Source organism: Muriicola sp. Z0-33, from assembly GCF_026126425.1.
Taxonomy (GTDB): domain Bacteria; phylum Bacteroidota; class Bacteroidia; order Flavobacteriales; family Flavobacteriaceae; genus JAFMPW01.
The window spans coordinates 519,044-576,714 of the sequence record NZ_JAFMPW010000001.1 but is presented as its reverse complement, the minus strand read 5'-3'; the positions used below and the strand labels follow the sequence as shown (position 1 = coordinate 576,714).

Genomic DNA, 57,671 nt, shown 5'->3' with positions numbered 1-57,671 from the left:
AAATGAGATGGAACATCAGGGCCTGAGCTCTTCATTGATACGAGGGATAGTTGCATCCTTTGAAAAAATTAGTGAGTTCAAAATTAACAACAATTAATCCCATGATTGCCCTGTGTAAAGAACAATTACAGAAGACAATCAAGGTATAAAAAATGGTCTATGGAGCTTTTTGACGTATATCCACTTTATGATGTGACTCCGGTTGCAGCAAAAGGTATAGTTGTAACAGATAGTCAGGGAAAAGAGTATCTGGATTTCTACGGGGGGCACGCTGTAATTTCTATAGGGCATGCTCACCCACATTATGTTAAGCGGTTAAAGGAGCAACTGGATAAAATTGGGTTTTACAGCAATTCCGTTCAAAATCCTCTCCAATCCCAACTAGCAGTTACATTAGGCAAAATGTCAGATTGTGAAGACTACAACTTATTTATGTGTAACTCCGGAGCAGAAGCCAATGAAAATGCCCTGAAATTGGCCTCTTTCCAAACTGGCAAATCCCGAGTGATTGCATTTAATAATAGCTTTCATGGAAGAACCTCAGCCGCTGTTGCCACTACGGATAATGAAAAAATAAATGCCCCTTTAAACAAACAGCAAGAGGTGACTTTTTTACCTTTAAATGAATTGTCCCGTTTTAAAGAAGAAATTGCTAAGGGCGATGTATGTGCCGTTATTATTGAAACTATTCAGGGTGTTGGGGGATTAGATGAACCCACCACCTCATTTTTTGAGGAAATTTCAAAAGAGTGTCAACAAAATGGCGTTGTCCTCATTGCAGACGAAGTACAGTCAGGATTTGGCAGAAGCGGTAAGTTCTTTGCTTTTCAACATCACGGAATACGTCCGGATATTATAAGCATCGCCAAAGGCATGGGTAATGGTTTTCCAGTAGGTGGTATTTTGATAGATAACAAAATTAAAGCTTCTTACGGGATGTTAGGAACTACCTTTGGCGGAAATCATCTGGCATGTGCTGCCACCATGGCGGTACTGGAAGTATTAGAAAAAGAAGACCTGATCGCAAATGCCAGAAATCTTGGAGCATATTTTAGTGAAAGAGCAGCTGAAATTCCTCAGGTAAAAAGGGTTAAGGGCAAAGGCCTGATGTTAGGACTGGAATTTGACTTTAAAATTGCCGAACTCAGAAAAAGATTAATACACAATCAATTCCTTTTCACAGGGGGAGCAAAGGATCCTCATATTCTAAGAGTACTCCCTGCATTGAACATTACCAAAGCACATTTAGATATTTTCTTTGACGCTTTGCAAAACGAATTATCATGAAGCACTACCTTACCGTAAACGACATTGATACTCTGGAAAACTGGGTTTCGGAGGCCAGGAAACTTAAGTTAAATCCCTTTCAGGACCAGCATTTGGGTAGAAATAAAACTCTTGTATTGCTTTTTTTTAACAACAGTCTGCGGACCAGACTTAGTACTCAAAAAGCTGCACAGCATTTGGGTATGAACGTAATGGTCATGAATTTCAGCAGCGAGGGATGGATATTGGAATACGGAGATGGGGTAGTTATGGACCGGGGTGCTGCCGAACATATTAAAGAGGCGGCTAAAGTGGTTTCTCAATATGCAGATATCCTCGGAATAAGGGCCTTTGCAGGCTTAAAAAACAAGGAAAAAGATGAAGCTGAGCATGTAATAAACGGTTTTGAAAAATTTGCCAGTATCCCCATCGTCAATCTTGAAAGCTCATTGAGTCATCCGTTACAGGCATTGGCCGATGCTATAACCATCTCCGAGCATTCGGATAAGCCAAAACCAAAAGTTGTATTATCATGGGCCCCCCATCCCAAGGCGCTTCCACATGCGGTTGCAAATTCCTTTGTTACTATGATGAAGAAGTTAGACGCCGAATTTGTGATCAGCCACCCAGAAGGTTACGAATTAAATCCTGGATTAACTGAAGGTATTCCCATAGAGCACGACCAGTCAAAAGCACTAATCGATGCAGATTTTGTATATGTAAAAAACTGGAGCAGTTATTCGAAATACGGGGAGGTATTATCACAAAACAATTCCTGGAAGATGACGGCCAATAAATTAGGTGTAGCAAAATTTATGCATTGCCTGCCAGTGAGAAGAAATGTTGTAGCCGACGATGCAGTACTAGACAGCATACAGTCTCTGGTAATAGAACAATCTAATAACAGAACCTTTGCGGCACAACTGGTCTTAAAGAAGTTACTTGAAGATAATTTCAATATTTATTAAGCTAAACTGCCATCGTGAACGAAAAACTTTCCATAGTAAAAATAGGCGGCAACGTTATAGAGCACCCGGACCAGCTCTCCAGATTTGTAGAACTGTTCTCTAAAATGGAGGGACCAAAAATCCTGGTGCATGGAGGGGGTAAAAAAGCCACTCAAATAGGAGAAAAATTAGGAATAAAGGCTCGAATGTCTAACGGCAGGAGAATAACAGATGACCAAAGTCTTGAAGTGGTGGTTATGGTCTATGCCGGACTAGTGAATAAAAATATTGTTGCCCAATTGCAAGCCAGGGGCTGTAACGCAATTGGATTAAGTGGTGCTGATGGCAATTGTATTCAGGCTCATAAACGACCCGTTAAAGAAATAGATTATGGCTATGCAGGTGATATAGACAATATTAATAGCCAGGTGATTAATGATCTGCTCATGGCAGGACTTACCCCGGTATTCTGCGCCCTTACGCATGATGAAAAAGGGCAATTATTAAACACCAATGCAGATACCATCGCCTCTGAAGTAGCCATCGGGATGAGTGATATATTTGAAACCACCCTTTATTACTGCTTCGAGAAGAAAGGAGTTTTAAAAGAAATAACCGAAGAGGATTCTGTAATAAAACATATAGATTCCAATTTATATGAGCAGCTGTTAAAAAATGGAGTCATTGCAGACGGCATGCTTCCCAAGTTACACAACTGTTTTCACGCCCTTAGAAAAAATGTAAGTCGGGTTTGTATAGGAGATATAAATATGTTGACACCCGACTCAAATCTATTTACTACAATAACGCTATGATAAAAGATATAGAATTATTAAAATCAAAGGCATTGGATCTCTTAAAAAAGTTGATCTCAACCCCTTCTTTTTCCTCAGAAGAGGACAAAACAGCCAATGCCATTGAGGATTGGTTCAAAAGTTTTGACATTCCTTTCAAGAGGGAGAAAAACAACGTTTATGTTTTCAATAAGTATTTTGATGCTGCCAAGCCGACACTGTTGCTGAACTCTCACCACGATACGGTTAAGCCAAATTCTGCGTATACCAAAGATCCATTTCTTCCGCACATTGAAGATGGTAAGTTGTACGGTCTGGGAAGTAATGATGCAGGAGGTGCCCTGGTATCCTTAATTGCAACCTTCACCCATTTTTATGCGGAGAAAGATCTGAATCATAATATTGTTCTGGTGGCTTCTGCCGAAGAAGAAACTTCCGGACCAAACGGCCTAAATAGTATGCTCAAAATAATCCCTCATATAGATGTGGCCATAGTTGGGGAACCCACCCTGATGGATTTGGCCATAGCAGAAAAAGGCCTGGTGATTTTTGATGCAGAAGTAGCAGGTACTCCATCTCATGCAGCCCACCCCAATAACGACAATGCCATTTATAATACTATTGAGGTATTAGAATGGTTTAAGAACTATACATTTGAGAAGCATTCCGAGGTCCTTGGCGCTGTAAAATTGACGGTAACACAAATTAGTGCGGGGAGCCAACATAATGTGGTACCAGCCAAGGTAGATCTGGTTATAGATGTTCGTGTTAACGATTGTTATAGCAATAAAGAAATTGCAGACCTGCTCTCAAAGGAAGCCCCGTGCAAATTAACCGCAAGATCATTAAGATTAAATTCTTCTGCAATAGCTAAAGATCATCTTTTGGTGCAGTCCGGGATAGCCCTTGGAAGAAAAACCTATGGTTCGCCAACGCTTTCAGATCAGGCTGCCTTAAGTTGTCAATCCCTAAAAATAGGCCCTGGGGACAGCACCCGTTCACATTCGGCAGACGAATTTATATACGTAGAGGAGGTAGAAGATGGAATAGACATCTATATTAAAATATTAAAAGGATTCCTCTCTTAGGAAATAAGTTATAAATGAAAAATTTAAGCTCTAATACCGACAAAAATGAAACTCTGGGATAAAGGATTTAATACTGATAAAAAAATAGATCTCTTTACTGTAGGTAATGACAGGGAACTAGATCTGATTCTTGCCAAGTATGATGTAATTGCCTCAAGGGCTCATGCTAAGATGCTCGGAGAAATTGGGCTACTCAACACAAAGGAAGTAAATGAACTGGTAGGAGAGTTAGACAATATTGCTAAAATTATAGCTGAGGGCAAATTTATAATTGAAGATAGTTTTGAGGATATGCATTCCAAGATAGAATATCTTTTGACGGAAAAACTCGGAGATACAGGCAAAAAAATCCATACGGCACGTTCCAGAAATGATCAGGTATTGGTAGCCATGCAATTGTATCTTAAAGATGCTATTGTTGAAATGAAATCGCAGATTAAAGACCTGTTCGATGTTTTGATGCAACTGGCGGAAAAACACAAAGAGGTCTTGTTGCCTGGCTATACCCATCTGCAAATAGCCATGCCTTCTTCTTTTGGTCTATGGTTTTCTGCTTATGCAGAAAGTCTGGTAGATGATCTTTATTTTCTTAATGCCGCTTATAAAATGGCCGATCAAAACCCTTTAGGCAGCGCAGCGGGCTACGGAAGTTCTTTTCCGATTAATAGAAGCTATACCACAAAAGAACTCGGTTTCGAGACCATGAAATTTAATGTGGTCGCCGCCCAAATGGGACGAGGAAAAGTAGAAAAAGCAACCGCATTCTCCATGGCGGGGGTAGCTGCTACCCTTTCCAAACTGGCTATGGATATTTGTTTATATATGAGTCAGAACTTTGATTTTATCAGCTTCCCAGACGCACTGACCACAGGAAGCAGTATAATGCCGCATAAAAAAAATCCGGACGTCTTTGAACTTATCAGGGCCAAATGTAATAAGATACAGGCCATCCCAAATCAGCTTACCATGATGATAAATAACCTCCCAAGTGGCTATCACAGAGATCTACAACTGGTTAAAGACGTAATTATTCCAGGCATTCAGGATATGAAAGCCTGTTTGGAAATGATGCATTTTAGTCTAAAAGAAGTCAAAGTAAATACTGCTATTTTGGAAGATCCGAGGTACGATTACCTCTTTAGTGTAGACACCTTAAACGAACTGGTGCAAAGTGGAATGCCATTCAGGGATGCCTATAAGAAAATGGGACAGGAAATTGAAGCGGGGACCTTTAAACCAAAGAAAGACATTGCGCATTCCCATGAAGGCAGTATAGGTAATCTGCGTTTGGAAGACATTAAAAAAAAGATGGAATCGGCCCTCTTATGACCTGATTTTTCTTAGTACTGATGATGCAATATTGATTATATAAAGCATTTGTACGCTTAGCAGAACCATCAACGAAGATTTTCTAACCCCATTCCTTTTTCCAAAGTAAATGGCCTCAGGATAATAAGAAACACTTAGATCGGGATCTGCTCCTGTAAACCCATCGGGAAAGCAGAGAGGAATAGCCATTAGAATAGATAATACTAAATGAATTAATGTTAACCAGTAAATGGGCTTCATTTTAAAGAAGTACAAAAAATAATACCCAAGGCCACATAGACCAAACCATAGAAAGACTAAAATTAGAAAATTTGGAAGTGCGATTACATAATAGGTGTCTTCGATGTTAATATCGAAAGTTTGCTCGGGAGTTAAGAAAGCTACCAGACCAACACAAAGAATTATAATCGAAAAAGCCCATACAACCAGATAAGGTTTTTCTTCCAGGCTCCTTCTTAGGCCTTTCATTTTATCATTCCCAAATTGATGACTTCCTGTTTAGTAAGCGGCCTCCAGTGCCCGCGTGGTAAATCCTTTTTAGTAAGACCCGCAAAAGTAACCCTGTCTAGTTTAATAACCTCGTAGTCCAGGTGTTCAAAGATGCGACGTACAATGCGGTTTCTGCCACTATGTATCTCTATGCCAACTTCCTTTTTTGGGGCATTTGCTATGTAACTAACCTCATCTACCTGCACTTCTCCGTCTTCAAGCGTTAGTCCGTCCCTAACCTGCTTAAGGTCTGCTAGTTTCAGGTTTTTATTTAGCTCTACATGATAAATTTTCCTGACACCGTGTTTGGGATGTGTGAGCTTTTTGGCCAAATCCCCGTCATTTGTAAATAGCAATAATCCGGTGGTATTCCTGTCTAATCTGCCTACCGGAACCAACCTGACTTTTGTCGCATTGGAAATGAGTTCCATTACAGTGCGGCGGCCTTTCTCATCACTTGTAGTAGTGATAAAGTTCTTGGGTTTATTCAGGAGTATATATTCCTTTTTTTCGGGATTCAGGGTCCTGTTATCAAACTTAACAACATCGCCCTTCTTCACCTTAAATCCCATCTCGGTAATGATCTTGCCATTTACACTTACATTCCCAGCCGCAATATATACATCGGCATCTCTCCGGGAACAAACCCCTGAATTGGCTACATATTTATTTAAACGGGTAAGTCCCGAATCAGATGCAGTTTTGGCAGGAGTCCTTTTTTTAGGAGCCGTGTTTCGGCCGGAAAAACCCTTTTTCCTATAAGGTTTTTCATTCTTTCCCGTATTCCTCTTGTCTTTCTTATAGTCCGATCTTCCCATAGTTGAAATTTCGGTAAAGATATATCCTTTATTCATAAACTCAGTATAGTTCTTTTAACTCCTGATCATCTTCATCCTGTTCATCTAATTGTTCGGTTAATACTTCAGGAGCATCGTCCTTTCTTCGAAATACTATGGGAATTGGGGCCATACAGGCCAGGCATACGAGAAGTGCAAAGAAGACTCGTTTGATTATTCTTTTGATTTTCACCATAGTGCAAATCATTTTAACCGCTATAAGTAGCGGCTTTATTAATAAATTAGTTTGAATTGAAAAATTGGTCAGAGAAGACCAATCAGATACTGATTATCCTATAAGGGTAAAGTAATAATCTTTGCTTTTGTGACGGCGGGACAGACTTAGAATGTGAGTATGTATTTGTTTATTTATACCTTCCCTGATGCTACTTTGCACTTTCTGACTTGTGCGAATCAGTGTAGCTTGGCGTTTTAGAAATTTATAAGAACTGAAGTCCAGGCCAGTTGCCGGAATATTGTATTTGGAGGCAGCCAGGGTAATTTTGAAGTAGTAACTACCGGTTTGGTAAAAGGGTTTATCCGATATAACCCACTCAACATTGTTAGTTGAAGCAATTTTTATAAAACCAGCCGTGCTCCCATAGCAGCTAACCGATAGAAACAATACCAGAGTAAATAATGTGCTATGCCATTTTCTGATGTTACCCATGAGACAAAATTAGGGTTTTTACCATAATATACCGGTTAACCAAGTGCTAATCTTTGAACTCAACGGTAGATTGTCTTGTCCTGTCCACGATTAGTTTTGTGACATCAGGACGGGAATAATGCCCTGCCGGATCAAAATTTTGTCTTTCTTCCAATACACGGTTAAAGTTGAGTTCAGCATATATGAGACCTTCCTTATGTAGTAAGGGAGGATGAATCCATTCCCCATCCGGACCTGCGATACAAGACCCTCCATTGGCCAAAACATCAGGTGCTTTTTTTAGTATTTCTTCCAGGTGGGGGGTGTCTGATGGAAAATTATCTTTTCTCATTAGCGATGATACCGAGATCACATAGCTTCTGGATTCCCTGGCTATAAAACGACTAATATCTTTGGTGTTGTTTTCGTTTCCAGGCCATACTGCGATATGTAAGTTTTCGCCCTGTCCATATAGGGTAGCACGAGGCAATGGCATCCAATTCTCCCAGCAATTGAGCCCTCCAACTGTAAAATCTTTTAACCGATGTACTACCAGTCCATTGCCATCACCCGGAGCCCAACTTAGGCGCTCATCGTAAGTAGGCTGTAATTTTCGATGTACAGATTTAATTTCCCCTTCCCCATTGATATATACCAGCGAACAATATATACTATGTCCTCCTCTGTCTTTTGCTCGTTCAATTATACCCAGATAAACTGCCATTTTACATTCCCTGGCAACCTTACAAATACCTTTTAGATCTCCTTCTTCTATTTGCACAGCATTTCTTAGATAATGGGCATGGATTTCTTTATTTACAGGAAGGTCCCAGGCAGCGCCATCAGTATACGCCAGCCAAAATGGATAGCCCGGCAACAGTGCTTCTCCAAAGACTACTAATTCTGCCTGCTGGGAAGAGGCCTCAATTAAAGTCGCTTCAATTTTTTCGATCGTGGCCTTCTTATTCAACCATACAGGGGAGATTTGAGCTAAAGCTACTTTTAAGGTATCGGGCATTATAGTATTCTGTTTAGTACAAGGTCTATATCTATCAATAATATACTGAAAACACCAACAATTATAATGAATTTAAGGATATTATGTAGCCATACAAAGTGCTTCTTAGAAGTTGATTTCCACAACAATAGCAGAAAAAGTATCAACAATGCGATACTGCAAATAAAGTAAATATACATATAGCCCACGTCAAAATTACTAATAAGAAGAACACCCGGTATCAGGGTGACCAGGATTAAAATAGTAATGCAAATCTTTGAAAAACGGACCCCGTACAAGATGGGTATTGTCTTATAACCCTGGGCCATATCTCCGGCCATATTTTCCATATCCTTAATGAATTCACGGGCAAGAATCAGCAGGAATAAGAATATCGCATGAACAAAAATTACTGTTTCGAAATTCTTATAGTAGACAAAAACTGCAAAGAATGGAGCAATAGCCAGAACGGCTGAAACCATATTCCCAACAAAAGGGATCCGCTTTAATTTATGCGAATACAACCAGATACCAAAAATATAGGATGAGAAGAATACAACTGCCCGAAAAGAAACATAGCTCGCTAGCAATACCGATAGAAAGTTCAATACAAAATAGGCAGATAGTTTAGTTCGTTGACTCACTAACCTATCTAACATACTCTTACGTGGTTTGTTAATCAGGTCCTTTTCGGAATCGTAGAAACTATTGATAATATATCCCGCAGCTATTACGAGCGCAGAGGCCAGGACAAGTAGAAAAAGGTTAATATCGAAAATTACTTTTCGCAATGGCAAGTTGGGAGCAATTATATAAATTGAGGCAAGATACTGCGCCAGGGCAATCATTAATATATTATACCCCCTTACAATGGAAAACAAACTCAAAAATTTTAAAAGCAGGAGCTTGTTCTTTCTGCTTAGCATGGTTTTCCTGTTAGAAGTTGTAGACCACTTCCAGACTATAGCCATTTAAGGCCTTTTTGGCTTTTTCAATATCCTGTGTAAAGCCCAATATATATCCACCACCACCAGAACCACATAATTTAAGATAGTAGTCATTGCTTTCAATTCCCTGTTTCCATAAGCTATGGAATTCCTTTGGGATCATAGGTTTAAAATGGTCCAGTACTACATGTGATAGTTGCTTAAGATGGCCAAAAAGAGATTTTACGTTTCCGTTAATAAAATCCTCAACACAGGCATCTGTATGTTTAATGAACTGGTCTTTTAATACACTTCTAAATCCTTCGTGCTTCATTTTATCCATAAAAATCTCAACCATTGGCGCAGTTTCGCCAGTAGTTCCGCTGTCTAATAAGAAAACAGCTCCTTTACCCTCTTTATGCTGAGAAGGTAAACTGGTAGATTCTATATTGTCCTGAGAGTTTATAAGAATAGGCAGACTTAAATAACTGTTAAGTGGGTCAAGACCAGAGGACTTTCCATGGAAGAAAGATTCCATTTTCCCAAAAATAGATTTAAGTTTTAATAGTTTTTCCCTGGTAAGGTTTTCCAGAACCGTTATCTTATTATTAGCGTATTTGTCATATATAGCTGCTACTAATGCTCCACTACTACCAATGCCATATCCCTGAGGGATAGAGCTGTCAAAATACATGCCGGCCTCAACATCTTTTTTTAAACTGTCCAAATCAAAGCTGATCATTTCGGGTGATTCTAATTGTAACTGTTCAAGGTATGCAACATACCTGATCAGGCTTTCATTAGATTTCCTGGCTGTATCGCTCAATTGGGCGTCGGTTTTTAAAGCTCCTTTAAAAAAATTATAGGGTATTGATAGCCCTTTGGAATCTTTTATAATACCGTATTCTCCGAAAAGTAAAATTTTAGAATAAAACAGAGGTCCTTTCATAGCTGCAATTCTAGCATAGAATTTAGTGCAAATTTATAACTTTTTCTTTCAAAGCAGGAAGATTATACAGATTAGCCCTATTTACATGCACTTAATAGACCCTTTTAACATACATTTTAAGTCTTTACCGCCTAAAACTATGCTAATTTAGTGGCACCTTGACCAATTTGATCCTCAATATATTTACCCTCTTCACAAAAATCAAGGAGCTCATCTTTTATAAACGCTAAAATTTCTTTGCGCTCTTCATTAGGATAAAGAAGATGCACATTTGCCCCCGCATCTAAAGTAAAACAAGGATGAAGTCCGGTTCTTTTTCTGAATTCCCAGATATGTTCAATAATCCTTAGTGTATTAGGTTTCATGAGCACAAAATACGGGATACTCGTCATCATCATTGCATGCAATGTCAAAGCTTCACTTTCCACAACTTCAATAAAACTTTTTAAATCTCCTTCTTCAAATATTTGTTTTAACCGTTCCAGGTTATGTGCCGCCTGGCGAAACCTTTGGTCCGCATAAATATGCCCTTCCATTAGTGCGTGGCCCACAGTGCTGCTCACTTGTTTTTGTCCCTGGTGGACCAATAGAATAGTATCCTGATAATCTGTAAATACAGGATGTGTTTTATGTGGATAGGGTATGCCGTAAAGGTCAGTGCCAGAATTTAGTCCTTTGTGTTTCCCCCATTGTACCAGTTCACCATCAATACTTCTACAGGCACTGCCAGAACCAAGTCTGGCCAAAAAAGATGCTTTTCTATCAAAATACAACTTGGTTATTTCGGGGTTTTTTGCTTTTTCAATTTCCATAAGACAGAGAGCCAGAGCGGCCATACCACTGGCTGAAGAAGCAATACCACTGCTGTGTGGAAAAGAGTTGGTTGTTCTGATCTCCAGGTGATATGTTTTTAAGAAGGGTAGGTATTTCTCTATCCTGCTTAAAAATGTCTGAATTTTTGGAGCGAAGTCCGGTTTCGGTTTATCATCAAGAAATATATCGAAGGAAAAGTCCTTACTCTCTTTTTCCAGTTTCCTGTAGGTCAGAGTTGTTGTAGTGGCCGAAACCTGAAGTGTAAAACTGACCGAAGCATTTGCTGGTATCTGATCTGGTAACTTTCCCCAATATTTCACTAAGGCAATATTGCTAGGTGCTTTCCATGTTACCAGGCCATCAGACACATCTGAAGATAGTGTCTTGGGAACAAAGTCGTTTTCTGTCATTAATTAACAATTTTAGCAAAGATAGTTTTTACATACTTTTTGCGCTGGCACCCTTAAAATTAATTCATAAATTAGGGTCCGAAGCCAACCGTATTGTGAAAAATAAAATTCTCAAAATTTCGATTGCAATAGCTATTTGCCTTATTGTGGGGTTCCTTTCCAGTTTTGCAACTCAAAGCTCTGTCGATAGTTGGTACATCACACTAAACAAACCCAGTTTTAATCCCCCCAATTGGATCTTTGCTCCGGTATGGGGCATATTATATTTCACAATGGGACTGGCCGCAGGTATGGTCTGGGCAAAAGGATGGCACAAAGAAGGCGTTAAAGTTGCCCTGTATTTTTTTGGTTTCCAACTGATCTTTAATGTGTTGTGGAGTATCACTTTCTTTGGGTTACAAAATCCTTTTTGGGCCATGCTGGTGATTTTAGTTTTACTTGCTCTTATACTGAGAACCATAAAATCTTTCAGAGCTATTAGTATTACTTCTGCTTTTCTCCTGATTCCTTATTTTTTATGGGTGAGTTTTGCCACCTTACTCAATTACAAGATTTGGGAGTTGAATTAATCCAGACTGTAGACCCAATCTTTCGGCTTGCTGACCTGGTCTGTACCCCTATTGAGAAAGTTCCATTAATTTTATCATCGTCCTGTGATTTCTACCGGTGGCATCAATTTTAAGTTTTCTCTCTATCAGATTATTGTTGAGTTTAGCCCTCCCGGCACCCTTGTGATAAACCAGATACCCGCAATTGGAAATAATAGTCAATTCTTCATTTTCAAAGGATTCTTGTTCAAGTGCATCCAGGAGTTCTTTTTTGGGAGTTTGTTTAAAAAGGATGTATCCTACTTTATTAGCCGCTAAGAGTTCCTGATCCTGATAGGGGTTATTACTAAGAATAGTCCCTATTTGATCCCTGGTACGAACTATAACCGGGACGTCATACCCATACCCCTTTTGAATGGCATTACTAATCAATTCTTCCAGGCTGTTAGTCGGTGCAGCTTTTGTAGTAAAGACGACATTTCCACTTTGAATGTAGGTTACCACCTCCTTAAACCCTAGTTTGGCAAAGAGCAGTTTTAGGTCTTTCATTAGTATCTTTTTGGCGCCACTGACGTTTATTCCTCTTAAAAGTGCAATATACCTAGGCATATATATGGTTTAAGCTGTTCAATTTACAAGAATTATTCTTTACTAAAATTTGGACATTATGAAGTCCAGATTTTTTCGATTACATTTATTCCCGGCCCAAAAGCCAATGAGAAACTTACAAATATAAATTTATGAGCAAATACATTCTTGCCTTGGACCAGGGCACTACAAGTTGCCGGGCAGTACTTTTCGACAGAGCCGGTACAATAGTTTCCACAGCCCAGAAAGAGTTTACACAACATTTTCCAAAGCCAGGCTGGGTAGAGCACGATGCATTGGAAATTTGGTCTACCCAGGCAGATATGGCCGCTCAGGCTGTTTCTAAAAAAGGACTTCAGGGCGAGGATATAGCGTCTATTGGAATTACCAATCAGCGAGAGACAGTGGTTTTATGGGATAAAAACACAGGGAAACCAGTATACAATGCCATTGTCTGGCAAGACAAACGGACGGCGGATTATTGCGATAGTCTGAAAGAAGCGGGTAAGGCCCAACTCATTAATGAAAAAACCGGATTGGTTATCGACGCTTATTTTTCGGGCACCAAAGTAAAATGGATCCTGGACAATGTTGAAGGAGTTCGGGAACGGGCTGAAAAAGGGGAGATCCTAATGGGTACAATCGATACCTGGTTAATTTGGAATATGACCAATGGAGAACTTCACATAACCGATGTTACCAATGCCTGCCGTACCCTGTTCTTTAATATCAATACCTTATCCTGGGATGATGAATTATTAGAGTTGTTTGATATCCCTAAAAGTATATTACCCCAGGTAAAACAATCGAGCGAGGTATACGGGCATACGAGTTCTAATTTCTTTGCTTCTGAAATTCCTATAGCCGGGATTGCCGGAGACCAGCAAGCCGCTTTATTTGGACAAATGTGTACCAAAGAAGGCATGGTAAAAAACACATATGGTACAGGTTGTTTTATGCTTATGAATATTGGGGATACACCAATTGTATCTAAAAACAATTTGCTTACGTCAGTTGCATGGCAAATAGATGGCAAGGCACAATATATGCTAGAAGGCAGTATCTTCATAGCAGGTGCCGTTGTACAATGGCTGCGTGATAGTTTGAAAATTATCAAAACTTCTTCTGAAGTAGAGTCCCTGGCTTCTTCGGTTGATAATTCCGAAGGAGTTTATTTTGTCCCTGCTTTTGCAGGACTAGGGGCACCACACTGGAATCAGCGCGCTCAGGGAACCATATTTGGCCTTACCCGGGGAAGTACAGATGCTCATATCGCCAGGGCCGCCTTAGAATCTATCGCCTATCAGACCATGGATATTCTGAAGTCTATGGAAGCGGACTCAGGCATTTCCATTAAAGAACTTCGGGTAGATGGTGGAGCTACGGTAAACAATATGCTAATGCAGTTTCAGTCTGATGTATTAAATACTGAAACAGTACGTCCCAAGATAGTTGAAACTACCGTAATGGGAGCTGCTTTTCTTGCAGGCCTGGCAGTGGGCTATTGGGATGATCTGGAAGAAATCCAGCAAATATGGCAGACAGACAAGCGTTTCAAGCCAGCAAAAGACAGGTCTGAAATAGACAATGGTATCAAGGGATGGTACAGGGCCATTGATGCACTAGAGCACTGGTCCAGGGGCTAGTTGCTTTGTATACTAATACCCATATTACATACCGAATAAGTTCAACCTCAATACAAACATCATAAATACCAACTAATGACACCATTTATAGCAGAAATTTTAGGAACCGCCCTACTTATAACTTTGGGTTGTGGCGTTGTAGCAAATGTAATTCTCAACGAGACCAAGGGAAATAATAGCGGCTGGATAGTAATTACTACAGGCTGGGGCCTTGCCGTTTATGTTGCTGTGGTGGTCGCCGGCCCTTATAGCGGTGCTCATATTAATCCTGCTGTAACTATTGCACTGGCTGTTGCAGGTTCGTTTTCATGGGAAGCAGTACCCTCCTATTTATTAGGACAATTTATCGGGGCCATGATTGGTGCCTTGGTGGTTTGGCTGGTATACAAAGATCATTTTGACAGGACGGATGATACGGGGTTAAAAAGAGCTGTTTTTTGCACCGATCCGGCTATAAGCAATACTTTTAGAAACTTCCTGAGCGAAGTGGTAGGTACCTTTGTATTGGTTTTTACCGTGCTCTATTTTACGGACGCCTCTATCGCCGATACCGAATCTGTCATAGGCCTGGGATCACTCGGGGCTTTACCCGTAGCTTTTTTAGTCTGGTCTATTGGCCTTTCACTTGGAGGTACAACAGGATACGCTATTAATCCGGCAAGAGATCTGGGACCGCGTATTATGCACGCTATTATGCCTATTAAAGGCAAGGGAGATAATAATTGGGGATACAGCTGGATTCCGGTAATTGGACCAATTGTAGGTGGTATCCTGGCCGCAGCGCTGGCCATGGCCCTGGCTTAATCAAAAGCACTTGCAATAGCCTGAGCGGCTATATAAGCTCCTGTCCAGGCGTTTTGAAAATTAAAGCCCCCGGTGATCGCATCAACATTAATAATTTCTCCTGCAAAATAGAGATGAGGATGTTTTTTACTTTCAAAGGTTTTAAAATTAACCTCTTTTAAATCTACACCTCCTGCGGTTACGAACTCCTCTTTAAAGGTACTTTTACCCTCCACAGTAAAGATAGATTGAGTGAGTTGCTCTGTAAGACGCTCCATATCTTTTGCAGAAGCAGCTGCCCATTGCATATCGCGTGATATCCCGGAAGCCTGTACCAGGTTAATCCAAAGTCTGCGGGGAATCTCTACGGCTTTTGTGCGAAGTATTGTTTTCTTAGGTTCCACAGCCTTGATCTCCTGTAAATGAGACAGCACGCCATCTCTATGATAATCTGGCAACCAATTAATCCGTATTTTGAATTTGTACTCATAGGCATTTAAATCTCTTGCGCCCCACGCAGATAATTTTAATATGGCGGGGCCACTCATCCCCCAATGTGTAATTAACAAGGGGCCTTCTGATGTAAGCGCTCTTCTTTTGGCAGCATTGCTCCTGAGCGATATTGAAATTTCTTTACTAAGTTTTCTGGGAACCACTTCAACCGCAGCATGACTACTTAGACCCTGGATACCACTTATTCTGGGATCTTTGATATTAAAGGTGAACAAGGAAGGTACTGGCGCTATAATATTATGACCCAATCTGCTGAGTATGTTCCAGATTTTTTGATTACTCCCTGTGGTGAGCAATAATTTCTTTGCGACATATTCCTTCTTTGCAGAAAAGACCCTCCAACCGCCCTCATTGCCAGCTTCTTCATTATTTAGCGGTTTTAAATCGGTTACAGGACTATTCTTTAACAACTGAATTCCCAAATTTTTAGTCTCGTTAAGGAAACAATCAATGATGCTTGCCGAAGTATCTGAAACAGGAAACATACGCCCGTCAGATTCAATCTTCAGCGGTACATTTCTATCTTCAAAAAATGCTACCACATCACCTGTACAATGTGTGTGAAATGGACCCAGCAGCTCCTTTTCACCTCTGGGATAATTCTTTGTCAATGCTCCAGGATCAAATTCTGCGTGTGTTACATTGCAACGGCCGCCACCTGAGACTCTGACCTTAGACAATACTTGTTTTCCTCTTTCCAGTATGGCCACTTTCAAATTACGGTTGGCCTCCGCAATTTGAATTGCTCCATAAAACCCTGCAGCACCTCCTCCGACTACTATAACATCAAAATCGTACATTTAATTTATGCGCTCGGGATAGTTGGTAAATATCCCATTCACACCCATATTTTGGGCACTTAAAATATCCTCTGGCTCATTCACCGTCCAGGTGTACACCCGAAATCCTTCCTCCTGTATTTTAATGACATCCTCAGGGGTTAAGCTTTCAAAGTCAGGATTAATAGCAACCGCCTTAAGCTCTTTGGCCACAGCAATGGCATCTGTCGGGCTAGCCTCGGTGAGTACGGCTATTGCAATTTCCGGATTTATTCTGCGCATTTCACGCAATTCTTCCCAATTAAAACTGGAAATAACAAAATCTTGCTGGGACCATCCCCGCTTCTTTATGTAAACATTGATGATATGGTTTACGCGGTCTGCCGTGTTGGCTCCTTTTAATTCAATATTCAACGGCACCTTTTTATCAATCAAGGTAATTACATCCTGCAGTATTGGAATTTTATGATTTCCATCGAGGGTAAGTTGCTTTAGCTCCAAATAACTATATTCTTCAATATTGCCAGTGCCATTGGTGAGCTCGTCTACACGTACGTCATGAAAAACCATGATCTCACCGCTTTTAATCCTAAAAACGTCTATTTCTATCATATCCACGCCCAGGTCCAGCGCCTTTTGAACAGATGCCAATGTATTCTCGGTTTCATGACCCATGGCTCCTCTGTGTCCTATTACCAGTGATTTATCAGATTTCTCCATTTGGCCGCAACTTACTACTATTAATGCCAAAAATGCCAGTGTTATTCTTTTCATTTTGTTATACTATTTATCAGCAAAACTACAATTTGAGCGCGAAATTAACTCGTTTCGTTCCTCAAGATTATTAGGTTTTTTGAAGAAACATAGTCTTTCATTTCTTATATTATGCTCTGTATTAACCAATTAACATCTTAAACATGTTTACAAAACAAAATTTACTAGCTACTCTGGCCGGTTTTCTGGTCATGTTTTTACTGGGCTATGCCATTTGGGGATTTGCTACAGCAGAATTTTTTGAAGCCCACGCTGTGAACAATGTAATGAAGGAAAATCCAGATATGGTATTTCTGATCCTGAGTAACCTTATCGCCGCCTTCGCCCTTAGTGTTATTTACGGCAAATGGGCAAGGGGCCATCACAGTGCAAAAGGTGGATTTCAATACGGTGCATGGGTAGGCGTATTTGTTGGTATTGGACTGGGCTTATTATGGTACTCCACATCAGATATCTTTGATCTGACCGGACAGCTGGTTAACGGAGTTATTGAAATTATTTTTTACGGATTAATTGGTGTTGCTATTGCTTCTGTATATAAAGCTACTGCACCAAAAGAAACTTCATGACCGCTTTGGAATTAAGGGCAATTTTGCTGTAAGGTAGTTGTATTCTTTAGGCAAATTTGCCCTTATTTATATTAATCCTCAAGATAGAAAATAAAGGATTGCAGGGGTTCTATATCTACATTTAGCTTTCCTACCCCTTCCTTTACAATCAGTTTAGTTCTATCAGTATGGTATAACTGATCTGCAAGTTCATATTCGCCATCTATCAAATGCCATTGTTGAACAATGTGCTCAGGAACTTCCAAATCGAAGGTGTAACTTTCGCTGGCATCAAAATTAACTATAACAATTAATTTCTCGTTTTCTGACCATCTTACAAACGACAGGACACGGTGGTTATAATTCTGGGTTTTACCTCTGTTATACATATGTATATCTGCATAACTTCCCATCAATGCTTTACTACTGATTGTAAAATTCAACAACCGGCTATAAAAATCGCGCAGTTCTTTTTCTTCGGCTGAAAGTTGTCCGCCATCAAATTTTTTATTGTTCATCCATCGCTGATGATGGGGCACTCCTATATAATCAAAGATTGAGGTTCTTGTTGGTGATCCAAACCCGGCATTCTCTTTTGCAGGCTCCCCTACTTCCTGTCCAAAGTATATCATTGTCGGGGAAGTACTAATTGTTGCCGAAACCACCATTGCAGGATTTCCCTTTTTAAGGTCTCCGGCAAAATCCGGACTTGTCAGCCGTTGTTCATCATGATTTTCCAGGAAATGCAACATATGGTGCTCTATATCTTCCAATCCTTTTTGAATCTGAGGAATATGATCTGTCCATCCATAGCCTTTAACTATATGCTTTAGGCTGTCATATAGTTCTACCTTGTCATATAGATAGTCCATTTTCCCTTTATGGATATAGTCTCTGTAGAGTTGAGGTTGATAAACTTCCGCCAGGATCAGGGCGTCATTATTCTTCATTTTGATTTGAGAATTTAAATAACTCCAGAACTCCACTGGAACCATTTCGGCCATATCAAATCGAAATCCGTCCACCCCTAGGGCCAGCCAATATTCTGCTATATCGCGGAATTTTATCCAGGAATCCGGTACCTCCTTTTCTTTCCAATAGTTAAAGTGGTCTTTAATATCCTTATTTTCAAATCCCTGTGGTAATCGGTCGAAGTCAATGGTACCATCGGGCCTTACGCCATAATTTATCTTAACCGTTTCGTACCAGTCATCGGCATTAGGGCGTGCCAGGCGAGAGCCGTTGCCCGTCCATTTTGCCGGATTTTCATCAAACTGTCCATCGGCAAGTTCGTGACTATCTCCTCCCAGGGGAAGATATCCGTTTTGCCATTCCGGTACCTGAAATGCCTCTTCAGGAATATAATAGAAGTTATTGTGTTTACTGTAGGCCAGGGAAGTGTCATCAGCAGCACCAAATGGTGCAATGCCATCCGGGGAAGATTTACCCTCATAATTCCTGGCGACATGATTGGGAACGATATCTATTAGTAGCTTAAGCCCTGCTTTATGGGTTCTGGCTATCAACGCTTTGAATTCTTCCAAACGCCTTTCGGGTTGCTCGGCCAAATCCGGATTAACATTGTAATAGTCCTTTACCGCATATGGAGAACCCGCCCTTCCTTTTACCACATCAGGGTCATCTTCGGGAATACCAAAATCTGAATAATCGGTAACGATGGCATGATGTGGTACTCCGGTATACCAAATATGCGTTACCCCAAGGGCTTTTATTTCATTTAAGGCTTTCTCAGTAAAATCTGAAAATTTTCCCACCCCATTCTCATCCAAAGTGCCCCAGGGTATGTTAGCCGTTTTAGTATTTCCAAAGAGCCTCGTAAATACCTGATAGATTACTATTTTGCTTTTTGAGGGAATTTTTGTTTCAGTTCTATCCAATTTTTTATCCGATTTACATCCCGAAACGATCAAGCAGATTACAATGACCAAACCGATTCCGGAGATAGACTTTTTCATTTTTTGCAGCTGCTGTATTATCTGGGTTCAATCTGTGTACGTTCACCATTTAGGGTGATGTGGATTGCTTTCCCCCCATCTAACCTGAAGCTTGTTCCTTCATGGGTAACACTCACCTTAAGGATACTACTTCTAAAATTGATTTTAAAGCTATACCCTTTCCATTGTTCGGGAATTTTAGGAGTAAATGATAACTCGTCATTCACAATTCTCATTCCTCCGAATCCTTCAACAATACTCATCCAGGTACCGGCCATTGAAGTAATATGCAATCCTTCCTCTACTTCTTTATTGTAATCGTCCAGGTCTAATCTGGAGGTGCGCAGGTAAAAAGTATACGCCTGTTCCATTCTTCCCAATTTGGCCGCCTGTATGCTATGCACACAGGGAGACAAGGATGATTCATGCACAGTAAACGGCTCGTAAAAATCAAAATGGCGTTCTAATTCTTCGGTGGTAAAATGATCTTCGAAAAGATAAAATCCCTGCAAGATATCGGCTTGTTTTATGTAAGGAGACCGCAAAATTCTGTCCCAGCTCCATTTTTGATTTATCGGACGTTGCGACTTATCCAAATCGGCCACCGTTATCAATTCTTTGTCTAAAAATCCATCCTGCTGAAGAAATACCTGATGCTCTTCTGAATATGGAAAATATAGATTATCGCTTATATCCGCCCATTTGGTAGTCTCCTCTTCAGAGAGTTTGGTTTTGCTTATAATTCTCTGATAATCCTCCGGATATTCATCTTTTACGTTTTGCAACTGAGCAAGGGTATACTCCATACACCATTTGGAGATATAGTTGGTATACCAATTATTATTTACATTATTTTCATACTCATTGGGGCCTGTCACTCCCAGGATGACGTACTTCTTTTTATGCTCTGAGAAAGTAGCCCTTTGCATCCAGAATCGCGAAATGCCAATAAGGACTTCAAGACCCATTTCCGGGATATAACTATAGTCGCCCGTATACCTGTAATAATTATATATGGCAAAGGCTATTGCACCATTACGATGAATTTCTTCAAAAGTAATTTCCCATTCATTATGGCACTCTTCTCCATTCATAGTAACCATTGGGTATAGTGCAGCGCCATTGCTGAAACCTAATTTCTCTGCATTCTCAATAGCCTTTTGCAAATGGTTATATCTGTATTTCAATAATTTCCTGGCTACAATTTGATCTTTAGTGGCCATATAGAAGGGTATACAATAGGCCTCTGTATCCCAATAGGTACTCCCCCCGTATTTTTCGCCGGTAAATCCTTTTGGACCAATGTTTAACCTGGAATCTGTTCCTAAATAAGTCTGATTGAGATGGAAAATATTAAAGCGGATTCCCTGTTGGGCTTTAACATCTCCTTCTATACTTATATCACTCATCTCCCAAATGGAGGCCCATGTTGCCTGCTGCATCGAAAGCAACTTATCAAAACCTATGGCAATTGCCTTATCCAAAGTTTTTTTAGCCGCGGCCACAAGTTCCTCTGGCTTATGGTTGGTAGATACCGTATATCCACCATACTTGAATAATGTCACAGTTTTGGCCTCCTCTACTTCCTGCTCATATGCATGAGATATACTTAGCTCCTGTTGCTCTTCTACTGGTTGGATTGCCATATTTTCTCCCCCATATTCTAAAGAAGCTTCCATAAAAGTACAGATCGCAAAATTGGTTTTCATGGTATGAGACTCAATAAAAGCCCTGTTTCCTTTGGAAGAAATTTTTGTTGTATTCCAGAATTTATCATCCCAGTTGCTATCCTCATTGGTAATACCACTGTCTAAATAGGGAATAAATTTCACCTTGGCCGCACTATTCAACGGAGTAATCTCATATTTTATGCACCCGACTTCATCCAGGTCCAGACTAAGAAAGCGGGTGACTTTTACATCAATTTTTATATCATTTGGAAGTGTTGCGGAAAATGTCCGGGAATACCAACCTTCTTTCATGTTGAGTTCTCTCCTGAAATTATCTACCTGCTTGCAGGTATTGAGGTCAAGGCTTGTTCCATTCACCAATACCTTGATACCAATCCAGTTGGGCGCATTCAATACTTTTGCAAAATATTCAGGATACCCATTCTTCCACCAACCTACTCTTGTTTTGTCCGGATAATAAACCCCTGCAATATAGCTCCCCTGAAAGGTGTCACCGGAATAATCCTCTTCAAAATTAGCCCGTTGTCCCATGGCACCATTACCGATGCTAAAAAGACTCTCTGAGGACTTAACACTTTCTTTGTCAAAACCTTCTTCAATTATAGACCATGGGTCTACCTTAATATAATCCTGATTCATTTTTTATGTGTTTGAAATTAGCCCTAGTGTTATCCTGATATTATTATTGATAAATGTAATGATAGTGACCAAAATTACTACCGCTTACTAATTTTCTAAATTAATCAGTTCATTTAGAAAATCATTGTCGATCTCTGTAAAATCTCTGAAGTTAAAATTGGCCTCTGCCAATATTTCCGGGTCACCAATACCAATACTTATCATTCCTGCAGTGTTGGCCGCCTGTATTCCTGCCAAAGCATCCTCAAATACAATACAATGCTTAGGATCAACTCCCAGATCTTTTGCTGCAATTAGAAATACTTCTGGGTCTGGTTTTGCCTTTGTTACCGCATTTCCATCAACAATCGATGTAAAATAAGGTTTAAGTTTTACCTTTTCAAGTATAGGTGCGGCATTTTTGCTTGCTGATCCCAGAGCCATAGGTATATTTCTTTCTATTAAATACTTTAATACTTTAGGAACGTCGGGAAGGATCTCAGATTCATCCATTTTACCAATATAGGTCAGATACTCTTCATTCTTTTCCTTTAACCACGATTCAAATTGTTCCGGCTCAACTTCAATATTCCCCATTTCTAAAAGAATTTCCAGACATCTCTGACGGCTTACTCCCTTAAATTGTTCATTATCTTCTTCGGTAAATTCAATACCCAGTTCATCTGCAAGTTTCTTCCAGGCTAAATAATGGTATCCTGCGGTATCCACAATTACCCCGTCTAAATCAAAAATAAAACCTGTGTTTTTCATGTTACTTATATCAATCTATGAGTAAAAATAAAGGTGTAAAAATAAGAGGATAAAATTAAACTGCTAATCAATTTTAGGAATCTGCCAATATGAATACTAAAAGTGTTCAATTGCCATTAGTTAATAGTAGATTCTCTTTCAACCAGAGTAGCCTCCAGAATTTCTGTTTTGAAGGTTTCTTCCTCCTCATCTACTTCACTCTCTATTTTATCTATTAGCAATTGGGCGGCAACTTCACCCATTTTTTCACCATGCTGTGCCACGGCGGTTAGTCTTGGAGTAGAATATTTTGACAAAATCCCATCGGTAAAACCAATAAAAGAAATGTCTTCCGGTATGCTATACCCATTCTTTTTTGCATGTCTCATACATTTGATTGCGAAAATTTCGTTTACGCACAGCACAGCATCTATTTCTCTTGATGCAAAGAATTCAGCACTTTGCTGCTCTTCTTCATATTGATATGGCAACCTTAACACCAGGTTCTCATCTACCGCTATTTGATGTTCCCTTAAGGCCCTGAAGTAGCCCTGGGAGCGTTTTTCACTAACATTAAAATAACTTTCGGTGGTTATCAATGCTATTTTTCTTCGGCCATCCTTAATTAGTTTTACGACAGCCTGATAAGCAGCTTCCTCATCATTAATTATAACCTTATCACAATTAATTTCATCCGTGATTCTGTCAAAAAGCACAAGAGGTATGCCTTGTTCAGTAACTTCTTTCAAGTGATTAAAATCGTTCTTTAACTGCGTTTCTGCAGACAAAGCCATTATAAAACCGTCTATACTCCCATTGGCAAGCATTTCCATATTTATCACCTCCTTATCAAAAGACTCATCGGAAATGCAGGCGATAACATTGTAGCCTCTCATGTTGGCATACTTTTCAACCCCCCTGAAAACCGTGGTAAAAAAATGATGAATAATGTCTGGGATAATTAATCCGATATTTTTAGTGCGCTTGTTCTTTAAACTAATGGCAATATTGTTCGGCTTGTAGTTATATAATTTTGCAAAAGCCTGAATTTTTTCCTTAGTATCTCTACTAATTTCCTCACTATTTTTCAACGCCTTGGACACCGTAGAAATAGAGACCTCCAGCTCCCTTGCAATATGCTTCAGTGTGATTTTCCTTTTCACTTCTACTATAGTAAATTATTTGTTAAGTGAAATTAAGTAATAAAAAAGTAAAATTTGGTTTTTTGTTTTAATTAACAATACCAAAAACAGCTTAATTTCATGCGTACTAATTAAAAATCAGTATGTATAGAATTAAAAAAACACTATCTTTGTTCCTGTTTTACCAAAATAATCACCTCAAAATTAAGGATTGCATAATTTTAGGTACACTATATTATGAGGTCTACATATCTAAAAGTTATTAACACGAAAACGGTTTCGTTATACCTTATTATATAATGTATAGGGTTTTAACATTTTTTTTACATATGTTTATCCTTGGAATTAAAATTAACTAAACTTTAAATTAACTATTTATGAAGATTACGCTACTAAGAAGCTTTATACTAGTGGGAGCATTGCTTTGCTTTTCAATGGTAGAGGCGCAAGACGTATCAGGTACTGTTTCGGACTCCAATGGTCCCCTGCCCGGTGCCAGTGTTGTTGTAAAAGGCACCACTAACGGTACACAAACCGACTTCGATGGTAACTATAGCCTGAGTAATGTAGACAGCAATGCTACATTGGTTTTTAGTTATATTGGTTTTGCCACTCAGGAAGTTGCAGTAAATGGGCAGAGCACTATAAATGTGACCTTACAGGAAGATGCACAGGCATTGGATGAAGTAGTGATCATTGGATATGGTACTACTACCGTAAAGGACGCCACCGGTGCCGTGACGGCTGTAACCGCTGAGGATTTTAACGGCGGGGTAATTGCTTCTCCTGAACAATTGATTCAGGGTAAGACCGCAGGTGTGAATATTTCACAATCTAGTGGTGAACCTGGAGCAGGTATCTCGATTAACATACGGGGTTCTAACTCTGTACGTGCCAACAACAATCCTTTATTTGTGGTAGACGGGGTGCCATTATCAGGAGAAAATACATCGCCATCAGGTGATGCTGGTAACGGAGGTGCTAACGCTGTGAGAAACCCATTAAACTTCTTGAATCCTGCCGATATTGAAAGTATCAGTGTTCTTAAGGACGCTTCTGCTACGGCAATTTACGGTTCTCGTGGAGCAAATGGGGTTGTTATTATCACCACTAAAAGCGGTAAAGCTGCTTCTGGAGGGGTAATAGAATTCTCTAGCAGCTTGAGTATTTCTACACCAGCCGATAGCTATGATCTGCTAAATGCAGATGAATTTGTTCCTGCTGTTTTCCAGTTTAACCCAAATGCAGATTTGGCAACTACAGATTTCGGCTTCGATACCAACTGGCAAGATTTTATTACCAGAACAGCGGTTTCTACCAACAACAACATTTCGTATGCTAATAACTATGGCAAAGGGAATGTGAGAGCAACCTTTGGGTATAGCAAGCAGTTTGGTGTAATTGAAAAAACCGATTTGGAAAGAATTACCGGAAGAATTAACGCAAGACACAGATTCTTAGATGACAAATTAACATTAAGCTTGTCAGCTACTTTTTCAAGGGTAAATGATGAAACTGCTCCGCTCGCCGGAGGTGCAGGATTTAGAGGTGACATTTTAGGTGCCTCCTATTCCGCTAACCCAACATGGCCAGCTAGTCCTAGCTTTTCAAATTTAGGTGGTCTTATAAACCCAGCTAACCAATTAGCCAATACACAGATCAGAACCAATACAGACAGGGTCTTACTTAACGGTTCTGCAGAATATAGCTTTACTTCTGAATTAAAAGGTAAAGTGAATATAGGTTATGACAAATCTGATAGCCAGAACGTTTCAGTAATTTCCGGTAATGTTTTAAATCTAACTGGAATAGCCGGACAAGGTTTTGGAGTATACAATACCTTAGAAAGAGAGAATACATTATTGGAAGCCACCTTAAACTGGAAGAAAGATTATGATAATTCTTCAGTGGATGTACTTGTTGGTTACTCGTTCCAGGATTTTCAAACTATGGGTAGAAATGCTGCCGGTAGAGGATTTGGAACTACAGATCTGAACCAAATGGGAAATGATCTGAGAGAAACCGTAAACGGTGCTGCAAATACAATTAGCGGTTCTTACCAACAATACTATTATGGTTCTAACACTACAGGTCTTTTAATAAACAGACTTTTACCAAATGTTGTTGCACAGGAGGAAATTGCTTTTGGATTCAATAGAAATGTTCAGGGTATGACTGCTGATACATTTGACAATACGGATGAATTGCAATCTTTCTTTGGAAGGATAAACTTCACATATGCAGGCAAGTATCTATTTACGGGGACATTAAGAGCTGACGGTTCTTCCAGGTTTGGTCCGGAAAACCAATACGGTTATTTCCCATCTGGTGCTTTTGCATGGCAAATTGGAGAAGAAGATTTTATAGGAGAATCAGTTTCTACTTTAAAACTTAGATTGAGTGCAGGTGTTACTGGTAACCAGGATGGTCTTGGTTATGGAAACTTTGTAGCAAGACAGCGATTTGGAGGACTCGTTATAGAAAACGATTCTTTTGTTGTTAATCCTAACGGTCTGGCAATTGTTGCAACAGATGTTCCTGATTTGAAGTGGGAACCTACTTTAAACCTTAATGTTGGTTTAGACTTTGGTTTCAACAACGACCGTTTTAGCGGTAGTATAGACGTTTATAAGAACGAAACTACAGACGTACTCTTGAGAACTCCACCTGCTGCTCCTGCAGTAGATCCGTTCCAGTTTGGTAACGTTGATGCTAAAATTGTCAACCAGGGTATTGAGGTGGCATTGGCATACGATTGGATCCAACAGGAGGATGTGAGTTTTTCCAGTTCATTCAATATTGCATATAACGAAAACGAGGTGCAAGATTTTGGCGGCCTTATAGATACAGGCGCAATTAACGGTCAGGGGCTTTCAGGAGCATTCGCCCAGCGTTTTGCTGCAGGCAGATCTTTGTTCTCTTATTATATGGCAGAGTATACTGGTCTTGATTCTGCTGGCCAGCCTACTTTCGCTGACCAAAACGGAGATGGCGTTGGTGATGTGTTCCAGGACAAGGTTTTTGTCGGTGAGGATGCGCTACCAGATGTTACCGCCGGTCTTTCATTAAATCTTAATGTTAAAAACTGGGATTTTTCTGCCTATTTCACTGGGCAGTTCGGATTCTCTGTGTATAACAACACTGCGAACGGTCTCTTTACTTCTGGTTCATTGACAAACGCGCGTAACGTGACAGTAGCACTTGCAAATAGTGGTGAGGCTCCTGGTACATCTGCGGACGTTTCTACCAGGTATTTGGAAAAAGGTGATTTTGTTAGATTTCAAAACGCAACCCTCGGCTATAATTGGCCTCTAGAAGATAAGACGTTCTTTAAGAGTCTTCGTTTATCGCTCACAGGGCAGAACTTATTTCTGATCACAGATTACTCTGGTTTAGATCCTGAAATTACAACGGCCACCGGAGATTTAGGTTCTGGGGTACCAACAAGAGGTATTGACTGGGCTGCATTTCCTAATCCAAGAACGATAACCTTTGGAATAAACGCGTCATTCTAATAAAAAAAATTGTAGATATCATGAAAAGAATTCAATTTAAATTTTACATTTTAACCTTCCTAGCGGTTGTAGGCTTAGTTTCCTGTACCAATTTGGAGATTGAAGAATCTGACTCTATTATTAGTGAAGGATTCCAGGGGTTGGCAGATCCTTCCTCTACTGTTGATGAATTGTACAACAGACTGAATGGCCAATACGGAGATCAGGGCAATAGATTTGCACTGAACGAAGTAACTACAGATGCTGCGATAGTTCCTACAAGAGGAACAGACTGGGGTGATAACGGACAGTGGTCTAGTTTACACCAACACCTATGGACTCCAGAGCACGTATTTGTAATTAATACATGGAACGATTGGAACGGAAACCAATTGATTGCCTCTCAGGTTATGGATTCAAGAAGTAGCCCAAGTGCAACTAATATTGGTGAAGCTAGCTTTATCAGAGCCTTGAGTATGTGGGTTATCCTTGACAATTACGGACAGGTTCCTTTCAGGGATGTTACGCTTCCATCTGCTACTTTACCTGAAGTACTATCAGGAGAAGCCGCAGTTAGCTTTATTATATCCGATATAGATACTGCTATTTCTAATCTTCCTGCAGTTACTGCGGGTAGTGGTGCTGCCAATGGCAGAGCCAGCAAGGCAGCTGCCAGGTACCTAAAAGCTAAAGTACTCCTTAACAAGCACATCTACACAGGTGGAAGTGCAGACGCAGGAGATATGGCCTCTGTGATTTCACTTGTTGATGAAATTGCTTCAGAAGGATATGCATTGCAGGCAGGATATTTTGATTTGTTCAGGGATTCTCCTGACAATGAATCTATCTGGACTTTAGCCTCCGGTGTAGGTAACCGTATCTTTAACGGATTGCATTATAATTCAACCTCTCAAGGTGGTGGTGGCTGGAATGGCTTTGCTACCCTGGCAGAATACTATGATCTTTTTGAAGGAGATCCCAACTCTAACAGAGTTGCTTTGGATGAAACTGCTTTGGATGGTCAGGAGGAACGAAGAGGTGGTGTACCTCCCGGTGGATTACCATTTACCGGTCGTCCTGGAACTGAAAATGAAGATGGATTTGAGTCCGGTTCTCAGGTAGGTAACGGATTCCTTGCAGGACAACAGTATGCCCTTGATGGCACTCCACTTACAGATAGAGCTGGTGCTCCATTGACCTTTAAAAGAGATTTCCTTGATGGCGGCGGTGCTCCTAATATCATCAATAATGATGAAACTACAGGTATCCGTGTAATGAAGTACAATCCTAGATATGGTGCTTTCCTTGGTCATGAGATCTTTTTTAGATATTCTGATGCCCATTTAATGAAAGCAGAAGCTATGATGCGTAGTGGTGGAGATCCTACTGCTATGGTAAATGAGCTAAGAGTAATTAGAGGAGCTACACCATTAGGAACTGTATCATCTCAAGATCTATTGGATGAAAGAGGTAGAGAACTATTTGCTGAATCATGGAGAAGAAACGACTTAATTCGTTTCGGACAATTCACCAGAGATTGGATCTTTAAGGCTCCAGGTTCTGTGAACAACGATACGTATAAGTTATTCCCAATTCCTGCAAGTCAGTTATTGGCGAACCCAGCTTTAACTCAAAACCCGGGTTACTAAAAATAGATTAATTTAAGTGTTTAAAAACCCTGATGTTAGCTAGCATCAGGGTTTTTTTATGTGCTATTACCCCGTCTCAATATGAACACCCATTAATGGGTCTGTAAATAAGCTTCTTTAACGCTTCATTAAAATTTGCACCACAGGTATTTGTCCTATACACCTAAAAGCAATATCTTGAAGCCTCTTAAATTCATTATCTCTCTATGTATTTCATTGGTTATGATATTGGAAGTTCTTCCATTAAGGCAGCACTTGTAAATGCTTCAACTGGCAAAAATGTAGCTGTAGTAACCGAACCCAAAAAAGAAATGGGGATGTTTGCAGCCAAAAACGGTTGGGCAGAACAACATCCGGAAGACTGGTGGCAACATGTTTGTACGGCCACAAAATCGCTCATTCAAGACACGAATATATCCCAGGAAGAAATTAGAGGAATTGGAATCTCTTATCAGATGCACGGTTTGGTACTGGTAGATAAAAAAGGTATCCCAATCAGAAAATCTATTATCTGGTGCGATAGCCGGGCGGTTGCCATTGGTCAGAAAGCCTATGATGAATTAGGTAATGAAAAATGTTCCTCACATTTGTTAAACTCCCCTGCTAATTTTACGGCCTCCAAACTAAAATGGGTAAAAGAAAACGAGCCTGAAAATTTCGATAAGGTCCACAAATTTATGCTCCCGGGAGATTATATTGCCTTTAAACTAAGTAATACCATAAACACTACTATTTCGGGCCTTTCAGAAGGAATTTTCTGGGACTTTAAGGAGAACAAAATTGCTGATTGGCTATTATCGTACTACGGTCTTAACGAATCACATATCCCCGACATAACCGATACCTTTTCCGAGCAGGGAAAAGTTTCAGAAGAAGGGGCCAAAGCATCAGGACTTGCTATAGGTACCCCAATATTATACCGTGCAGGTGATCAACCCAATAATGCACTATCACTCAATATTTTCAACCCGGGAGAGGTGGCGGCTACAGGAGGAACCTCAGGAGTGGTTTATGCTGTAACAGATAACCTTTCTGTAAAGGAAAGTGCCAGAGTAAATAATTTTGCACATGTTAATTACAAATTGTCATCAGCTAGAATCGGAAAATTATTATGCATCAACGGGGCAGGGATACAATACAGGTGGCTGCTAAACAATCTGGATGTTTCTGGTTATGATGAAATGAATGAACTGGCCGCATCCATACCGATAGGATCAGATGGTGTTACCTTGCTTCCTTTTGGGAATGGGGCCGAACGCATGCTAAACAACAGGGAACTAGGCACCCAAATTTCACATCTAAATTTAAATAACCACACCAAAGCACATCTTTGCAGGGCCGCTTTGGAAGGTATTGCCTTCTCCTTTGTATATGGGATGGAGATAATGACTTCTGATGGGATCAGGCCAACCGTTATGAGGGCTGGTAATGACAATTTATTCAGGTCCGAAATTTTCTCAAATACAATTGCTTCCTTGATTGGGCAGGAAATAGAAATATATAATACCACAGGTGCTGTCGGAGCAGCAAGGGCCTGCCAATTGCACAAAGGGGATTTTGAATCTTTCGGGAAACAGCTTATCAACAATGAATATGTTATGAGCTACAAACCTGATTCTAATATTAAAGCATATACTATAGCCTATGAAAATTGGAAAAGAGATCTGGAGTTAACCCTGCAGAATTAATTAGGTTAAACAGCGCAGTCGGGAGACATTTTTTAAAATATAGAAAACAAGCAAACAATTAATAGATAAATCATGGCACTTATTGGAAACAAAGAATATTACAAAGGAATAGGGGAAATAAAATTTGAAGGTAAGGATTCTGATAATCCACTGGCATTTAAATATTATAACCCAGAACAGATCGTCGCTGGTAAAACCATGCGAGACCACTTTAAATTTGCCATTGCGTATTGGCATACCTTCTGTGGTCAGGGTGCAGATCCTTTTGGGCCCGGAACTCAGAATTTTCCATGGGACCAGCCTAGTGATGCAATGGATGCAGCAAGAGAAAAAGCAGATGCAGCATTTGAATTCATAACCAAAATGGGGTTCGACTATTTCTGTTTCCACGACTTCGACCTCGTAAGGGAAGCAGATACGTTTTCAGCATCTGAAAAAAGACTTTCTGGAATTGTAGATTACATAAAGGAAAAACAGGCTGCCTCCGGTGTAAAACTGCTATGGGGCACTGCCAACTGTTTCTCCAATCCAAGATATATGAACGGCGCAGCTACCAACCCAGATTTTAATGTTCTAGCCCGTGCAGGGGGCCAGATTAAACTGGCTCTGGACGCTACCATAGCACTTAACGGAGAGAATTATGTATTCTGGGGTGGAAGAGAAGGTTATATGTCTTTATTGAATACAGATGTAAAACGAGAATTAGATCATATGGGCCGGTTTCTTGGAATGGCCAGAGACTATGCCCGTAACCAGGGTTTTACCGGCAATTTCTTTATTGAACCAAAACCTATGGAACCAATGAAACACCAGTACGACTTCGACAGCGCTACCGTTATTGGGTTCTTACATCAATATGGGCTACAGGACGATTTTAAATTGAATATTGAAGTAAATCATGCAACGCTTGCCAGCCATACCATGCAACACGAATTAGAGATCGCAGCAGCTCAAGGAATGCTTGGAAGTATAGATGCCAATAGGGGTGATTACCAGAACGGATGGGATACAGATCAGTTCCCAAATAATATAACCGAAGTTACTGAAGCCATGTTAGTGTTTTTAAAAGCAGGCGGACTCCAAGGTGGCGGTGTTAATTTTGATGCTAAAATCAGGAGAAATTCTACAGACATGGAAGATGTTTTCCATGCTCATATAGGAGGGGCAGATACCTTTGCAAGAGCACTAATAACTGCTGACAAAATTATCAGCTCATCAGCATACGATGCCCTCCGTAAGAAAAGATATAGTTCGTTCGACTCTGGCAAAGGAAGTGATTTTGAAAATGGGAATCTCAATTTTACTGATCTCTATGAGATCGCCAAAGAAAATGGTGAATTGACACTTCAGAGTGGTAAACAAGAATTATTCGAGAATATTATCAATCAATACATCTAAAAATAAAAACCCCGCCTTGATATGCCTTTATCATGCGGGGTTTAATCTTATTTGGCAAAATAGATGTAAATACTTACCACAATTACGCAAATTGCAATACCTGCGTGTTTTACATACTTGAAAGGTGTAATATCTACCTGCTCTGTATATTGTAATTCGAAGGCCTCTTTACGAGGATATATCCTGCCTATTATCAGCATTATGGCAGAATTTGTTATAAATAGAATGGCCATTACATGTAAATAATGCGGGTAAGCATCAGCCTCTACCAAAGCAAGTTCAGCGGCATCCGAGATCCCTGCTGCTTTTGCCTCTTCCAGCGCGCTGGCTATAAATTTTGGTTGTAACCAGAACTGACTGATAATATAAAGTAACGACCCGGAGATTATTCCAACCTTGGCCGCAATAGCCGGCACCTTCTTAGTCAGGTACCCGACAACTATGATGGTCAGGATCGGGATACTGTAAATTCCGTTTATCTCCTGTAAATAGTTGAACAAACTTCCTGCATTGGCAATCATTGGAGCTATAAACATAGCCGCCAGCGCAAGGCAGACGCCAAATATTTTACCGTACTTCACTACTGTCTTCTCCGGGGCCTCCTGGTTGATGTGCTGCTTGTATATATCTATCCCAAAAAGGGTCACAGAGCTGTTCAGGACACTATTAAAAGAACTCAGTATCGCTCCAAATAGCACTGCCGCAAAGAAACCAACCAGATAATTTGGCAATACCGCTCTTACTAACTCCGGGTAAGCCAGATCACTAGAAGCCAATCCACCATCGAAGTAGTAATACGCTATCATGCCAGGTAATACCAAAATTAACGGACCCAATATTTTAAGGAAAGAAGCAAGTAACAACCCTTTCTGACCTTCTGCCAGATTCTTTGCAGCTAATGCTCTTTGTATAATTTGCTGATTGGTTCCCCAGTAAAATAGTTGTACCAGCATCATCCCGGTAAAAATTGTAGAAAATGGCACTTCCTGCCCGGCTTCTCCAGTAGAATCGAACCGTTCCGGATGGGCAGACATTAATGTGTCTATTCCTGTAAAAACACTGCCATCTCCAATTGCCATAAGACCAAAAACCGGAATCAGAATTCCTCCTATCATTAGGCCAATTGCATTGATACTATCGGAGACTGCTACAGCCTTAAGGCCACCGAATACGGCATAGATAGAGCCAATAATCCCTATTCCCCAAATACAAAGGACCAAAGCTGTTTTATCCGAAACATTCAAAAGTTCAGGAACATTGAACATTCCACTAATTGCCACTGAGCCCGAATACAGTATTACCGGAAGTAACACCACAACATACCCTGTTAAAAAGAGCCCTGAGGTGATCGTTTTAGTAGATACATCAAAACGCTCGGCAAGAAACTGGGGTACAGTAGTTAAACCTCCTTTAAGATACCTGGGCAGCAAAAAAATAGCAGCTACCACCATGGCCATAGCGGCCAGGGTCTCCCAGGCCATAACAGATAAACCATCTTTGTAGGCACTGCCATTTAACCCAACTATCTGTTCTGTAGAAAGATTCGTCAATAACAGGGAACCAGCAATTACGCCTGCTGTCAAACTCCGTCCTCCGAGAAAATACCCGTCAGAAGAAGTTTCATCTGTTGTTCGAGTAGCAAAATAAGAAATTACGGCCACCATCAGGGTGAAGCCCACAAAAGAGATGATCCCTATCATTATAGTCTGTTTGGTTTGATTATACCCCTAAATATATTGGTTTATTTGCGAATTTGACCGTCTAATACCAAATAATAACAAAATGTTGCTGAAGTCTGTTTTACAACGACTAAGTCCCAGTCTGATTTAAGAAATATTAACGGCCAACATCTTCACTGTTCCTCAAAGTTTATCTATCTTGCGACGCGGTCTTGGCCCTCCTACTTTACTGGGCTAATATTTGCAAAAAACAGCAATAAATCCTTGAATATCAATAGAAATTAAGGATTACATATTGTGAAGAAATCTAAATTATCTGATCTTTTTAATCAAAACGAACGAGAGAGAAAAATGGCGATTTACAGATTGAAAATAACAGTACTTTCACTTTTCATTGTACTGTTCCTATCATGTACCAAGGATAAGGAAGCAAATCAAAAGAAAGAGAACAACTCAGCAACCCTTTTTGCACTATTATCTCCCGACCAAACCGGGATAGATTTTGTAAATAGCGTAGAGAACCAGAAGAATTTCAACATTTTTAAGTACAGGAATTTCTACAATGGGGGTGGTGTAGCAATTGGAGATATAAATAATGATGGCCTTGCAGATATCTACTTTACGGGCAATATGGTGGCCAATAAACTTTATTTGAATAAAGGCGACTTTAAATTTGAAGATATATCGGCTTCAGCCGGTATTGAAGGGAATAAGCCCTGGTCTACAGGTGTTAATATGGTAGATATTAATCAGGATGGACTTTTAGACATTTACGTCAGCAATGCCGGGAACATGGAAGGCAATAACCATGACAATGACCTGTATATCAATAATGGGGATCTTACTTTCACAGAAAAAGCAGCGGAATATAATCTGGCAAAAACCGGGTTCACAACACATGCCACTTTCTTCGATTACGATAAAGACGGGGATCTTGATGCTTATATTTTAAACAATAGTAATATTCCGGTGAGCAGTCTGGGCTATGCCGAACAAAGGCATGTAAGAGCACAAGACTGGAAAGGCGTACCAGATATATTCAAAGGAGTCGGGGATATGTTATTGAGAAATGACGATGGCAAATTTGTAGATGTAAGTGAAGAAGCAGGGATTTACGGAAGCTTAATAGGATTTGGCCTTGGAGTGGTGGTTACTGATATCAATAAGGATCTCTATCCGGACATCTATGTATCCAATGATTTCTATGAAAGAGATTATTTATATATCAATAATCAGGACGGGACTTTTAGAGAAGAAATTAAAAAATGGACCTCCCACCTATCGCTCTCAGCCATGGGTATAGATATGGCCGATATTAACAACGATGGTAATGCCGAGATTTTTATTACAGATATGCTTCCTGAAAAAGACCAGCGCGTAAAGGCCGTAATGGAATTTGAGGGTTATGACGTATTTAAACTAAAACAGAGCAAGGATTTTTATCAGCAATACATTCAAAATACTTTACAGCTCAACAACGGTAATGGATCATTTTCAGAAATTGCTTATTACAGTGGCGTAGATGCTACAGATTGGAGTTGGGCAGGGCTTCTTTTTGATATGGATAATGACGGCCTGAGAGACATTTACGTAACTAACGGTATTAATCATGATCTCACAGATCTGGATTTTGTCGATTTCTTTGCTAATGAGATTATCCAGAACATGGCATTAACGGGAAGGAAGGAATCCATAGATTCTATTATCAATAAAATGCCTATAAAACCTCAACCCAATTTCGCGTTTAAAAACAATGGCGATATCACATTTGATAACGCCAACAAGGAATGGGGATTCGAATTGCCAAGTATGTCTAACGGTGCAGCTTATGGTGATTTGGATAATGACGGAGATTTAGATGTGGTTGTAAATAACGTCAATATGGACGCTTTTATTTATAAAAATAATACCTCTGAGCGACTGGACAGGAATTATATAAAACTAAAATTTGAAGGTGCTGAGAAGAACAAATTCGCAATTGGCACTACCGCTATGCTGTATTATGACGATAGGGTGGTAATGCAGGAATTAGTCCCTTTCAGAGGCTTTCAATCCTCGATGGACTATATTATGACCATTGGTTTGGGGGAGTACCAAAAAGTAGACTCCATTCGGATAATCTGGCCTGATGATCGCACACAAAAATTAACAGATGTAGCAGTAAATCAACTCCTGGAGTTCAAAATATCAGATGCTACAGATAAATATGTGGCTCAAAACGAAAGCCATGGAAAAACTCTTTTTAAAGAAATTAGCTCCCAACGGTTAATTGCACATCAGGAGAATAGTTACAACGATTTTGACAATGAAGGTCTTATCAACAAATTACTTTCTCAGGAAGGCCCATCGCTTGCAATCGGGGATATAGATGGTGACGGGGATGACGATGTATTCCTTGGTGGTGCGAAAGGCAAAAGCGGGGTGGTCTATAGGCATTCCGGAAAAGGAGCGTTAAGACCTCTTGTTCAACGGGCGTTGGAAGCAGATGCAATTTACGAAGATACTGCAGCTGCCTTTTTTGACGCGGACGGTGATGGCGACATAGATCTTATGGTTGGTTCCGGGGGTAATGAAAGGGGAAGCCACCAGAGTTACAGGGCCCGACTGTATTTTAATGACGGGAAGGGTAATTTTAGTGCCTCTACCGAGAGTATTCCTTCAGCTTTTAAGAATATTGCAAGCATTTCTGCCCACGATTTTGATGATGATGGAGATGTAGATGTTTTCATAGGTTCCAGAAGTGTTGTAGGTACTTATGGGCTAGATCCCAACCATTTATTTTTGGAAAATCAGGGTGATGGTACCTTTTTAGACGCAACCGAAAGATTGGCCTATGATCTTAAAGATGCGGGCATGGTTACAAAATCTTTATGGGCAGATATGGATGGTGACACTAAAAAAGATTTGGTAACCATCTCTGAATGGGGTACTCCTAAAATCTTTAAAAATTCTGGTAGACGCCTATCCCATTCAATTACAGAACTGGATAGTCTGCACGGATGGTGGAATGCTATAGAAGCAGCAGATCTGGACAAAGACGGTGATATGGATCTTATTCTGGGTAACGAAGGAAATAATTTGCATTACAGGCCCACAGAAGCTGGCCCTATGAAAATATGGGTAAACGATTTTGACAACAACGGTTCAATTGAACAAATAGTCACTATTGGGGAAAATGGGAAAGACTATCCAATTCATCAGAAAAGAGAACTGACAGAACAATTGGTGTCATTAAAAAAGCAAAATCTAAAGGCTTCTGAATACTCCAGGAAAAGCATTGATGAATTGTTTCCTCCAGAAATATTTGAGAATTCTATAATGAAAAAAGTGGCTATTTCTGCTTCTGTCATCGCCGTAAATGAAGGCGAGGGCAGATATACTATTAAAACTCTTCCGGGGCGGGTACAGTTATCATGTGTTTGCGGTATCTCCTGTACCGACGTTAATAACGATGGCCACCTCGATTTAATTATGGGAGGTAATAACTTTGAATTTAAACCGCAGTATTCTCGCCTGGACGCAAGTTACGGGTCTGTACTCCTGGGTGATGGCAATCTGGGGTTTAAATGGCAGGATTATAACAGCAGTGGATTTTTTGTACGAGAAGAAATTAAGCATTTAAAACCTTTCGTTGATAAGCAGGGGAATAAATATATTTTTGCAGCAATAAATGATGGCAAACCAAAGATTTTTGCACTTAATGAATAAAAAAATATTTGGAATTCTGGCCTTGCTGGTCTTTGCATCTTGCGGAAATAAGGAAGGAGAACTTTTTAGTAACCCGCCAGCTGGTGAGACCGGAATTACTTTTACCAATACACTATCTGAAACCGAGGACCTTAATATTCTGGATTACCTCTATTTCTACAATGGCGGTGGTGTGGCTGTTGGAGATATTAATGGCGACGAACTTCCGGATATCTTTTTTTCAGGGAACCAGGTAAAGAACCGCTTATATTTAAACAAAGGTAATATGGCCTTTGAAGACATTTCCGAAACAGCAGGGATACTTGGAAATAGTAGTTGGAATACCGGTGCCGTAATGGGAGATGTTAACGGCGATGGCCTATTAGACATCTATGTTTGTGCAGTTGTCGGGATAAATGGTTTTGACGGTTATAATGAACTCTATATCAACAATGGTGATAATACATTTACGGAGAAAGCCGCAGAATACGGACTAGATTTTGACACTTACAGCTCCTCTGCAGCATTTTTGGATTACGACCTGGACGGGGATCTGGATATGTATCTTTTAAATCATGCCGTACATACCCAGGAATCTTATGGGCATGCAGATATTCGTCGCAAAAGAAACTACCAGACAGGAGACAAACTCCTCAGAAATGACAATGGTAAATTCATCGATGTTAGTGAAGAGGCAGGAATCTATGGAGGTGTAAACGGTTATGGCCTAGGGGTGGCAGTGGCAGATTTTAATCAGGACGGCTACGCTGATATTTATGTTGGCAACGATTTTCACGAAGATGATTATTATTATCTGAATAATGGTGATGGGACATTCTCTGAAAGTTTGAAAGCGTATTTTGGGCATACCACAAGGTTTTCCATGGGTAATGATGTTGCAGACATTAACCATGATGGATGGCCCGATATAATTTCATTAGACATGCTCCCGGAAGATGAAAAAGTGCTTAAAACTTCAGAAGGAGATGATGATATACAAACACAGAAATTAAGAACAAAGCAATTTGGATATCATTATCAATTTCCAAGAAATATGCTTTACTTGAATCAACAGGGCAGCAGTTATACAGAAACTGCGCTACAAAGTGGTATTGCCGCAACCGACTGGAGTTGGAGCGCACTCTTTGAAGATTATGATCAGGACGGCCATCAGGATGTTTTTATCTCAAATGGTGTCCCCAAACGGCCAAACGATCTGGACTATATCAAATTTGTATCCGATGAACAAATCAGGATCAAATTAAACAATACCAAACTTGTAGATCAACAAGCGCTTGATATGATGCCTTCAGGGGCAGTATCCAATTACATTTTTAAGGGCTCCGAAACCCTGAAATTTGAAAACAAATCCGGGCAGTGGATTACCAAAGACACTCTTTTTTCGGGAGCAACGGCACTGGCAGACCTGGATCTGGATGGTGATCTGGACCTGGTTGCAAATAATAGCAATAGTACTGCAGTGGTATACGTGAATAAAACGAATTCCAAGTCGGCTTATCTAAAGCTCAAATTTAATTATACTTCACCTAACCATTTGGGTATTGGCACAAAGGTTTTTTCTTATCATCAAGGCAATCTCCAATACAAAGAATTGTACACTGTAAGAGGGTTTCAGGCCTCTTCTGAACCCATGGTTCACTTTGGGTACGGACAGGCAACAGTAGTGGATTCTCTTAGAATTGTCTGGCCCGATGGAAGGTTTCAAACCGTCAAAGACATTGCTGTAAATCAAACGCTTAAAATTAAACCGGAAAACCCACAACCTTTTAACTATGGAAGTTTACGGCCAGAAACAAAAGAAGTTTTTAAAAAGGTGGAAAACAATCTGGGCCTGACCTTCCACCATAAAGAAGATGGCTATATAGATTTCAACAGGCAGAAACTCATACCCTACCAAATTGCTGATCGCGGCCCGGCAATTGCGATAGGAGACCTGAATAATGACAACAAGCCCGATGTGTTCTTTGGAGGATCCAAATTTATCCCTTCCAAACTATTTGTACAGTCCGATTCGCTTTATATAGAGAAAGAAATAACAGCTTTTGTTAATGATTCTATCAAAGAAGATATTGCCGCAGTAATTGCAGATTTTGACAAGGATGGTAAAAATGACCTCTTTGTTGGCAGCGGAGGGGGAGATTTTTACAATGAGATGGAGCCACTTCTAGATAGTTATTTTACCCAAAATGATAGTGCCTTTAGCGCCTCCTCTACTCCTCGCAATTTTGAAAACACTTCCGTGGTTAAGCCATGTGATATTGACCAGGATGGAGATCTGGATCTCTTTATAGGTAACCAGGCCATTAGCAACGATTTTGGAAAAATCCCCAGTTCCTATCTCCTTAGAAATGACGATGGAATATTATCGGATGTTAAGCTTGCGGAACTGCAGCAGGCAGGCATGATTACGGATGCCATTTGGGACGATATTGATAACGATGGGCAAAAAGATCTTATAGTGATTGGGGAATGGATGTCTCCCAGATTCTTTAAAAACACCGCTGGGGAACTAGAGGAAATTACCCCCTTGACAGGCAAAATAAATGGTTTATGGCAATGCATTGCCCCATTTGATATAGACCATGACGGAGATATAGATTATGTTTTGGGGAATTGGGGCACCAATAGTAAATTCAACGCTTCGGTAAAATTCCCATTAAAAATGTACTATTCAGATTTTGATGAAAACGGGAATACCGAAACAATTATTGCCATTGCCAAGAATGGAGAATATTATCCTGCAGAAAGTTTTGACGGCCTGGCTTCTCAGATCGTCAGCCTTAGAAAAAAATTTACATCATACAACCAATTTGCAGGAAAAACCCTGGATCAAATTTTTGAAAAAAAGGCGTTGAAAACAGCCGATGTTTTAACGGTGGATGAATTGCGTTCCGGATATCTTGAAAATAATAACGGGGAGTATACTTTTATCCCATTCCAAAATGAAATGCAAGTTGCACCTATTATGGCACTTCTAGTTTACGATTTTGATGGCGACAATGCTACTGAAGTCCTGGCAGCGGGCAACTATTTTGGGGTAAAACCATTTCACGGGAGATTTGATTCCTTTAGCGGCGCTATGATTAACGGCAAAAATGACGTAATTTTGGGGTCTAAACTAGGGTTAGACTTTGCTCACAAATCAGCCAGGAGCTTAGATGTAATTACACTTAACAACCAACCATATGTATTAGCGACCTTCAACAATGAAAAGGTCCAGGTCTACCAATTAATAAATAAAACTGGAGAATGATGAAGAAAATAATTGTACTGGTATTAGTAGCTGTGTTATCGGCTTGTACCAAAAACTCAGAACCCATAGAGGTTGCACCAAGTGAACTACACAATAGTATCGATAAAGTTGTGGAGATTATGATCCATGACATATTTTCACCCCCTGTGGCTAGCCGGATATTTGCCTATCCCAATGTCGCCGCCTATGAGATCATTGCACTGCAAAATGAGCAATATAATTCTCTTGTCGGGCAGGTACGCGATTTAACAGCCATCCCAGAACCTGATTCGACCAAAGCAGTTAATTATCAGCTGGCGGCCCTTATTGCACATATAGATCTAAGTAGAAAATTAATATTTTCTGAGGAGAAGTTAACCCCCTTGAGGGATAGTCTTTATACCAGCTGGGAGGCTATGAATAAGATAGAATTTGAAGCGTCTAAAGAATATGGCCTGCTGGTATCGGATCATATTGGAAGCTGGATGAACGAAGATAACTATAACCAGACCAGGACCATGCCCAAATTTACCGTGGAGATTGAAGACGTTTCCAGATGGCAGCCTACCCCCCCTGCCTACATGGAAGGGATAGAACCACATTGGAATAAAATCAGACCTTTTGTAATAAAATCTGCTGATCAGTTTAAACCAGAACCTCCTCCGCCATTTAGCATGGAAAAAGGCAGTGAATTCTACAATGAGGTAAAAGAGGTTTATGATATCAGCAACGAAATAACAGAGAAAGGCGACGAATCCGAAGAGGTTGCAATTGCCCGCTTTTGGGATTGTAATCCTTACGTTTCTGTAACTCGTGGCCATTTAATGTTTGCCACAAAAAAAATTACTCCAGGGGCACATTGGATTGGAATAGTAAAAATTGCTGCAAAGCAAACGGAAAGTAACTTTGATGATACCGTATTTGCTTATACCAAAACCTCTATGGCTATTGCAGATGCTTTTATAAGTTGCTGGGACGAAAAATACAGAAGTAACTTAATTAGGCCGGAAACGCTTATTAACAAGCACTTTGACGATAGCTGGCAGCCGGTTTTACAAACTCCTCCGTTTCCCGAATATACAAGTGGGCACAGTGTAGTGTCTGGTGCAGCAGCAACGGCATTAACTGATATTTTTGGTGAGAATTTTGCCTTCGCTGATGATACCGAACTGGCATATGGGCTGCCGATAAGAAGTTTTGCTTCATTCAACCAGGCCGCCGACGAGGCAGCGATAAGCAGGATGTATGGTGGAATTCATTATCGAAAAGCCGTAGATATAGGTGTTAAACAAGGTCGTGATCTTGGAAAATTCTTTATAGAGAATTTGAACATGAAAAATGAAGAAAAGCTGGCAGTAAATTAATTTATGAAGAAATTCATTGTTGCAATTGGGATCCTTTTACTAGGTGGCCTGATATGGTATCTCTTTCTTAAGTCTTATGATTATAAGGTGACCTTTAAGGCCAAAGCCAATGTGGGTGCAGTAAATCAGACCATCAAAACCTGGAATATTACCCTGGACGATGGTAAAATTGAATCAACAGAAGGTATTGATGCCTTAAATCAGACATTAGGATTTGCCGATTCTACCCATATCTACCATTGGAAACTCTCCGTACTGAATGATAGCCTTACCAAAATCCAGGTCTATGCCAAAGACAAGGACCATAGCTTTATGAACAAACTCAAAATTCCCTTTAAGGATACGGATTTTGAAAAGCGCACACGAAAAACATTGTTAGATTTTCATTCAAAATTAAAGGAACACATTGGTAAAATTAGAATTACCATGGCCGGGAAAGATGTTTTTGGCCCCACCTATTGTGCATATGTAGAAGTGAGCACGACCCAATTTGGTAAAGCACAGGGAATGATGAACAATTTTCCGTTGCTAAGTAACTTTCTTGTCAATAACAAAGTAAAATTGAATGGCCTCCCTTTTATAGAAGTAACTTCCTGGGATAAAGTGACAGACAGTTTGAAATACAATTTTTGCTATCCGATAATCGCATCAGACAGCTTGCCTGAACACCCTTTATTAAAGTATAAAGAGCTAAAGGCTAAACCCGCTTTGAAAGCGATTTATAATGGAAATTATATAACTTCTGACCGCGCCTGGTATGCCTTACTTAATCAGGCCGAAAAGACCAAACAAGAAGTTACAGGGCTTCCGATAGAAGTTTTCCATAACAACCCAAATATGGGAGGTGATGAATTACTTTGGAAAGCTGAAGTGTATTTACCTCTAAAAGAAGATTCTGATGAATAGAATACTTCCTCTTATTATTTTCATGGTGTTGGTGAGCTGTTCCAATTATGGCCAATTGACCTTTATAACCAAACTCCCTAAAAAACTAGATGAGAATTCCGGAATAGTTGCCCTGGAAGACAACAAAATCTGGGTAATTGAAGACAATGGAAATACGGATGAACTGTTTGAAGTAGATTTTGAAGGTCATCTTATAAAGAAATTTAAGGTAACTAATGCAAAAAACAAGGATTGGGAAGACCTGGCCAAAGATGACAAAGGCAATGTTTATATTGCCGATATCGGTAATAATGGCAATACCAGGAAACAATTGGTGATTTATAAAGTACCTGATCCCACAAAAGAAAAAGGAGATAAAATTGCTGCTAGAAAGATTTATTTTTCTTATCCTGGGCAAAAGAAATTTCCTCCCAAGTCCAAAGACTTTAAATACGATGCGGAAGCCCTCTTCTACAAAGACGATAATCTCTATCTGATTACAAAAAATAAGTCCAGACCTTTTAAAGGCGACGCCCAGATCTACAAAATACCTGCGCAGCCCGGGGAGCATAAAGCCCGGCTTTTGGGATCTATTACCCTTTGTGAAAATGCTGCCAAATGTATAGTCACCTCAGCCACTATCTCTTCGGACAACCAAAAAGTTGTTCTTTTAGGGTATGGAATGTTGTGGATTATAACAGACTTTAAGGATGATGATTTTACAAATGGTAAAATTACAAGTATAGACCTGGGTACTTCTACCCAACTAGAATCTGTTTGTTTTAAGAACGACAGTACCTTGCTACTTTCTGATGAGCGACGCCATGGCAAGGGTAGAAATTTGTATTCTTTTAAGATCAAATAGTATCAGAAACCAAAGCCAAGACCAAAGGTAAACCTAAGGCCGTCATCACTATTAAACAGAGCCATATTTGCCGAGATAATATCCGCTCCGTTAACGAAAAAGCCTCCTCCGACAGAAGTATGCCATATATTGGAATCATCTTCAGGTAGCCAAACCCGACCGTAATCAAATCCTCCATACAGACCAATCCCCACAGGCAACAACCCAGTTTTAAAATCGGTAATACTAAGCCTTAAGTCTGTATTCTGATAGAAGGCTTTTTTGCCGGCAAAACGCTGATTTCTAAACCCTCTAAGGCCATTTGTCCCCCCAATACTGGCTGCCTGATAAAACTCAAAATCATCTCCGATATTGAAATGGGCTTTCAATTTGGTGGCAACTACCCATCTCCCATTAGACGCTAATTTATAAGCCATAGAGAGGCTTGGGATTATATAGGAAAAACTTTGATCACTATTATCAAGGTTGGTGGTATATCCCGCATGTAGAGAAGTTGCCATCCCCATAGTCGGGAATGCCGCATTATCCACATTACTATAAGTGTACTGCCCGTCTACCCCAAAAAAATCATTGTTGGTTTCCGCCCCATTGGCCTGATAAAATGTATTGATAAATCTATCCTCAGTTTCTTCCACTTCAATGGTCTCATAAGACATGCCCAGCCTGAATTTAGAACCGAGATCACCCCTCCACACCAAGGATGGAGCCAGCCGCAGTGTCTGAATTTTTACCCTATTATAGTCCAGGTCAAGATCGTCATCCAGGTTGACTGTTTCGTTCCCGAAACCAAAGAAATTTATACTGAAGTTAGGGCTGGTAAATTTGGCGTCCAATTCCAGATTGGCCTTCCCAAGAACCTGAGCAAACTCTCCCTTATACCCTAAATCAAAACCACTTGTCGCAAAATAGAAGGCGGCATTAAGTGTATGCTGTTGGGTAAAAGGATTTTGTTTAAAGCCGTTGAACGTATAGATATTGGTAAGCCCAATTTTAAATCCATCATCCGGGTTAGAACCAATAGTAGGGATAATTTGGTTGAAACTACTTTTTAGTTTGCTAAATAAATAGGTGTTGGTATTATAGTCATTTGTCTTGTGAATCCGGGCTTTGGCTGCTTCTTCAAAATTATTATTCTTGTTTCTATGTTCATAAATCTGAATTCCACTTCTGGTAGCAATCTTATAGGTATCGTTATTCTGGCCTCCAATAAGTCGCACCTTTATTGCAGTTTTTCCACTAGATTCAAAGACATCATCATCATCCAGGCCATAAATCCAAATCTCCTTGGTTATGTTCTTGTCATACGTTTTCTTAAAAAATATTTCTGCCTTCTCACCTCCCTTGATTCGCTGTCCTATTACCTCGGTCTGCTCTGGAGAGAGGCCTTTTATTGTAAAATAGTCGTCCTTATCTGTTCCAATTACCACCCCATATTTGTTAATGACCCTGTAATACTCTTTAGCCGTTGCCATAAGATGGTGTTTTCGTGCCAATAGAATTTTTTTGATCTTCACCACTGTCTCGTCATGAACTTCCTTTGGAAATGCTTTAAAAGCGTCGTCTATAACCTCTTCAGTTATATTTTCCTGAATGAATCTGGCTTGCTCTTCCCAGAGTTCCAAATGTGTTTCAGGGAGTATGGCCATGTCCAGCACATAGGTTTTCGGAGAGGAATTAAACCCTCGGACACTTCTTATTTCCTCTGTAAAACCTTCCATTAATCTCAATCCAGGAACAATTCTGGTTGCCAGATTCATAAGGGCACCATCTCCCATTATTGAGAAAGCCTGGTCCCTATCCCTTGGTATGGGCTTATATATTACTTTTCCGCTATCCTCGTCCTTAAATTCTGCCCAGCGCCACTGATCTACATGTCTGTCCCAATCCCCAATCATCATATCAAATAATCTGGCCCTTATATAAGCGGCCTTATCAACCTGGTATTTTTCATCTTCTCTAAGATTCTTTATAAGATCATCCGTACTTTCTATCGCCTTTGTATATCCAAAACTTTCAATATCGTGGCCTTCGGAGGTATGTTCTTCAATCATATAGAGTTCATCCCCAAAATCTTTGTTGTATTCTTCAAGAGCAGGCTGTTTAGGAATATAGTACAACACCGGATTGGTATGAAATATGTCCACTGCATCAGATAACTTTCCAATAGTAAATGGAGCATACGGGTGCGATCCTGTATAGAAATCGCTTAAAAGATCTTCTGTATAAGTGTCTTCAAAATCTCCCACAATATATTGGTCCTGAAATGCCATAGCCTGAAGGTACAGCTCCGCACTTTTTTTCAAGGCACGCATTACATACTGTCTCCCACTTTTGTGTTCTAAGCGGAGCGATTTAGACTGATGTCCACCCCCTTTTCTCACAGGTCGCAAACCGCCAAACAAAGTATCTAAACGAACTGTTGGAGCGGTCACCTCCCTACTGTATAATTCTCTGTAACGCTCTCCCCATATACTCTTAAAAAAGTTCGTTTTATCTGTCTCTTCCTTAGTATACACCGATGCCTTTACTTCGGGAGGAAAATCTCTTGTTTGCATAGTCGTCTTTACTTCCCTGTAAGGAGGCAGTACCTCTGAAGTAAATAAGAACTTTCCCCCTGATGTTTCAGATGTCCCAAAATACCGGACTCTTGAAGCACCATCTTTATAAACTTCCAGGGTAGCATATCCCATCTGACCTGTTGCAAATTTGCTTCCATTTAATAAGCGTGCCGCTCCTTTTTTAGCTCCAGAACCACTTACAATCTGAGGGGTATTGTCCTCAACGATATATTGCAGGGTATGCTCATGGCCGGAAGCTAAAATTACTCTATCGGAGTATTGTGCAAGTGTAACCAATCTCTTCTTTAAATCTCGGTACCTTTTGTTTTGAAGGTCCTCAGGTGAGGCCCCGGTGGTGCGCCTCAACATATTTATGAAAGTGCCCAGCACAGGGATTGGACTAAGACTCTTTTTAAAAGAAAATTGCCCCCCGTGTGAGCCATAGGTAAACATGGGATGATGCAATGCTATTAAGGTGGTTTTGTCCCTGTTTTTCTTTATCAGACTTTCAATTTCTTCAAAAAACTTTGTTCTGCTCTTTATCTCACAATCATCGTTTATATTGGGGTGCTTATCCCAATCTGCCAGGTACCATTTAGTATCTATTGCAATGACCACAATTTTATCAGATATTTTGATGTCCTCGATAGGACAACCGTTTTCAGGGTAAAAGACTTTCTTACTTTGCAATTGTTCTTCAATGTATTTCTGCTGCCGTTTTAACCCTTTTAGACCGTCGTTATACCAATCGTGATTCCCAGGGATAAAAAAGGCATTTCCGTTAAAATCCTCAAGAACACTGATTTGAGCATCCAGGTTATGTTTGGCCGCCATATACCCCTCATCGCTTTTCTTAGGTAAACCGGCAGGATAGATATTGTCTCCCAAGAAAATTGCGGTGCTGTTTTGATCTGCCTTGGATAGCTGTGATTTAAAATTTTTAAGTGCTGGATTTAATCCTCCTTCGGGTGATAGTCCGGCATCTCCTATAAGATAAAAAGTGTGTGCAACTTCTTGAGGTGAAATTATATCTTTATCAGATCCTTGTTCACTATATTGTGCTTTGTAGCTAGCACAACCACTTGCTAGTAAAACTATTAAGATAAGTACGTAATGTTTTGTCATGCTCAACGTCAAAATTTTGTAATTTGCCAGGTGTAAACATAATCATATGTCGGAATTAATAGCAAAAACTGAACAATTTGTTACAGAATTATTGTCTAAGGAGTTAGACCCAAAATTCCTTTATCACAATTTACGGCATACCCAACGTGTAGTTAAAAGTAGTGAAGAATTATTGAACTCTCATGATCTGAATGAAGAAGAACGCGAGATCTTACTTTTGGCGACATGGCTTCATGACACGGGCTATACTAAGGGTTCTGAAAATCATGAAGAAAATAGCTGTTTAATAGCCAGGGAATTTCTTGGTAAACTGGGAGTAAAAGATGAAAAAATTGCCAAGGTAGAGTCGTGCATTCTTGCTACCAAAAGATTTTATGAACCTACCTCATTACTGCAAAAAATTATACGTGATGCGGATGCCTCACACTTGTCACGAGACAGCTATCTGGAAACTGCAGAATTTTTACGTGAAGAGCTTGCTCTATTAGGTATTGCGGAATATTCCCAAAAATCATGGAGGGATGAAAATGTAAAAATGTTCCGTTCTGAGCATAGTTATTATACAGACTACGCCAAAGAAAACTGGCAGGCCGGAAAAGACAAAAATCTAAAAAGGATAATTAAAGAGAAAAAAACGGAAAAAGAAATTGCCAAAAAAGAACAGTTAAAGGCAAAATACAAAAATGAAAGTCCGGATAGGGGAATTCAGACTTTGTTCCGCGTAACGCTTAAAAATCATATCACTTTAAGTGACATCGCCGATACCAAGGCTAATATTCTACTCTCTGTGAATGCCATTATTATCTCTGTGGCACTTTCAAATCTGATACCCAAGTTAGATAACCCTTCTAATGCTTATCTCATCTACCCTACTACTATTTTTATAATATTTAGCGTGGTATCTATGATTTTGGCGGTATTGGCTACCAGGCCAAATATTACCAGTGGACAATTTACCAAAGAGGATGTCACCAATAAAAAGGTGAATCTTCTATTCTTTGGCAACTTCCACAAGATGAAGTTAGATGAATATGAATGGGCCATTAAAGAATTGGTAAAAGACAAAGAATATATCTATTCTTCGCTCACCAAAGATCTTTATTTCCTGGGATTGGTATTAAACAGGAAATATAATATCCTGAGATGGACATACACCATTTTCATGATAGGGATTATTATTTCGGTACTCGCCTTTGGTCTTGCCTTCTGGCAATTAGGGCCAGACAGATAGCCTTAAATAAAGATTAGGCCTTCAATTCTTCCATCAGATCATCATAGGTGTAGGTTTTGTTAGACTCTTCGCCCTTTTTGTATAGAATCTCCGCCCTGATGGCCTTTAGACCTGATACCCCTTGAAGTCCTTCTAATTCTACTATCTCAATATTATTGGTAAAATAGCCCTTAGCTTTCAGGAAAGAAATATACCTCAAGTACTCCTGTTCATCTTTCCGTTGTGAATAGACGATTGCAAGCTTACCATTTTGGGTAAGCCTTTCACTGGTTCCTTTAATAAAGGATTTATCAATTCTTTTTTTGATGATTTCGTATCTGGCGTTATATGTCCCGTCCACATCAAACTGTTTCTCATCCATTCTAAAGCGAATAGACAATGAAGTGCTATAGACCAGGATGAGAGAAGCTACATCTAGTTGTACAGGCAATTCTGGTTTAAGATTGTAGTAGGTATTCTCCATTTCACACATTACCTGTAACTGCCACAACCTTAAGTTGTTAAGATATAAGGAATTAAACTTTTTATTCCCGGAAATAGATTCTCCAATATACATATTGTGTTCTACCCCATCAGTCTTATAACGCTCAAAATAATGAGGGAACATTTCCTGCGCCTGCGCTTGCTTTTGATCTATAACGGCTACCAGGCTCTTGTTGATTTCCATTACGCTTTCATCGTAATTTCTTCTGTGGTCATAATATGTGTGAGTAGTAGGATCTATAGTCTTTTCATATTCCTGTACCAGCCTTTTGAGTTCCGGATCAGATTTCTTGTAGTGCTTAAACACGGGTGCTACTTCATCCTTAATGAAATCGAAGATATTCTGTTCACTACTAGAATATAGGGTGTCTTTAATACTGGTAATCAGGTTTTCGGCCCTAAAGATGAGTTCTTCATAAATCGGAAGCTTTTCTTTCTCAAATGCTATTTTAATTACTTCATTAATTGCTGTTAGCTGTATAATCAGGTCTCGCTGTATTGCCGTATTTCTTGCATTAGAAGAACCTTTAATATCTACCTGTCCATAAAGTGGATAAACATCATTAAATACAATTTCCTGGAACGACGGCTGTTGTCCCTGAAGGTCTTCCTTAATAAATCTCTTGGCTTCTTCCTGAAAACGCCAGTACACTGAAGAATGAACAGAGGTACATTCGTTCTGAATTATGGCATCAATTAAATTCTCTTCTTCAATTTTGGAACGAATTACAGCCGAAACAATAAAAGGCATTATATCATCTAACTTTTGAGCATTAACGGCATTGAGTTCTCCCTTTTTACTGGAAACAACCTCTAATACCCCAAGTAAATCGCCATTTGATGCAATTGGCGCAAAAACAGCACTTTTAATACCCTGTTCCTTGAGTCCTTTGTAAGGCGCTGCACCTTCCGAGACCCTGAAGAATCTGTCCACATCGGCAATGGCAAAATAGGTGTTATCTACCAACAATTTCTTATAAGAACCCTGGCACAGGGCATCATTACACTCTTGTTTTTCATCTTCCCGGAGAATAAAGCTTTCCATCCCCTTGCCATAGACCCGCTCAAATTGATCCTCACGCGCATTATAGGTCACAAAACCAACTTTGAGATTTTTGGTTTTAAAAAACGATCTGAACGTTTCCTGCAAATCCTGAATAAAATTTTCATTGCCCCTTTTATCATTCCCGATCAGACCCGATTTAATGTCAGAAATGGCCTGTTCTGTAGTAACATCGAACATATTGGAGATAACAAATCCTTTGGATATAAAACTCTCCGGGGGAATTTTTGTTTTCCAAAGTTCCAGATCGTTGGGATTATCCAGAAGTTCATCCACATCATCCTGGGTAAGATCCAAAGAATTTTCTGTTGGCAATACTTCCAGGAAATCTGCATTGTACAGTATCCGATAATGGCGCATTACACCGTTGGCATCAGGTATATCGTAAAAATAGGGTCTGCTAAAATCAAACTTATAGCCGTAGTAATATCCAAGGATCACCACACACCCCATAATATAATCTATTCCTTCAGCAAGGTTTCTTAATACGGGTTTAAAATTGGGCCCGGCAGTTTCTACTATTTTTTGAAAACGTTTTGAAGAATTAAAAACGATATCGTAATAAGGCAAAGAAGCAACCTTTATTTCATTTTCTGTTAATACCTCTGAGAAAGAATCCTGTAGAATAATTCTTATGACGTCTTTGTGTTCTTCTAGGAGAGAAACATCTGTAAAACCTTCACGTAATTCGGGAAACGGGGCCTGAGCCTTCAGCACACGCTTCGCCCTGGCCGCTAAATCCTTATCCTTGCTTTTTGCCATCTCATCATAGCGCTTCAAAAGCTTATCAAAGCTAATGAGATGCTTCAAGGGCATAATCTTTTCCTTACCTGCCATCATAATTTGTTAGTCCGTATATTCCCTGTAAAATTACAAAAGAAAGCTTTTTGTAATTGTTAAAGGAATCTTTACGCCCATCCGCGCTTTTTTTAGGATATTTGAAGGTCATTAAAAAAGGTCTGGAGACTTTCAGGTATTTGAAAATTTCTTTGACTTATTAAACGATATTTCAATTTTATATATTGATTATCAGTGCTTTACAACTTTATACTTGTCTTATAATTAATAAATCGTCGCATGTCTTCCAATTTTAGACTTACAAGGGCCTATAAAAATGCCAAGGTGATTCCCTTTGATGATTCCTCTAAATTTATCCTTTTTAGCGATTGTCATCGCGGGGATAATAGCTTTGCGGACGATTTTTCTAACAATAGAAATATATATTTCCATGCCCTAAGGCATTATTACAATGAAGGTTTCAACTATTGTGAATTGGGCGATGGGGATGAACTATGGGAAAATAGGAGTTTTGAGCCTATTTTTTTAGCTCATAAGAATATTTTCATGCTCATGAAGCAATATCATGAAGAAAACAGGCTTCATATGCTGTGGGGAAATCATGATATGGTCTATAGAAAGAAAGGGTATGTAAAAGAGCAATTGTACTCCTATTTTGAACCTAAAGAAGAAAAAGAGAAAGTACTTATGGAAGACCTGGTCTATCATGAAGCTATTGTCTTAAAGCATCAGAAAACCGGGCAGGAGTTATTCCTGGCTCATGGCCATCAGGCAGATTTCATGAACTACATAGGCTGGAGGTTTAATCGGTTTTTGGTACGGGTATTATGGAAACCTCTGCAAGTCTGGGGAATTGCAGACCCTACCAGCCCAGCTAAGAATTACAAAGAACTTATAAAAGTTGAGCGTAGAATTAAAAGGTGGATACTTCAAAACAATCTTTTAATCACAATCGCCGGACATACCCACAGGCCCAGGTTTCCGGAACCGGGAGATATCCCATTTTTTAACGATGGTAGCTGTGTACATCCGAGGAGCATTACCGGAATAGAAATTGAAAATGGCAGCATCTCACTAATAAAATGGCAGATCGCTACCACTGAGACCGGTATTCTTAAGGTCATCCGGGTACTACTTGAAGGGCCTCAAAAGCTGATAGATTATATGGATAAGGGGTAAAAGTTGAGCCCCGTAAACGGGGCTCGTTATTCAAATTGATCTTGTGTGTCTTATAAGAAAGTAAGTAGTTTCTATTGGATTCTAAAATTAACAGGAATACTATAGGGTACTCTTACGGGTTTCCCTCTTTGCATTCCGGGAGTCATCTTTGGTAATGCTGCTACAATTCGATGAGCTTCTCTCTCAAGTAGTTTGTCTGGTCCTCTGGTCCTGATACCATTTACGTACCCCTTAGAATCTATACTAAATTGCACGTACACTTTACCCATGATTCCCAGCTCCAGAGCAACTTCGGGGTAATGAAACTCCTTCATAACGTGCTCCTGCATTTTCTTTTGAAAACAAGCTTTTCGCTCATCATTGTTTGTTAGGTTCTCACAACCGGGAAAAACGGGAACATTCTCAATAACAGCAAATGGCACCGTGATTTCCTCTTCTAATTCACCTACTTCTACATCATCGACATCCAATACTTCTTCAATTACAGCATCCTGACTTGTTTCCGTACTTTCAATAATAGTTTCTTCAATTTCTTCTGCATCTTCAACTATTTCAATCACTTCGGGAGCAGCAGGTGGTGGTGGCGGAGGTGTTGTTTTAAGCACTTCCGTTACAGGAACATCTTCCTTTAGATCATCTGTGGCCGCAATGGCCTCAACCAAAACATCTTCTTTAGGATAACTTTTATATTCTAAAGCTCTCCATGTTAAGAATAAAACCAGGCTTAATCCAATTACAAAGTAAAGCCCGCTGTTTCGGTTTAAATCGGCGTGTGGATTTTTCTTGACTTGCATAACTCTGAGATTTAAATACTTGAAATTAACATAGTTAAACACCATTTAATATGATATTTATCACCTTTTCCAAGCTTCTCAGAATAAATAGCAACTCTGCTCCAAATGACCGGATCATTGAATAACCCCAAAAGCCAACAACATTTAAGATAGTTGAGAAAATCCTGTCAGAACGCCATTGCCCTAATTACTACATATCAGAAAGTAAAACTTCATTAAAATCCACTCCTTCTACAGGTACCAGTTTTTGTTCTGATTCGTCCCATTCAATTCTTCTCCCCAGTTTATATGAAATTCCAGCCATATGGGCACTAATTGCTTCATCAAAACCTTCTTTAATGCCGCAACTGACTTTACTGCCATTTTTAATAGCACCCAGCCACTCCTGAAGATGTAAGAAAGTAGAGTCTACCCTTACCCCATCAATATATGTCCACATTAATCCCTTATCCGCAAAGTATTGCGAAGTTGCAGAGGCAACTGCATCCGGCATATTTGCCCCCGGATTGTACTGATATACCGGAATATTGGGCATCATCTTTTTAGCCTCCAGCATTTCGGCATATTTGGTAGAGCCCCTATCGGGCCATATTGTAAGTCTGTTCCCTAACTCCAGAGTACCGTCATGTCCCATTAAAATGGTGGGTCTGTTATAACCATTGCCCAGGGTAGCACTGTATACAAAAGTCATCCCATTTTCCTTTCCTGCATCCTGGCTGCTTCCCAGACTATAATTTGGGAATTCCATGTTTACCTGCAAAACATCAGGTACGTTACGCCCGTCGTTATGGGTATAAATACCTCCCGAAGCAGTAACCGCCTTAGGAATCCCCATATTGAGAACACAGTTCAGACGATCGTAATCATGGGTCAGAAGATCTCCGGATAAGCCAGAACCATAAGCCCACCATTTCCTCCAACGGAAAAAATGATTTTTATTAAATGGAATTTTAGGAGCAGAACCCAGGAATAGATCCCAGTCAATAGTTCCTTCATTGGCTTTTTCATGGATATCATAATTCCATGCCCCATTGTCGTCATTTCTATTGGTATTGGTTTGTACTAAAGAAACATGACCAATAACTCCTTTTTTCATAATATCCTGAGCCGTTTTAAAACTTAGGGTTTGTCTGTGCTGGTGCCCCACTTGCAGTATAGCATTAGATTTCTCAGCGGCATCTCTAAGCAAATAAGTCTCTTCAATAGTGTGGGTCATTGGCTTTTCTAGATACACATGAACATTGTTTTCCAAAGCATCAATGGCCATAGGTGCGTGCCAATGATCCGGAGTAGCAACAATGACTGCATGTACATCTCCACTTCTGATCATGTCCTGATGCGTCTTATAGCGCTTCATGGTGCTCTCTTTGGTTGAAAAAGAACGAATTGCTTTTTCTGCTCTTACATCAAAAGCATCACATACTGCAACGAGTTTCACATTTAGTTTTTCCTGGTTTAAGAAATCTTCCAGTCCCTTATTTTGAGGATTCTCTTTTACTTCCTCCTCCATTTTAGCCAACCATTCTTTGGTGGCAAAACCTAATGATCTGCACAATTGCTCTCCTCTTATACCAAACCCGATAATACCTACCCTCAAGGGCTCCCCACTAATGTCCTGGACCACCGAAGGCAATGAGGGTTGTATATTGAGCTGTTCCAGTATTTCAGAACGTTTCTTTTTTTGAGTTAAAGTACTGGCTGCACCTGCCCACCATACGGCTCCAAGAACAGGCACTCCTCCTAATCCTTTTAATACGTCTCTTCTGGTCCACTTCATAATTCTTCTGTTTTAGTGATTTGTTTGGTTTTTGAAAAAATACGTTTAAATCCAAAATGATCTCCGGTAGGGAACTGATAAATGATCAGGCAGCCAACAAGCTCTATCAAATTCTTATTGACAAACCAATAACTGCCCTCCACGTTCAATTGAGTTAACCACGGAAATGGGGGATGCGCCCAATAATATAATGCCAGTAGCGCTACCCCGATAAAAGCCCCTAATTTCTCATATATGCCAAGAATAAAAGTGATTCCGACAATAACCAAAGCACCGCAGTTCATTATATCTACCCATTGAATAATATTTTCATTGGCGAGGGGCACAAATAAAAATTTTAAGGGACCCTGGGCGGTGGCAAGGTAGCCGAAGGACGTCCATTCCGGATTGTACAACTTAATGACACCTTCATATAAAAAGTGCCAGCCTATTAAAATTCGTAAAACAACAATAGTGTTCCTAAAGTTGCCATTTATATTGGTGATTCCCATATGAAAGAAATTTGAGTTACAGAAGGTTTTTTTGAAGAGGCCAAGCTATAATCCTTATTATTGAAATACTATGACATATGTCAGGAATCTCAACAGAAGAATTCATAGGTAGCCAGCGCCAACTAAAATGTACTGAAATTTATGGAATTTTTATGTTTCTTCTTTAGAATTTCTAGGCAATACCTCTTCCGGGAATGGGAAAAGAATAGTAGAATTTTTCTCTGCGGCAATATTTGAAAGCGTCTGGTAGAGTCTTAGTTTAATGGCAGACGGAGACTGATCTATTAGCTTTCCAGCTTCCAGAAGTTTGCCCGCGGCCTGTTCCTCTGCCAATGCTAAGATGATTCTGGCCCTCCTTGATCTTTCAGCTTCCGCCTGGTTGGCCATCATTCTTCTCATGTTTTCAGGTAGTTGAATATCTTTAATTTTAACGTCAATTATATCAATTCCCCATTCGCTGGTTTCCTGCTCAACAATCTGTTTGATATTCTTGCCCATTTCTTCACGCTTACTCAAAATAGTATCCAATTCAACTTTACCGCAAACATCTCTTAGGGCAGCCTGAGACAATTGGGTGATCGCGAATTTATATTCTTCTACCTCCAGGACTGCCTTCTCAGGATTATTGATCTTAAAGAATACTACCCCGTCAATACTGCATGGTACATTATCCTCTGTCATTACTTCCTGTGAAACCACATTGATTGTAATTACCCTGATATCTACAATCTGTACAGTTTCAACCAGGGGAATTACCCACCTGAAACCTGGTTTCAGTGTTTTGATATATTTACCAAATCTAAACTTGAGTGCCCGCTTATATTCAAAAATTATTCGGATACCGGCAAGTAAAAAAAGTCCGAATAAAATGCCCGATAATAGTAAAGGTGTCATGATAGAAAATATTTTCGAAAATAAAAGCACCTATTAATTGTGCTCCAGATATCATAAGTAAAGTGATGTATCACCAATTATACCCCAATAATGTGTATTGGTTGATATGGACAAAATGTAATTTTCTGCGCCAAGGGTTCCTATTAAAGTTACAAAAAATTAATGTCCGATTTCGAATATTGCCCTCCTTTTTAAATTGTGAGGTTAAACGCGTTCGGCAAGTGTCTTTATGGCCTTTACAAACTGGTCTAATTCATCGAAGGTAGTATATACATTTGGTGTAATTCTACAGCCCTGAACATTTGCATAATCTATGGCCACTGTAAAAATCTTGAATTCATCCAGGAGGGTTTTGGCAAGGTGGGCAGGTTTTATTCCTTCTATGCCTACATTGGCAATGCCGCAGCTCCTATGCGGTTCAAGAGGGGTATTAATGACTACTTTGGGAGTTGTTCTTAACTGGTTGCTCCAGTATCGTTGTAATTGGCGCATTCTTTTTTCCTTCCTTTCCATTCCGATCACTTCCAGGTAATCTATGGCATCTTCAATGGCCAGATCGGTATGAACAGGGTGGGTCCCGGTATGGTTAAGTCTGCGAACATCATTGGGGTCATCAATGAAATCTGCCAGTAGCGGCCATATTTTAGGAATATGATCCCTTGAAACATAAAGCAATCCTGCTCCCAGCGGGGTACTCAGCCATTTATGTAAGCTAGAGCCGTAATAATCGCAATCTAATTCTTTAATATCTACATTAATATGACCCACACAATGCGCACCATCAACCATAACCTCAACACCATGACTGTGAGCCATATCACAAATCTTCCTTACCGGTAAAATCTGACCGGTAATGTTTATCATGTGGCAAACCATAATTAATCTGGTCTTTGGGGTGATCTGCGATTCGTAGAGTGCTACTATTTCTTCATCAGAAGCTGGGTGATTAGGCACCGAAATTATTTTATTAACTATCCCGTATCTTTTTGCGACCAATTCAAAATGGTCTCTCATTGAGCCGTAATCCTGTTTAGCAAAGACGGCTTCGTCCCCGGCTTTCCATGGGAAGCCTCCGATTATCAGATCCAAAGATTCTGTAGTATTCCTGGTAATTACCAATTCATCATTACCACAATTCACCAGCCTGGCCAATTTATCAGCTACTCGCTTTTTGTTGTCCCACTGTACGGTCCTCATATAATGAGATCCCTGGTAATTGACCATCTTCACATGCTCTACAAATTTATTTATAGTGGGTTGGGGGGCTATATTATAATAGCCGTTTTCCAAATTGACGTATTCGGGCTTTAGGGCGTAATCTTTTCGTATCCTTTTCCAAAAGTCATCTTCAAAATGGTAATCATAGCCCTCAGGTACATTAATAGTATTGGCCTTTAACGTCATTGGCAAAAATGGGCTCACTGCAGCTAATCCTACCATTTGCCTTAAAAAATCTCTTTTATTCATAATTAGAACTTGAGACTACAA

Annotated in this window: 44 protein-coding genes (1 of these 44 cut by a window edge); 21 read left to right on the top strand and 23 right to left on the bottom strand. The window is 39.9% G+C overall.

All coding sequences use genetic code 11. The features are described from left to right. From proC to argH, 6 genes are all read left to right on the top strand, one after another. Nucleotides 1-97, top strand: the final stretch of a protein-coding gene (gene proC / locus J1G40_RS02520; protein WP_265240702.1) for a pyrroline-5-carboxylate reductase. Its footprint begins 704 nt before the window's first position; only the last 97 of its 801 coding nucleotides appear in the window; the start codon falls outside the window, past its left edge; its stop codon occupies nucleotides 95-97. Nucleotides 98-159: 62 nt separating this feature from the next. Continuing rightward, complete coding sequence (locus J1G40_RS02515; protein WP_265240701.1) at nucleotides 160-1,287, top strand: aspartate aminotransferase family protein; 1,128 nt, start codon at nucleotides 160-162, stop codon at nucleotides 1,285-1,287. After that, nucleotides 1,284-2,234, top strand: coding sequence for an acetylornithine carbamoyltransferase (locus tag J1G40_RS02510; protein ID WP_265240700.1), 951 nt, complete (start codon nucleotides 1,284-1,286; stop codon nucleotides 2,232-2,234). Before J1G40_RS02515 ends, J1G40_RS02510 begins: the two co-directional genes overlap by 4 nt. A gap of 14 nt (nucleotides 2,235-2,248) precedes the next feature. Next, nucleotides 2,249-3,028 (top strand): acetylglutamate kinase, encoded by a 780-nt coding sequence (argB, locus tag J1G40_RS02505; RefSeq protein WP_265240699.1) that lies wholly within the window; start codon nucleotides 2,249-2,251, stop codon nucleotides 3,026-3,028. Next, on the top strand, nucleotides 3,025-4,095 hold the full coding sequence (locus J1G40_RS02500; protein ID WP_265240698.1) for a M20 family metallo-hydrolase: 1,071 nt from the start codon (nucleotides 3,025-3,027) through the stop codon (nucleotides 4,093-4,095). The genes argB and J1G40_RS02500 overlap by 4 nt, the downstream gene beginning before the upstream one ends. 45 nt (nucleotides 4,096-4,140) lie before the next feature. Continuing rightward, nucleotides 4,141-5,424: an argininosuccinate lyase gene (gene argH, locus J1G40_RS02495; RefSeq protein ID WP_265240697.1), complete on the top strand. Its 1,284-nt coding sequence runs from the start codon at nucleotides 4,141-4,143 to the stop codon at nucleotides 5,422-5,424. Here argH and J1G40_RS02490 read toward each other — a convergent pair. The 8 genes from J1G40_RS02490 to J1G40_RS02455 all read right to left on the bottom strand — a co-directional run bounded on the left by J1G40_RS02490 (nucleotide 5,419) and on the right by J1G40_RS02455 (nucleotide 11,493). Beyond that, the gene (locus J1G40_RS02490) at nucleotides 5,419-5,892 is read right to left on the bottom strand and encodes a hypothetical protein (protein WP_265240696.1); all 474 of its coding nucleotides are present in this window, start codon (nucleotides 5,890-5,892) and stop codon (nucleotides 5,419-5,421) included. The two genes, argH and J1G40_RS02490, sit on opposite strands and share 6 nt — an antisense overlap. Beyond that, a complete protein-coding gene (locus tag J1G40_RS02485; protein ID WP_414855655.1) occupies nucleotides 5,889-6,767 on the bottom strand; it encodes a pseudouridine synthase in 879 nt (292 codons plus the stop codon). Before J1G40_RS02485 ends, J1G40_RS02490 begins: the two co-directional genes overlap by 4 nt. Nucleotides 6,768-6,771: 4 nt before the next feature. After that, entirely contained in the window at nucleotides 6,772-6,945 is a 174-nt protein-coding gene (locus J1G40_RS02480; protein WP_265240695.1) for a hypothetical protein, read from the bottom strand. A 93-nt stretch (nucleotides 6,946-7,038) separates the two neighbouring features. Beyond that, nucleotides 7,039-7,419 (bottom strand): hypothetical protein, encoded by a 381-nt coding sequence (locus J1G40_RS02475; protein ID WP_265240694.1) that lies wholly within the window; start codon nucleotides 7,417-7,419, stop codon nucleotides 7,039-7,041. 46 nt (nucleotides 7,420-7,465) lie between these two features. Beyond that, nucleotides 7,466-8,416: a carbon-nitrogen hydrolase family protein gene (locus J1G40_RS02470; protein WP_265240693.1), complete on the bottom strand. Its 951-nt coding sequence runs from the start codon at nucleotides 8,414-8,416 to the stop codon at nucleotides 7,466-7,468. Next, a complete protein-coding gene (locus J1G40_RS02465) occupies nucleotides 8,416-9,321 on the bottom strand; it encodes a geranylgeranylglycerol-phosphate geranylgeranyltransferase (protein WP_265240831.1) in 906 nt (301 codons plus the stop codon). Before J1G40_RS02465 ends, J1G40_RS02470 begins: the two co-directional genes overlap by 1 nt. Nucleotides 9,322-9,331: 10 nt before the next feature. Further along, a complete protein-coding gene (locus J1G40_RS02460) occupies nucleotides 9,332-10,270 on the bottom strand; it encodes a mevalonate kinase (RefSeq protein ID WP_265240692.1) in 939 nt (312 codons plus the stop codon). A 137-nt stretch (nucleotides 10,271-10,407) separates the two neighbouring features. Next, the gene (locus J1G40_RS02455; RefSeq protein ID WP_265240691.1) at nucleotides 10,408-11,493 is read right to left on the bottom strand and encodes a diphosphomevalonate/mevalonate 3,5-bisphosphate decarboxylase family protein; all 1,086 of its coding nucleotides are present in this window, start codon (nucleotides 11,491-11,493) and stop codon (nucleotides 10,408-10,410) included. A 95-nt stretch (nucleotides 11,494-11,588) separates the two neighbouring features. Here J1G40_RS02455 and J1G40_RS02450 point away from each other — a divergent pair, with 95 nt between their 5' ends. Then, entirely contained in the window at nucleotides 11,589-12,062 is a 474-nt protein-coding gene (locus tag J1G40_RS02450; protein ID WP_265240690.1) for a TspO/MBR family protein, read from the top strand. A 48-nt stretch (nucleotides 12,063-12,110) separates the two neighbouring features. Here J1G40_RS02450 and J1G40_RS02445 read toward each other — a convergent pair whose 3' ends face one another. Beyond that, a complete protein-coding gene (locus tag J1G40_RS02445; RefSeq protein ID WP_265240689.1) occupies nucleotides 12,111-12,650 on the bottom strand; it encodes a DUF1697 domain-containing protein in 540 nt (179 codons plus the stop codon). Between the two features lie 131 nt (nucleotides 12,651-12,781). Here J1G40_RS02445 and glpK point away from each other — a divergent pair, with 131 nt between their 5' ends. Both glpK and J1G40_RS02435 read left to right on the top strand, forming a co-directional pair. Further along, on the top strand, nucleotides 12,782-14,275 hold the full coding sequence (glpK, locus tag J1G40_RS02440; protein WP_265240688.1) for a glycerol kinase GlpK: 1,494 nt from the start codon (nucleotides 12,782-12,784) through the stop codon (nucleotides 14,273-14,275). A 75-nt stretch (nucleotides 14,276-14,350) separates the two neighbouring features. Then, nucleotides 14,351-15,079, top strand: a complete 729-nt coding sequence (locus J1G40_RS02435) for an MIP/aquaporin family protein (protein ID WP_265240687.1) — start codon at nucleotides 14,351-14,353, stop codon at nucleotides 15,077-15,079. Here J1G40_RS02435 and J1G40_RS02430 read toward each other — a convergent pair. Both J1G40_RS02430 and J1G40_RS02425 read right to left on the bottom strand, forming a co-directional pair. After that, a complete protein-coding gene (locus tag J1G40_RS02430) occupies nucleotides 15,076-16,371 on the bottom strand; it encodes an NAD(P)/FAD-dependent oxidoreductase (protein WP_265240686.1) in 1,296 nt (431 codons plus the stop codon). The two genes, J1G40_RS02435 and J1G40_RS02430, sit on opposite strands and share 4 nt — an antisense overlap. After that, nucleotides 16,372-17,124, bottom strand: coding sequence for a glycerophosphodiester phosphodiesterase (locus tag J1G40_RS02425; RefSeq protein WP_265240685.1), 753 nt, complete (start codon nucleotides 17,122-17,124; stop codon nucleotides 16,372-16,374). A gap of 143 nt (nucleotides 17,125-17,267) precedes the next feature. On the opposite strand from J1G40_RS02425, the gene J1G40_RS02420 reads away from it, so the two are divergent. Then, nucleotides 17,268-17,693 (top strand): hypothetical protein, encoded by a 426-nt coding sequence (locus tag J1G40_RS02420; protein ID WP_265240684.1) that lies wholly within the window; start codon nucleotides 17,268-17,270, stop codon nucleotides 17,691-17,693. Between the two features lie 71 nt (nucleotides 17,694-17,764). On the opposite strand, the gene J1G40_RS02415 is transcribed toward J1G40_RS02420, so the two are convergent. From J1G40_RS02415 to J1G40_RS02400, 4 genes are all read right to left on the bottom strand, one after another. Next, a complete protein-coding gene (locus tag J1G40_RS02415) occupies nucleotides 17,765-19,648 on the bottom strand; it encodes an alpha-amylase family protein (protein WP_265240683.1) in 1,884 nt (627 codons plus the stop codon). A gap of 17 nt (nucleotides 19,649-19,665) precedes the next feature. Further along, nucleotides 19,666-21,957 carry a glycoside hydrolase family 65 protein gene (locus J1G40_RS02410; protein WP_265240682.1) on the bottom strand — a complete coding sequence of 764 codons (2,292 nt, stop codon included), beginning with the start codon at nucleotides 21,955-21,957 and terminating at the stop codon, nucleotides 19,666-19,668. An 87-nt stretch (nucleotides 21,958-22,044) separates the two neighbouring features. Beyond that, nucleotides 22,045-22,707, bottom strand: a complete 663-nt coding sequence (pgmB, locus tag J1G40_RS02405) for a beta-phosphoglucomutase (RefSeq protein WP_265240681.1) — start codon at nucleotides 22,705-22,707, stop codon at nucleotides 22,045-22,047. 116 nt (nucleotides 22,708-22,823) lie between these two features. After that, nucleotides 22,824-23,849 carry a LacI family DNA-binding transcriptional regulator gene (locus J1G40_RS02400; RefSeq protein ID WP_265240680.1) on the bottom strand — a complete coding sequence of 342 codons (1,026 nt, stop codon included), beginning with the start codon at nucleotides 23,847-23,849 and terminating at the stop codon, nucleotides 22,824-22,826. A gap of 356 nt (nucleotides 23,850-24,205) precedes the next feature. Between J1G40_RS02400 and J1G40_RS02395 the strand changes: the two genes are divergently transcribed. The 4 genes from J1G40_RS02395 to xylA all read left to right on the top strand — a co-directional run bounded on the left by J1G40_RS02395 (nucleotide 24,206) and on the right by xylA (nucleotide 32,057). Beyond that, nucleotides 24,206-27,343, top strand: coding sequence for a SusC/RagA family TonB-linked outer membrane protein (locus tag J1G40_RS02395; RefSeq protein WP_265240679.1), 3,138 nt, complete (start codon nucleotides 24,206-24,208; stop codon nucleotides 27,341-27,343). Nucleotides 27,344-27,363: 20 nt separating this feature from the next. Beyond that, complete coding sequence (locus tag J1G40_RS02390) at nucleotides 27,364-28,971, top strand: RagB/SusD family nutrient uptake outer membrane protein (RefSeq protein WP_265240678.1); 1,608 nt, start codon at nucleotides 27,364-27,366, stop codon at nucleotides 28,969-28,971. 206 nt (nucleotides 28,972-29,177) lie between these two features. After that, nucleotides 29,178-30,659 (top strand): xylulokinase, encoded by a 1,482-nt coding sequence (locus J1G40_RS02385; RefSeq protein WP_265240677.1) that lies wholly within the window; start codon nucleotides 29,178-29,180, stop codon nucleotides 30,657-30,659. Nucleotides 30,660-30,731: 72 nt separating this feature from the next. Then, nucleotides 30,732-32,057, top strand: a complete 1,326-nt coding sequence (xylA, locus tag J1G40_RS02380) for a xylose isomerase (protein WP_265240676.1) — start codon at nucleotides 30,732-30,734, stop codon at nucleotides 32,055-32,057. 47 nt (nucleotides 32,058-32,104) lie between these two features. Here the strand turns inward: xylA and J1G40_RS02375 are convergent, their stop codons facing one another. Then, a complete protein-coding gene (locus J1G40_RS02375) occupies nucleotides 32,105-33,757 on the bottom strand; it encodes a solute:sodium symporter family transporter (protein ID WP_265240675.1) in 1,653 nt (550 codons plus the stop codon). 330 nt (nucleotides 33,758-34,087) lie between these two features. Between J1G40_RS02375 and J1G40_RS02370 the strand changes: the two genes are divergently transcribed. The 5 genes from J1G40_RS02370 to J1G40_RS02350 are packed head-to-tail and all read left to right on the top strand — an operon-like array spanning nucleotide 34,088 to nucleotide 43,790. After that, nucleotides 34,088-37,444 carry a VCBS repeat-containing protein gene (locus J1G40_RS02370; protein ID WP_265240830.1) on the top strand — a complete coding sequence of 1,119 codons (3,357 nt, stop codon included), beginning with the start codon at nucleotides 34,088-34,090 and terminating at the stop codon, nucleotides 37,442-37,444. Continuing rightward, nucleotides 37,437-40,697: a VCBS repeat-containing protein gene (locus J1G40_RS02365; protein ID WP_265240674.1), complete on the top strand. Its 3,261-nt coding sequence runs from the start codon at nucleotides 37,437-37,439 to the stop codon at nucleotides 40,695-40,697. The genes J1G40_RS02370 and J1G40_RS02365 overlap by 8 nt, the downstream gene beginning before the upstream one ends. Next, a complete protein-coding gene (locus tag J1G40_RS02360) occupies nucleotides 40,694-42,040 on the top strand; it encodes a vanadium-dependent haloperoxidase (RefSeq protein ID WP_265240673.1) in 1,347 nt (448 codons plus the stop codon). Before J1G40_RS02365 ends, J1G40_RS02360 begins: the two co-directional genes overlap by 4 nt. A gap of 3 nt (nucleotides 42,041-42,043) precedes the next feature. Next, complete coding sequence (locus J1G40_RS02355; RefSeq protein ID WP_265240672.1) at nucleotides 42,044-42,946, top strand: AraC family transcriptional regulator; 903 nt, start codon at nucleotides 42,044-42,046, stop codon at nucleotides 42,944-42,946. Then, nucleotides 42,939-43,790, top strand: coding sequence for a hypothetical protein (locus tag J1G40_RS02350; protein WP_265240671.1), 852 nt, complete (start codon nucleotides 42,939-42,941; stop codon nucleotides 43,788-43,790). The genes J1G40_RS02355 and J1G40_RS02350 overlap by 8 nt, the downstream gene beginning before the upstream one ends. A gap of 2 nt (nucleotides 43,791-43,792) precedes the next feature. Here the strand turns inward: J1G40_RS02350 and J1G40_RS02345 are convergent, their stop codons facing one another. Further along, the gene (locus J1G40_RS02345; protein WP_265240670.1) at nucleotides 43,793-47,473 is read right to left on the bottom strand and encodes a BamA/TamA family outer membrane protein; all 3,681 of its coding nucleotides are present in this window, start codon (nucleotides 47,471-47,473) and stop codon (nucleotides 43,793-43,795) included. Nucleotides 47,474-47,519: 46 nt separating this feature from the next. Between J1G40_RS02345 and J1G40_RS02340 the strand changes: the two genes are divergently transcribed. Further along, entirely contained in the window at nucleotides 47,520-48,704 is a 1,185-nt protein-coding gene (locus J1G40_RS02340; RefSeq protein WP_265240669.1) for a Pycsar system effector family protein, read from the top strand. A 13-nt stretch (nucleotides 48,705-48,717) separates the two neighbouring features. Here J1G40_RS02340 and J1G40_RS02335 read toward each other — a convergent pair whose 3' ends face one another. Then, nucleotides 48,718-51,090, bottom strand: a complete 2,373-nt coding sequence (locus J1G40_RS02335) for a GAF domain-containing protein (RefSeq protein ID WP_265240668.1) — start codon at nucleotides 51,088-51,090, stop codon at nucleotides 48,718-48,720. Nucleotides 51,091-51,327: 237 nt separating this feature from the next. On the opposite strand from J1G40_RS02335, the gene J1G40_RS02330 reads away from it, so the two are divergent. Continuing rightward, nucleotides 51,328-52,227 (top strand): metallophosphoesterase, encoded by a 900-nt coding sequence (locus J1G40_RS02330; RefSeq protein ID WP_265240667.1) that lies wholly within the window; start codon nucleotides 51,328-51,330, stop codon nucleotides 52,225-52,227. A 71-nt stretch (nucleotides 52,228-52,298) separates the two neighbouring features. Here the strand turns inward: J1G40_RS02330 and J1G40_RS02325 are convergent, their stop codons facing one another. From J1G40_RS02325 to J1G40_RS02305, 5 genes are all read right to left on the bottom strand, one after another. Next, entirely contained in the window at nucleotides 52,299-53,021 is a 723-nt protein-coding gene (locus tag J1G40_RS02325; RefSeq protein WP_265240666.1) for an energy transducer TonB, read from the bottom strand. Between the two features lie 190 nt (nucleotides 53,022-53,211). Then, nucleotides 53,212-54,798: a Gfo/Idh/MocA family protein gene (locus J1G40_RS02320; protein ID WP_265240665.1), complete on the bottom strand. Its 1,587-nt coding sequence runs from the start codon at nucleotides 54,796-54,798 to the stop codon at nucleotides 53,212-53,214. Next, entirely contained in the window at nucleotides 54,795-55,289 is a 495-nt protein-coding gene (locus J1G40_RS02315) for a DoxX family membrane protein (RefSeq protein WP_265240664.1), read from the bottom strand. The genes J1G40_RS02320 and J1G40_RS02315 overlap by 4 nt, the downstream gene beginning before the upstream one ends. A 150-nt stretch (nucleotides 55,290-55,439) precedes the next feature. Beyond that, nucleotides 55,440-56,183 (bottom strand): slipin family protein, encoded by a 744-nt coding sequence (locus J1G40_RS02310; protein ID WP_265240663.1) that lies wholly within the window; start codon nucleotides 56,181-56,183, stop codon nucleotides 55,440-55,442. A gap of 204 nt (nucleotides 56,184-56,387) precedes the next feature. Further along, nucleotides 56,388-57,650, bottom strand: a complete 1,263-nt coding sequence (locus tag J1G40_RS02305) for an aminotransferase class V-fold PLP-dependent enzyme (RefSeq protein WP_265240662.1) — start codon at nucleotides 57,648-57,650, stop codon at nucleotides 56,388-56,390. Nucleotides 57,651-57,671: the final 21 nt, after the last annotated feature.

Bases quoted from the DNA above. Each gene is read 5' to 3' on its own strand.
- J1G40_RS02515 (WP_265240701.1), top strand. From the start codon at position 160: ATGGAGCTTTTTGACGTATATCCACTTTATGATGTGACTCCGGTTGCA.
- J1G40_RS02510 (WP_265240700.1), top strand. From the start codon at position 1,284: ATGAAGCACTACCTTACCGTAAACGACATTGATACTCTGGAAAACTGG.
- J1G40_RS02500 (WP_265240698.1), top strand. From the start codon at position 3,025: ATGATAAAAGATATAGAATTATTAAAATCAAAGGCATTGGATCTCTTA.
- argH (WP_265240697.1), top strand. From the start codon at position 4,141: ATGAAACTCTGGGATAAAGGATTTAATACTGATAAAAAAATAGATCTC.
- J1G40_RS02490 (WP_265240696.1), bottom strand. From the start codon at position 5,892: ATGAAAGGCCTAAGAAGGAGCCTGGAAGAAAAACCTTATCTGGTTGTA.
- J1G40_RS02485 (WP_414855655.1), bottom strand. From the start codon at position 6,767: ATGAATAAAGGATATATCTTTACCGAAATTTCAACTATGGGAAGATCG.
- J1G40_RS02480 (WP_265240695.1), bottom strand. From the start codon at position 6,945: ATGGTGAAAATCAAAAGAATAATCAAACGAGTCTTCTTTGCACTTCTC.
- J1G40_RS02475 (WP_265240694.1), bottom strand. From the start codon at position 7,419: ATGGGTAACATCAGAAAATGGCATAGCACATTATTTACTCTGGTATTG.
- J1G40_RS02470 (WP_265240693.1), bottom strand. From the start codon at position 8,416: ATGCCCGATACCTTAAAAGTAGCTTTAGCTCAAATCTCCCCTGTATGG.
- J1G40_RS02465 (WP_265240831.1), bottom strand. From the start codon at position 9,321: ATGCTAAGCAGAAAGAACAAGCTCCTGCTTTTAAAATTTTTGAGTTTG.
- J1G40_RS02460 (WP_265240692.1), bottom strand. From the start codon at position 10,270: ATGAAAGGACCTCTGTTTTATTCTAAAATTTTACTTTTCGGAGAATAC.
- J1G40_RS02455 (WP_265240691.1), bottom strand. From the start codon at position 11,493: ATGACAGAAAACGACTTTGTTCCCAAGACACTATCTTCAGATGTGTCT.
- J1G40_RS02445 (WP_265240689.1), bottom strand. From the start codon at position 12,650: ATGCCTAGGTATATTGCACTTTTAAGAGGAATAAACGTCAGTGGCGCC.
- glpK (WP_265240688.1), top strand. From the start codon at position 12,782: ATGAGCAAATACATTCTTGCCTTGGACCAGGGCACTACAAGTTGCCGG.
- J1G40_RS02435 (WP_265240687.1), top strand. From the start codon at position 14,351: ATGACACCATTTATAGCAGAAATTTTAGGAACCGCCCTACTTATAACT.
- J1G40_RS02430 (WP_265240686.1), bottom strand. From the start codon at position 16,371: ATGTACGATTTTGATGTTATAGTAGTCGGAGGAGGTGCTGCAGGGTTT.
- J1G40_RS02425 (WP_265240685.1), bottom strand. From the start codon at position 17,124: ATGAAAAGAATAACACTGGCATTTTTGGCATTAATAGTAGTAAGTTGC.
- J1G40_RS02420 (WP_265240684.1), top strand. From the start codon at position 17,268: ATGTTTACAAAACAAAATTTACTAGCTACTCTGGCCGGTTTTCTGGTC.
- J1G40_RS02415 (WP_265240683.1), bottom strand. From the start codon at position 19,648: ATGAAAAAGTCTATCTCCGGAATCGGTTTGGTCATTGTAATCTGCTTG.
- J1G40_RS02410 (WP_265240682.1), bottom strand. From the start codon at position 21,957: ATGAATCAGGATTATATTAAGGTAGACCCATGGTCTATAATTGAAGAA.
- pgmB (WP_265240681.1), bottom strand. From the start codon at position 22,707: ATGAAAAACACAGGTTTTATTTTTGATTTAGACGGGGTAATTGTGGAT.
- J1G40_RS02395 (WP_265240679.1), top strand. From the start codon at position 24,206: ATGAAGATTACGCTACTAAGAAGCTTTATACTAGTGGGAGCATTGCTT.
- J1G40_RS02390 (WP_265240678.1), top strand. From the start codon at position 27,364: ATGAAAAGAATTCAATTTAAATTTTACATTTTAACCTTCCTAGCGGTT.
- J1G40_RS02385 (WP_265240677.1), top strand. From the start codon at position 29,178: ATGTATTTCATTGGTTATGATATTGGAAGTTCTTCCATTAAGGCAGCA.
- xylA (WP_265240676.1), top strand. From the start codon at position 30,732: ATGGCACTTATTGGAAACAAAGAATATTACAAAGGAATAGGGGAAATA.
- J1G40_RS02375 (WP_265240675.1), bottom strand. From the start codon at position 33,757: ATGATAGGGATCATCTCTTTTGTGGGCTTCACCCTGATGGTGGCCGTA.
- J1G40_RS02370 (WP_265240830.1), top strand. From the start codon at position 34,088: ATGGCGATTTACAGATTGAAAATAACAGTACTTTCACTTTTCATTGTA.
- J1G40_RS02365 (WP_265240674.1), top strand. From the start codon at position 37,437: ATGAATAAAAAAATATTTGGAATTCTGGCCTTGCTGGTCTTTGCATCT.
- J1G40_RS02360 (WP_265240673.1), top strand. From the start codon at position 40,694: ATGATGAAGAAAATAATTGTACTGGTATTAGTAGCTGTGTTATCGGCT.
- J1G40_RS02355 (WP_265240672.1), top strand. From the start codon at position 42,044: ATGAAGAAATTCATTGTTGCAATTGGGATCCTTTTACTAGGTGGCCTG.
- J1G40_RS02350 (WP_265240671.1), top strand. From the start codon at position 42,939: ATGAATAGAATACTTCCTCTTATTATTTTCATGGTGTTGGTGAGCTGT.
- J1G40_RS02345 (WP_265240670.1), bottom strand. From the start codon at position 47,473: ATGACAAAACATTACGTACTTATCTTAATAGTTTTACTAGCAAGTGGT.
- J1G40_RS02340 (WP_265240669.1), top strand. From the start codon at position 47,520: ATGTCGGAATTAATAGCAAAAACTGAACAATTTGTTACAGAATTATTG.
- J1G40_RS02335 (WP_265240668.1), bottom strand. From the start codon at position 51,090: ATGATGGCAGGTAAGGAAAAGATTATGCCCTTGAAGCATCTCATTAGC.
- J1G40_RS02330 (WP_265240667.1), top strand. From the start codon at position 51,328: ATGTCTTCCAATTTTAGACTTACAAGGGCCTATAAAAATGCCAAGGTG.
- J1G40_RS02325 (WP_265240666.1), bottom strand. From the start codon at position 53,021: ATGCAAGTCAAGAAAAATCCACACGCCGATTTAAACCGAAACAGCGGG.
- J1G40_RS02320 (WP_265240665.1), bottom strand. From the start codon at position 54,798: ATGAAGTGGACCAGAAGAGACGTATTAAAAGGATTAGGAGGAGTGCCT.
- J1G40_RS02315 (WP_265240664.1), bottom strand. From the start codon at position 55,289: ATGGGAATCACCAATATAAATGGCAACTTTAGGAACACTATTGTTGTT.
- J1G40_RS02310 (WP_265240663.1), bottom strand. From the start codon at position 56,183: ATGACACCTTTACTATTATCGGGCATTTTATTCGGACTTTTTTTACTT.
- J1G40_RS02305 (WP_265240662.1), bottom strand. From the start codon at position 57,650: ATGAATAAAAGAGATTTTTTAAGGCAAATGGTAGGATTAGCTGCAGTG.